The sequence below is a fragment of the Pseudonocardia sp. Ae331_Ps2 genome, assembly GCF_001932405.1.
In the GTDB taxonomy this organism is placed as follows: Bacteria; Actinomycetota; Actinomycetes; order Mycobacteriales; family Pseudonocardiaceae; genus Pseudonocardia.
The window spans coordinates 2,927,625-2,983,817 of the sequence record NZ_MCIM01000001.1 but is presented as its reverse complement, the minus strand read 5'-3'; the positions used below and the strand labels follow the sequence as shown (position 1 = coordinate 2,983,817).

Below are 56,193 nucleotides of genomic sequence, written 5' to 3'. Positions count from 1 at the left end.
ACTTCGACATCCCGCGGCTGCGCGTCATCCCGGCCGACCAGTTCCTCACCGCCGGCGTGTCCTACAACTACAAGGCGCACCGCGACATGTGGTACGGCCACCCGCAGCAGCTCGTGAACTACTGGACCCCGGTGTACGACGTCGTCGGCGAGAACGTCATGAGCATGTACACCGACTACTTCGACCGCCCGGTGAAGAACGGCTCGAACCAGTACGACTACGACGAGTGGGTCGCCAAGCACCGCACCGCGGCCGCCGGTGAGAAGACCACCGACACCCGTCCGCACCCCCTCCCGCTGGAGGACTTCGAGTCCCGCGGCGAGATCCGGATCGCCGCGCAGTCCGGTGACGTCTTCATGTTCTCCTCGAACCACCTGCACGCGTCGGCGCCGAACACCTCCGACGTCACCCGGTTCTCCTACGACCTGCGCACGATCAACCTCGACGACGTGCGCGCCGGCCGCGGACCGAAGAACGTCGACTCCGGCGCGACCGGCACCACGCTGGGCGACTTCCTGCGGGTCTCCGACCTGGCCCCGCTGAAGGTCGAGGAGTTCGAGGACGCGCTCACGAACGCCTGACCCCGCCCGTCCGACGGCCCGGTGCCCCGCGTGGGTGCCGGGCCGTCGTGCTCTCGACGGCCGGACCGGGTCTGGCTACCGTCGGCCCGATGAGCGGTGAGCTGCGGCCGGTGGACGCCCGCGTCCGGGCCCTGGAGTCGATCCTGGTCGAGAAGGGCTACGAGGTCGCGCGGATTGATGGATGATCATGGGCGGCGGTGTGGTCGGCTGTCCCAGCGGTGCGTGGTCCAGGCCTGCCGGATCAGGCTACGGAGTGTGATGATGGTGTCGGCGAGGTCGAAGAACGCGTCGACGACGGTTTCGCGGCGTTCGTAGCAGCGCTGCAGCCGGTTGAAGCTGTTGTGCCAGGCGTTGGTGCGCTCGATGTGCCAGCGTTGGGTGGCCTGGATCGGTGCTTTCTCGCCCTTGCGCGCGATCTCGCTGTGCAGGCCCCGTTCGGTGAGTGTGTCGCGGGTCTTACCGGAGTCATAGCCGGCGTCGAGGTGCACGGTGATGTCGTCGGGCAGCGGGCCGAGAGCGTCGAGGTGGTCGAGAGTGGGGCCCAGTAGCGGGGAGTCGTGGCGGTGTGCCCCGGCCAGGACCCGGCCCAGTGGGATGCCATGGCCCTCGACGAGCACCGATCGCTTCATGCCCTGTTTACGCCGGTCAACCGGTGACGGTCCGGCGACCTCACCGCCGCCGGGGGCCTTGGTGATGGCGCCGTCGACGGCAACGTCGTCAAGCAACAGGCCGACGATGCGGTCGTAGGCGTCCAGGGCGATCCGGCGTAGCTGGGCGAAGACCCCGAGCCGGATCCACTCGTCACGGCGATCGCGGATGGTGGTCGCCGAGCAGGTGCTGTCGGAGACGCCCTGATACGGGCAGCCGAACCGCAGCACCTGCAGGAGCTTGTCGAACACGACCCGATCCGCGATCCGGCGGCGGTGACAGCCCCACGGATGAGTGGGATCGAACTCGCCCCGGGGCGGCAGCAGCGCGGCGAACTGGTCCCACAACGGCTCGGTCAACCATGATGGCAGGGCGGGCACGCGGCCTCCAGACGATCACGAAGAGTCAACAACTTCATGATCGACAGGCCCGTGCCCGCCCCTCACCATCGACACCCGGCCGCGACCCAGCTGTGATCAATCCGCGCGACCTCTACGTCGACCCGGCCGCGCTCGACGAGATCATCGAGACCTACCAGCACCGGGTGGGCCCGCGGAACGGCGCGCACGTCGTCGCCCGGGCGTGGACCGACCCGGACTTCGCGGCCCGGCTCGCCGAGGACGCGACCGCTGCGGTCGCCGAACTCGGCTACGGCGGCCGGGGCGGCGAGCACCTCGCGGCGGTGTTCAACGCACCGGGCGAGCACCACCTCGTCGTCTGCACGCTGTGCTCCTGCTACCCGTGGCCGGTCCTCGGTCTGCCGCCGGTCTGGTACAAGTCGCCGGCCTACCGGTCGCGGGCGGTGCTGGACCCGCGCGGGGTGCTCGCCGACTTCGGGACCACCCTCGGCGACGACGTCGCGATCCGGGTCCACGACTCCACCTCCGAGCTGCGCTACCTGGTCGTCCCGCAGCGCCCGGCCGGGACCGACGGCTGGTCGGTCGACGAGCTCGCCGCGATCGTCTCCCGGGACGCCATGATCGGAACCCGGCTGGTGTCGGCGTGAACGGCGCGCACGACCTCGGCGGCGCGATGGGCTTCGGGCCCGTCGAGCCCGAGCCGGAGGACGTCCGGTTCCACGCCGGCTGGGAACCGCTGGTGCTGGCGCTGACCCTCGCCGCGGCCCGCCCGGGCGGCTGGTCGATCGACGAGTCCCGGCACGCCCGCGAGTCGCTCCCCCCGCCGGTCTACCTGACGCTGACCTACTACGAGATCTGGCTCGCGGCGACCGAGAAGCTGCTGGTCACCCACGGCCTGGTCGGTGCCGACGAGCTCGAGGCCGGCCGCACGCTGCGCCCGCGGGCCGACGCGCCCGCCGCACTGGACGCCGGGTCCGTCGCCCGGGTGCTGGCGACCGGCGCCCCCACCGAACGCGACGCCGCCGGCACGCCGCGGTTCGCCCCCGGCGACCGGGTGCGGGCCCGGGTGATGCACCCGCGCGGGCACACCCGGCTCCCCCGCTACGTCCGCGGCCGCAGCGGGACCGTCGAGGCGCACCGCGGGACCCACGTGCTGCCCGACGCCCGCGCGCACGGCCTCGGCGAGTGCCCGGAGCCGCTCTACACCGTGGTGTTCACCGGTCCCGAGCTGTGGGGCCCGGACGCCGACCCCACCACGACCGTCTCCGTCGACGCCTGGGAGTCCTACCTTGAGCCCGTCTGACGGCCCGGTCTTCGACGAGCCCTGGCAGGCGAACGCGTTCGCGCTGGCCGTGGCCCTGCAGGACACCGGAACGCTGGACCGGCAGGAGTTCGCCGAGACCCTGGGGGCCGAGCTGGACACCGGCCTGGACTACTGGGACGCCTGGCTCGCCGCGCTGGAGCACCTGCTCGACGGGCTCGGCGTCGCCGACCGCGACACGGTCGACGAGCGGACCGGCGCCTGGCTGCGCGCCGCCGTCGCGACCCCGCACGGCGCGCCGGTCACGCTCGACGCCGACCCGCTGGGCCCCTAGACGAGCGCCCACACCAGCGCGGCCGCGGCGAACCCGACGACGGACAGGATCGTCTCCAGCACCGTCCAGGTCATCAGGGTCTGCTTCACCGTCATGTTGAAGTACTTGGCGACGATCCAGAACCCACCGTCGTTGACGTGGCTGGCGATGATCGACCCGGCCGACACGGCGACGACGATCAGCGCGAGCTGCGGCTGGCTGTAGCCGCCCGCGGCGACGGTCGGGCCGATGATGCCCGCCGTCGTCACGATGGCGACGGTCGCCGAGCCCTGGGCGATCCGCAGCGCCGCACTGATCAGGTACGCCGAGGCGATCACCGGCAGCCCGATCGCGGTCATCGAGCCGGCCAGTGCGTCGCCGACGCCGGTGGTCTGCAGGACCTTGCCGAAGAACGCCCCCGCTCCGACGACGAGCAGGATCATCCCGACCGGGCGCAGCGACTCGCCGGAGATGCGGCCGAGCTCGGCCATCGACGTCCCGCGCCGGATGCCGAGCAGGTACAGCGCGAGCAGCACCGACAGCGTCAGCGCGATGGCCGGGGTGCCGAGCAGCACGAGCACGTCACGGAGCACCGTGCCCTCGGGCAGCGCCACCCCCGCGACGGTCGCGGCGAGGATGAGCACCAGCGGGACCGCGATGATCGAGGAGATGAGCGCTACCGGCGGGGGCGCGGTCACCGCGACCGCGGTACCGGCGGGACCGGACGGGCCGGCGGCCGGACCGCTCCCGCCGGGCAGGTCCTCGGGCACGTCGACCTGGACCCGCCGCCCGATGAACGAGCCCCACCAGACGCCGCCGGCCAGCCATGCGGGGATGCCGCAGAGCAGGCCCATCGCGATCACCCAGCCCATGCCGACGCCGAGCAGCCCGCCCGCGGTGACCGGCCCGGGGTGCGGCGGCAGGAACGCGTGGGTCATCGACAGGCCCGCGAGCATGGGCATCGCGTAGAGCACCAGCGAGCGACCGCCACGGCGCGCGGCCACGTAGACCAGCGGCGCGAGCACGAAGATGCCGATGTCGAAGAACACCGGGATGCCGAGCACGAGCCCGGTGATGCCCATCGCGAGCGGCGCGCCCTTCGGCCCGAACAGCCGGAGCAGCCGCTCGGTCAGGGCGTCCGCCCCACCGGAGCGTTCCATGATCGCGCCGAGCACGGTGCCCAGGCCGATGATCGGGGCGATGTGGCCGAGGATCCCGGCGAACCCCTTCTCGAACAGCGAGTCCGACGCCTTGATCGGGGTGCCGACGAGCTCGGTGACCGACACGCCCGCGACCAGGGCGACCAGCACGCCGGTCACGATCAGCGCGATGAACGGCTCCAGGCGCAGCCGCATGATCAGCACCAGGAGCAGCGCGACGCTGACGGCGGCGAGGGTGAACAGGCCGGCCGTGTCGTTCTGCAGCCAGTTCAGGAAGGCCATCGGTGTCCTCCGGTGGGATGGGTGCCCGGTGCTGTCCGGCCGTCGGCCCGGCGGCGCAGCGCGCGGCCGGCCAGCGCGTCGGTGCGCTCCCCGCCGTCGATCGCGAAGGCCCCGTTGACCAGCACGTACGGGATGCCTGCCGCCTGCTGGGCCGGCTCGGCGAGGGTGGCGGTGTCGGTGACGGTGTCCGGGTCGAACACCACCAGGTCGGCGGCCAGGCCCGGCCGGACGCGGCCGCGGTCGGCGAGGCGCAGCCGGTCGGCGGCGCGTCCGGTGAGGTGGTGGACGCACTCCTCCAGGGAGAACAGCCCCAGCTCGCGGCAGTAGTGGCCGAGGTAGCGGGGGAAGGTCCCCCAGGCCCGCGGGTGCGGCTTCGCGACGACTAGCAGGCCGTCGCTGCCGCCGGTGTGCCGCGGGTGGCGCATGATCGCGCGGACGTTCTCCTCGTGTCCGACGTGCTGCAGGATCCCGGTCCCGAAGTCGTCGCGGAGCAGGACGTCCACGCAGGTGTCGAAGGGGTCCCGTCCGGCAGCGGCCGCGATGTCGGCGATCGTCCGCCCGACCAGCCCGGCGAGCTCGGGGTTCGTGACCCCGCTGATCTCGATCGTCTCCCACTCCGCGACGACGCCGTGGCAGCCGTCGGAGCCGTGGACCTCCAGGTCCTCCCGGATCCGGGCGAGCGCCGCCGGGTCGCGCAGCCGCTCACGGGCCGCGTCGACACCACCGGACTGGCACCAGCTGGGCAGGATCGCCGACAACGTCGTCGCGCCGGGCAGGTAGGGGTAGGTGTCGAGGGTGATGTCGACGCCGCGGGCGACGGCGGCGTCGAGCAGCGCGATCAGCTCCCCGGCCCGGCCCTTGTTGGGGCCGAAGTTGAGCGTGGCGTGGGCCAGGTGCAGCGCGCACCCGGACCGCTCGGCGACGTCGACCATCTCGGCGTAGGCCTCCAGCGCGCCCGCGCCGTAGCTGCGGTGGTGCGGGGAGAAGAAGCCGCCCAGCTCCCCCACCGCCGCGCACAGGGCGGCGAGCTCGGCGCCGTCGGCGTACATACCGGGGGTGTAGGTGAGCCCGGCCGAGAGACCGACCGCGCCCTGGGCCATGCCGGTGCGGACGACGTCGGCCATCCGGGCGATCTCCGCCTGCGTGGCGGGCCGGTCGTCCCAGCCGCAGACCAGCGCACGGACCGTGCCGTGCGGGACCAGGTAGGCGGCGTTGCCGGCGATGCCCTCGTCGAGCCGGTCCAGGTACTCGGCGACGGTGCGCCAGGTGAGGAAGTCCGCGCCGGGATCGCCGTTCCAGCCGGCGATCGCGCGGCGCAGCACGGGCAGCACGGCGTCGTCGACGGGGGCGTAGGACAGCCCGGCCTGGCCGAGGACCTCGGTGGTCACGCCCTGCGAGACCTTCGCGAGGTGCGCGGGCTCGGTGAGCAGGCGCAGGTCGGAGTGGGCGTGCATGTCGACGAACCCGGGGGCGACGACCAGTCCGGCCACGTCGACGACCCGGTCGGCCCGCCCGGCCCGCCCGGCCGCGTCCGGTCCGACGGCGGCGATCCGGTCACCCTCGACGAGCACGTCCGCGGTGTACCGGGGCCCACCCGTCCCGTCGACGACGGTGCCGCCGCGCAGCAGTGTGCCCATCAGAAGAACGTCCGGACGAGCTCGACGACCTGCGGGTCGGGATCCGCACCGTCCAGCACCGGGATCCAGCGCCACTTGTCGAACGCGGTGCACGGGTGCGAGAGTCCGAGCCGGACGACCTGCCCGATCCGGACCGGCTCCTCGGTGCGCAGGAACGCGTGCTGGTCGTTGACGGCGGTGACGGTGCCGGTCAGCGGCCGCGACGGCGCCCCGAGGTCGTCGGCGATGCGTTGCGGCTCGGGCAGCCCCTCGTCGAACGGGACGTCGCGCTTGCCCGCGTCGAGCAGCGCCAGGCCGGGCTCGGGGGTGGACACCACCCGGGCGGTCACGTGCATCGCCGAGCGGAACGGGCGCTGCTCGTCGTCGCGGGCCAGCGGGGAGATGCCGCGGTAGAAGCCGTCGTCGTGGACGAGGTAGGCGCCCGAGCGCAGCACGACGCGGGTGCGCGCGTCGGCGAGCCCGGCCAGCGCGGCGACGACCTGGTCGAAGTAGGCACTGCCGCCCGCGGTGACCACGACCTCGTCGGTCCCGTAGGACGGGGTGAGCCGCCGGTGCAGCGTGGCGAGGTCCTCGAGGTAGGCGCGGACGGTCGCCAGCGACTCCGCGGACGGGTCGTGCGCGAGTGCCCCCTCGTAGCCGCCGACCCCGGCCAGCACCAGCGCCGGGCTCGCGACGACGGCCGCGGCGACCCGCTCGGCCTCGTCGAGGGTCCGCGCACCGGTCCGCCCGCCAGGGGCCCCCAGCTCGACGGCGACCGCGAGCGGCCGTGCCGGTGATCCCGCCGCGGCGGTCATCGCGGCGACGGCGTCGACCGAGTCGACCCAGCTGAGGACCTCCAGGTCCGGGTCGGCGTCACGGGCTGCGGCCACGGCGCGCACCCCGGCCGGGTCGACGAGCGCGTTCGCCAGCAGCACCCGTCGCACGCCGGCGTCGATCGCGATCCGCGCCTGCCACGGCGTGGCGACGGTGATCCCCCAGGCGCCGTGGCGCAGCTGCAGGTCCCACAGGGCCGGGGCCATCGTCGTCTTGCCGTGCGGGGCGAGGTCGACGCCGTGCGCGGCACACCAGCCGGCCATCCGCTCGGCGTTGGCGTGCAGGGCCGCCCGGTCGAGGGTGAGGACGGGTGTCGCCAGGTCCGACAGCCGCGGCCCACCGGCGAGCCACTCGTCGACGGTGCCGGGCAGCGGCGGGACGGACTTGGCGTACGGTCCGGGCCGTTCGGCGCCGAGCGACGCGTACCGGAGCATCCCGTTCTCCCCCCTACGAGCAGGAGCGTTGCGTATTTCGCAGCGCTAGTTGCGTATTCTGGTCGGGCTGTTCTAGCATCGCCGCGACGGATCGGTCAACGACGGCGGAGGAGAACCCAGCAGTGGACATCCCGGGCCGGAGCGCCGTGGTGTGCTTCGGCGAGGCCCTCGCCCTGGTCCCCGACGCGGCCGCCGTCGACGACCCACGGGCCCCCGCACAGGCCGCGGGCGCGGAGGTCAACGTCGCGCTCGACCTGGCCGCCGCCGGAGTCACGGTGGCATGGGTCGGTCGCCTCGGCGCCGACCCGCACGGCGACCTGGTGGCGCGCACGCTCGCCGCCGCCGGGGTCGACACCGGCGGGATCGGCGTCGACCCGGACCACCCGACCGGCCGCTACGCCAAGTCCCCCGGCCCCGACGGCAGCACCGTCATGACCTACCGGCGGGCCGGGTCGGCGGCCTCGGCGGCCGGCCCCGAGCTGCTGGAGACGCCCGCGGTGCGCGACCGGATCGCCGACGCGGACTGGGTGCACGTCGGCGGGATCACCGCCGCGGTGTCGCCGTCCTGTGCCGCGACGCTGGAGACGCTGCTGGCCCACCCGCGCCGGTACCGGGTGTCGTTCGACGTGAACTGGCGCGAGCAGATGTGGCCCGACGGCGACCCCGCCCCGGTGGTCGCGCTGGCCGGCCGGGCCGACGTCCTCCTGGTCGGCGCGGACGAGGCGCAACGGGTGTTCGGCACCGACGACCCGGCGCGGCTGCGCGCACTGCTGCCCGATCCGGAGCTGGTCGTGGTCAAGGACGGTCCTCGGCGCGCGCTGGCCGTGCACCGCGACGGCGCGGTCACCGAGCGCGCGGCGCTGGTCGTCGACGTCGTCGAGCCGGTGGGGGCGGGCGACGCGTTCGCCGCCGGTCTGCTCACCGGCCTGGTCCGCGGCGAGGACGTGGGCCGCTGCCTGCGCCGCGGCCACCTCGGCGCCGCCGCGGTGCTCGTCGTCCCCGGGGACTCCGCCGCTCCACTGCCCGAGCATCTGCTCGACCTCGACGACGACGCCTGGGCGGCCCTGCGCGTGACCGCCGACCGGTGGGCCGGGTGAGCACCAGCCTGACCAAGGCGCTGCGGATCCTGGTGCTCCTCGGCGAGGGCCCGGCCTCGCTCGACGAGCTCGCCACGGCGCTCGAGGTGCACAAGACGACCGTCCTGCGCCTGCTGCGCACCCTGGCCGACGAGCACTTCGTGCACCGCGACGACCACCACCGCTACCGGCTCGGCTCGCGGCTGTTCGAGCTGTCCTCGCGCGGGCTGGACCAGCGCGAGGTGCGCACGGTCGCCGCACCGCACCTGCAGGCGTTCAACCGGGCCCACGGCCACACCGTGCACCTGTCCGAGCGCGACGGCGACGAGATCGTCTACATCGACAAGCTGGAGTCCCTCGACAACGTGCGCATGGCGTCGCGGGTCGGTCTGCGCGGACCCGTGCACTCCACCGCCGCCGGGAAGGTGCTGCTCGCCGACCTGCCCGCCGCCGAGCGGAACCGGGTGCTCGACGAGATCGACTTCCCCACCCGCACCCCGAACACGATCACCGACCGCGAGACCTACCTGGCCGAGCTCGCCCGCGTGCGCGAGCAGGGCTGGGCGCAGGACCGCGAGGAGAACGAGGCCTCGATCAACTGCATCGGGGCGCCGGTCCGCGGACCGGCCGGAACCGTCGTCGCGGCGGTGTCGGTGTCCGTACCGACCATCGTCGCCGGCTACGACCAGCTGATGGAGCTGGTCCCGTCACTGCTGGCCGTCACCGGGACGATCTCCCGCGACCTCGGCTGGCGCCCGACCCGAGAGGAACCCCCCGTATGAGCACGACCGCCGACGGCGCCGTCTCCACCCCCGACGCGCCCGCGCCGGCGCACACCTTCAGCCAGGGCGTCCGCCGGGGCGGGCTGCTGCAGGTCTCGGGCCAGGGCCCGATGGACCCGGCCACGAAGCAGTACATCGCGCCCGGCGACGTGCACGCCCAGACCCTGCGCACCCTGGAGAACGTCCGCGCCATCCTGGAGGCGGGCGGCGCGTCCGTCGGCGACGTCCTGATGTTCCGGGTGTACCTCACCGAGCGGGAGCACTTCACCGCGATGAACGAGGCCTACGGCGAGTTCGTCTCCCGCTACGTCCCGGAGGGCGCCGCGCTCCCCGCACGGACGACGGTCTTCGTGGGCCTGCCCCACGCCGAGATGCTGGTGGAGATCGACGCCCTGGCCGCTCCCGCCGCGTAGGGCTCGTGGAGACGCACGTTCTCGCCCCCGGCAGGGCGGAAACGTGCGTCTCGGTGGGTGTCGAGCGGTGGTCCGTCGCGTGCGAGGCTCCACACGTGCCGCGTCACGTCGTCGAGGTCCAGGTCAGCGAGTGGGAGTACGGCTGCTGCCTGCCGCCTCCGCGGCTCGGGGACCTCTCCGAGTGGTGGCTCGACCTCTGCCCCGGCTACGACCCGGCATGCGAGCTGCTCTGGACCGTCACCCACGACACCCCGGCCCGGGGCGGTCAGATCTGGCTCGACGGCGGCGACGGCCTCCACGCCCGCTGGCTGTCCGAGTACGAACCGCCACCCGCCCCGGGGATCCGACTGCTGCACGGTGCGCTGTTCGCGACCGCGCACGGGGGTCGCCGTCCCGAGGACCCGGGCGCGGTGCGCGGCCGGATCGAGCGAATCCGGGTCATGTCGCACGAGATGCGCCGGGCCCCGTGGCACGGCACGAACGCCTTCGAGCGCGTCCCGGGATCGGTCGAGCTGCGCGACGTCGCCGAGGGACCGGACCGGTTCGCGTGGACGACCGGCCCCGGCCGCACGGAGACGGGCCTGCTGCTCGACCTCGCGCTGGATCAGCGCGCGTAACGCAGCTCCGCCCGCGCCCGGGCCTTCGCCGCCTCCACCTCGCGGTCCTTCGGCGGGGCGGTGGTGGTGAGCCCGTCGAGCAGCTCCCTCGTCGCCTCGGCGACGGCGGCGACCGCCCTCTCGAACGCCTCGGCGTTGGCCTGTGAGGGCTTCGCCGCCCCCGAGATCTTGCGGACGTACTGCAGCGCGGCGGCATCCACCTCGTCGGGTGTGGCTGGCGGCTCGAAGTTGTGCAGGGTCCGGATGTTGCGGCACATGGCTCCCCCTGGAGACGTCGACGGCCCGCCCCGCGACGGTAGCGCGCGGCGGCCGGTCGACGCAGTAACCGGGGTGCCACGGGGGCACCGGCCGGGTTACCGTCGTGGCCCCGGTGCCCGGGGCCGTCGCGCCCCGGCTCGTCGAGTGCGCCGGCTTCTCACCGATGTCCGACCCTGTCATCGAGATCGTCGTCGAGTCCTGGGAGATCGAGTGCTGCGCCCCACCGCCCGTGGTGGGTGAGCAGGCCACCTGGCGGGTGCTCTTCGTCCCGTCCACCGATCACCCCTTCTCCGCCGAACACCTGTGGTCCGTCGTGCCGCACGATCCCGCGCCCCGACTGCACCGCGACGGCGTGGTCGCGGCCTGGGGCGGCGGCCACACCGCTGCGGCACCGCCACCCGGTGAGCACCGCCTGCGCGGCCACCTGTCCGGTGCCGCTCACGTGTTCCCCGAGGACCTCCCCCCGGTGACCGGCCGGGTGCGCCATCTCCGGGTCCTTTCTTACGAGCTCGCAGCCGATCCCGGGGGCACGTACGCGCTGAGCCCCGTCCCCGGCAGCGTGGCCGTCCGGGACGTCGACGCGAGCCCGCGCTGGTTCGCCCGGCCCGCGCCGCGAGTGGGCGCCCCGGCCCGGTCGGGACAGCGGTTCTTCGCAGGGGTGCCACAGCCGGGGCGGTACGAGACCGGCATCGTCGTCGACCTGCACGTGGGGGCGTGAGTACCCGCGTCATCCTGATCGATCCGGAGACGTGAGCCGGGCCGCGGGCCCCTGAAGACCCGGCTCCTGGAGACGTCGACGGCCCGCCCCGCGACCGTAGCGCGGAACGGGCCGTCGGCCGAGCGGTCCTACTTCACGACGTGCATCGACCCGTCGAGCTCCCCCGCCGCCTGACGACGGTTGAGCACCGCGAGCCGGGTGAAGGACTTGTCGAACGCGTCCTGGGTGAGGCCGCGGTTCCGGTACTCGGTGGCGAGCTGCTCGGCACCGGCCGGGATCGTCCAGGACGCCTCGAAGCCGAGCTCCTTGCGGGCCCGGGCGAAGTCGACCCGGTAGCTGCGCGGGTCGTTGCCGGCCTCGCCGGTGATGTTGAGCGTCGAGCCGGGGACGGCGTCGATCACGGCCTGCGCGATCTCGGCGACGGTCCGGTTGTTCCGCTCGGTGCCGACGTTGTAGGCCCGGGCCCGGACGACGTCCGCCGGAGCCGCCAGCGCGGCGACCACCGCGCCGGCGATGTCCTCGGCGTGCGCGAGCGGGCGCCACGGGGTGCCGTCGGAGAGCACCGTGACCTCGTTCGTCAGGATCGCGCGGCCGACCAGGTTGTTCAGCACGATGTCGGCGCGCAGCCGCGGCGAGAACCCGAACGCGGTCGCGTTGCGCATCGAGACCGGCACGAAGTCGGCGTCGGCGAGCTCGGCCAGGTCGTCCTCGACGCGGACCTTGGAGATCGCGTACGGGGTGACCGGCTTGAGCGGGGCGTCCTCGTCGACGAGGTCGTCGCCGGACTGGGCGCCGTAGACCGAGCAGGTGGAGGCGTAGACGAAGCGGCCGACGCCTGCCTCCTTCGACAGCCGGGCCAGCCGGGTCGACGCGTGGTGGTTGATGTCGTAGGTGATCTCCGGCGCGAGCGAGCCCAGCGGGTCGTTCGACAGCGCGGCCATGTGGACGACGGCGTCGAACCCGGAGAGCTGCTCCACGGTCACGTCGCGGAGGTCGGTGCTGAAGCCCTCGACGTCGGGGGTGTCCAGCGAACCCAGCACGCAGTCGGCGAACAGCCCGGAGTCCAGGCCGGTCACCTCGTGACCCGCGGCCGCCAGCAGGGGCGCCATCACGGTCCCGAGGTAGCCCTGGTGCCCGGTGAGCAGTACGCGCATGTATGTCCCTTTCTCGGAGTGTGTGCGGGGTCAGAAGCCGCCGGGTTCGGAGCCGACCATCGGCGCCGGCGACAGCGTCAGCTTCTGGACGTGGAAGCCCTCGGCGTAGCGGGCATGGCACTGCACGCCACGCACCCTGGCCAGGCCGCGGAAGGTCTCGTCGTCGAACCAGGTCCGGTCGCGCTGGCTGCCGTAGTGCTCGTGGAGCTTGGCGATCTTCTCGGTGAGTACCGGCTCCGACAGCGGGAGGAAGACGGTCGGCTGGGCGAGGTCACTCTCCCACTTGAGGATCTCGTAGCCGAGCGTCAGGTGGTCGCGGAACGCGGTCGGGATCATCTGCGACAGCGTCCGGTGGTCCTGGTGGGCGTCGTGCGGCGACGGGCCGATCACCAGGTCCGGCTCGCTGCGGCTGCGCAGGTCCTCCAGCGCCATCTTCGCCCGCTCCCAGTGCTGCGGGACGCGGCCGTCGGGCAGGTCCATGACGATGACGTCGAGGTGCGCGCCGGGGGTGAACGCGGCCAGCGCGGCCCGTTCCTCCTCCTCGCGCAGCGACCCCGCACCGGTCAGGACCAGCGCGGTGACGTGCACCCCCGGGTAGGCACGGCACAGCTCCAGGAGCATCCCGCCGGCCCCGATCGGGATGTCGTCACAGTGGGCGCCGAGCAGCAGGATGCGGTCCAACCGCTCGGGCAGCAGGTTCAGCACGGTCTCTCGTTCCCCCCGGAGTTCCGCGAGCAGTGGTCGTTCGTACCGACGGCTCGCTCAGTCGCGCTGGTGGCTGCTGCGGTGCATCTGGGCGATGGCTGCCTGCAGCGGGTCCTGGTCGGCCTCGTAGGACTCCCACAGCATCCACGGCCGCGCACCGCTCTGGTACGCCGCCTCCAGCGCGTTGCGCTCCTTGACGGTGTCGGCGGGCTGCCAGAAGCCGCGGTGCCGGTAGGCCGACATGCGTCCCTTGCGCGCGAGCGGGGCGGCGGCGTCGGCGATCAGGTCGCAGTCCTTCTCCAGGTAGTCGAAGATCTCCGGCCGGAACATGAGATAGCCGCCGTTCTCCCAGATCGGCATCTCCTGCAGCGTGGCGATCGACTCGAGCCTGCCGTTGTCGTCGACGTCGACGCAGTGGAACGCCGACTGCGGCGGCACCGCCATCAGCTGCCCGACGGCGTCGGTGCCGGCGAACTGCTCGACCATCCGGTCAAGCGGGGCGTCGGTGAGGACGTCGGCGTAGTTCGCGTGGAACATCTCCTCGTCCTTGACCAGCGCCTTCACCCGGCGCAGGCGCTCACCGATCGGCGAGTCCAGACCGGTGTGGACGAACGTGATGTTCCAGTCCTGGACGTCGCTGCCCATGAGCTCGACCTCGCCCTGGTGCAGCACGAAGTCGTTGGACTCGGTCTCGTCGTAGTGGAGGAAGTAGTTCTTGATGTGGTGCGCGCCGTAGCCCAGGCACAGGACGAAGTCCGTGTAGCCGAAGTGGGCGTAGTAGCGCATCACGTGCCAGATCAGCGGCCGCGGGCCCACCGGGTGCATCGGCTTCGGGAGGTCGGAGGCGCCGTCACGCATCCGCATGCCGTATCCACCGCAGAACAGGACGACCTTCACGTCAGACCACCTCGAGCGACGGGATCGGGAAGACCAGCGTGCCGCCCCACTCACGGACGTAGGACAGCTGCTCGATCAGCTCGGTGCGCAGGTTCCAGGGCAGGATCAGGACGTGGTCGGGGCGGTCCTGCGCGATCCGCTCCGGGGCAGAGATCGGAATCCGGGTCCCCGGCGTTAGCCGCCCGTGCTTGTACGGGTTGCGGTCGACGGTGTACTCGACCAGGTCGGGCCGGATGCCGCAGTAGTTGAGCAGGGTGTTCCCCTTGCCCGGGGCGCCGTAGCCGACGACGCGCTTGCCCTGGCGGCGGGCGTCGATGAGGAAGGCGACGAGGTCGTCGCGGATGGTGGAGACGGCCTCGGCGAACCCGTCGTGGCCCTCCGGCGTGTGCAGCCCGGCCGCTGCCTCGGCAGCCAGGACCTCGCTGACCTTCGCACTCGGCTCGCCGGCGATCTCGGCCGGGCGCGCCCACATGCGGATCGAGCCGCCGTGGGTGTCGAGCAGCTCGACGTCGACCAGGGTCAGCCCGCCCGCGGCGAGCGCCCGCTGCCCGGTGAGCAGCGTGTAGTACTGGAAGTGCTCGTGGTAGATCGTGTCGAACTGCTTGCGCTCGACGAGCGTGAGCAGGTGCTGGACCTCGATGGAGACCCAGCCGTCGTCGGCGACCATGGCGCGCAGTCCCTGCGCGAAGCCGACGACGTCGGGGATGTGGGCGAACACGTTGTTGCCGCAGACCAGGTCCGCCGGGCCGTGCTCGGCACGCACCCGGGCGCCGGTCTCCGGGGTGAGGAACGCGGTGAGCGTCGGCACGCCCTTCTCCCTGGCGGCCTCCCCGACGTTCACGCTCGGCTCGACCCCCAGGCAGCGGATGCCCTTCGCGACGACGTGCTGCAGCAGGTAGCCGTCGTTCGACGCGACCTCGACGACGAACGAACCCGAGTCCAGCCCGGCCCGCTGCTGCGCGGAGTCGACGAAGCGCCGGGCGTGCTCCACCCACGACGAGCTGAACGAGGAGAAGTACGCGTACTCGGAGAACGTCTCCTCCGGGCTGATCTCCGGCGGCAGCTGGGCGAGCAGACACGAGTTGCACACCCGCACGTGCAGCGGGAAGGTTTGCTCGGGCTGCTGTGCCGTCTCCTCGGTGAGGAACAGCTCGCAGGGCGGCGTGGCACCCAGGTCGCAGAAGCTGCGCAGGTCGGTCGTGCCGCAGAGGCGGCACGTCAACGCGGTTCCGGACCCGATCGACGACGTCGTCCCGGAGGCATCCGTGTTCAGCACGCAGCGAGTCTGACAACTCGACGCGCGGGCGGCACGCCCGGGGTGAATGTCACCCATTCGTGGGTGTTTGTCCGTGATCAGGACCATGCACAGGCTTTGCGCGGGGCGGGTGCGCTGCGAGGACGCCGTCGCGCACGTGTCACGATGGCGGGGCCCACGATCCGCCGTGGTGTAACGGCAGCACCTCGGATTTTGGTTCCGATGGTCCAGGTTCGAATCCTGGCGGCGGAGCAAGCCGCGCACCCACACCTCCGCCCGCGGACGTAATCCGCTCGCCCGCCGCACCGTCCCGGTGGTGCACTCCCCCGCGATGATGCACATCGACGAGGCGCGGGTGGACGCCACCACCGCCCGCCGTCTGGTCGACGATTCGTTCCCCGCGCTGCGCCACCTGCCCGTGCGCCCGGCCCCCGGCAGCGGCACCGTGCACGCCATACACCGGGTCGGGGACGGCCTCGCGGCCCGGTTCCCGCTGCAGGGCCACGACACCGCGGCGGTGCGCGAGCGGCTGGTGGCCGAGGCCACCGCGGCCCGGGAGCTCGCCGCCTGCAGCCCGGTCCCGACGCCCGAGCCGGTCGGGATCGGCAACCCCGGACACGAGGCTACCCGCTGCCGTGGTCGGTCCAGACCTGGGTGCCGGGCCGCACCGCCGACGCCGACGACCCCGGCCGGTCGGCCGCATTCGCCGTCGACCTGGCCGGTCTGCTGCGCCGCCTGCGCGCCGCCGACACCCGCGGGCGCCGGTTCGCGGGTGACGGCCGCGGCGGGCACCTGCCGGACCAGGACGCCTGGATGGCGACGTGTCTCGCCGAGTCCGCCGACCTGCTCGACGTCGGCCCGCTCCGTCGGATGTGGGCGGAGTTCCGGGTGCTGCCCCGCGCCGGGCCGGACGTGATGTCCCACGGCGACCTGATCCCCGGCAACGTGGTCGTCGCCGACGGCCGGCTCACCGGCCTCCTCGACGGCGGCGGATTCGGCCCGGCCGACCCTGCGCTCGACCTCGTCGCGGCGTGGCACCTGCTCGACGACGGGCCGCGGGAGCTGCTGCGCACGGAGCTGGGCTGCGGCCCCGTCGAGTGGGCGCGGGGACGGGCCTGGGCGTTCGCGCAGGCGATGGGCCTGGGCTGGTACTACCGGACCTCCGCCCCGGCGCTGAGCAGGTTGGGCCTGCGCACGCTGGACCGGCTGCTGCGTAGTCGCTGAGCCCGCCCCGGGGAGCCCGCCTGCGCGGTCGCCGTGCTGCGGCGGATGTCCGACGGCGACCGCCCCGGGCACGACGACGCCCCCGTCCGAGGTCCGGGCGGGGGCGTCGCGGGGGTGTTCTCAGCTCTCGAGAGCGGCGTCCAGCGTGATGTCGACGCCGGTCAGTGCCTTGGAGACCGGGCAGCCGGCCTTCGCGGCGTCGGCGGCCTTGGCGAAGCCGTCGGCGTCGAGGCCGGAGACCTCACCGCGCACCTTCAGGGTGATGCCGGTCAGCTTGAAGCCGCCGTTGTCCTTGTCCGGGCCGAGCGAGACGTCGGCCGACACCTCCAGCGACTCCGGGGTCCCGCCGGCCTCGGCGATGTTCGCCGAGAGCTGCATCGCGAAGCAGGCCGAGTGGGCCGCCGCGATGAGCTCCTCCGGGCTGGTCGTGCCGCCGGCCTCGTCGGCGGCACGCTTCGGGAAGCTGACCTCGTAGGTGCCGACCTTGGAGCTGGACAGCTCCACCTGGCCGGATCCCTGCTCCAGGGTGCCGTTCCAGGCGGTGCGGGCGCTGCGCGTGGGCATGAGTCCTCCGTGTCGTCAGAATCGGTTTTGCACAACCGATCAGTCGGAAGTGTTCTCCGCCCGAGCCGTTCCCGCCACCCCTGGGGCGGAAACAACGCCACACGTCACTGCGGAATGTTGGTGACCTCGACCCGGTCGCCGACCTGCAGCGAGTTGAACCAGCGCTCGGCGTTCTCCCGCGACAGCCGGACGCAGCCCGCGGACTCGGTCTCGGTATTGCCCTCGTGGAAGGCGATGCCGCCGGGGGCGAAGAAGACCGCGAACGGCATCGGCGCGTTGTTGAACTCCCGGCTGCGGTGGTCCTTGTTCTTCCACTGGACCTGGAAGACCCCCGCCGGGGTGCGCTGCCCCTTCTTGCCGAACGACGCGGGCACCGGTCCCGCCTCGGTCTTCCCGTCGCGGATCAGCCATGCCGTGCTGTTCGCGAGGTCGACGCAGGCGCGCGCGGCCGCCGAGCACGGCGTGCCCTCGGTGCGGCCCGGCCCGGCGTCGGACTCCGTCGGCGCCGCGGACGCGGTCCCGATCATCCCGGCGGTCAGCCCGGCCAGCACCAGGGCCACCACCGTGGCCAGGACCGTCATCACCCGGGGCCGCCGACGGCGTCCCTCGACCTCGCGCGTCATCGCACTCCGCTCATCCGCATCGCGGACGGTGACCGGTCGGTCGCCGTCGTCTGAACCGTGGAACGAGACCGGCGACCGACCGGTTACCACCCGAAGGGTTGATCTTGGGTTTGGACGCCGTCACCACCGGGCGACGGGCCCGCCGGGTTCCCCGGGGCCGTCCCCGTACGATGCCGTACCGGCACGGCGCGTCCCGCGTCCACCGCCCGGCACGGGCGGCGAGTCCGGCAGGAGGAACCGAACATGCCCGAACCCGACCGGGCCGGCACCGGTGACCGACCGGCCCCCGGAACGGCGGCGGTCGCGGCCGGCATCGTCCTCGCGGCGGGTGCGGGTTCGCGGATGCGGTCGTCGACGCCGAAGGTGCTCCACGAGCTGGGCGGGCGCAGCATGCTCGGCCACGCCGCGCACGCACTGGCCGGTACCGCACCCGAGCACCTCGTGGTCGTCGTCGGACACGAGCGTGAACGGGTGGAGCGGGCCGTCCGCGACATCTCCGCCACCCTCGGACGCACCGCCACCACCGCCGTCCAGGAGCAGCGCCTCGGCACCGGCGACGCGGTCCGCAGCGGCCTCACCCCGCTCCCCGCGGACCTGACCGGCACCGTCCTGGTCACCTACGGCGACGTCCCGCTGCTCGACACCGCGACCCTGTCCGCGCTGGTCACCGAGCACACCGACCACGGCGCCGCGGTCACCCTGCTGACCTGCGAGGTCCCCGACCCCACCGGCTACGGCCGGATCGTGCGCGGGAGCGGGGGCTCCGTCACCGGCATCGTCGAGCACGCCGACGCGACCCCGGAACAGCGCGCGATCAACGAGATCAACTCCGGGGTCTACGCCTTCGACGCGGAGTTCCTGCGCGCGGGCATCACGGGCCTGGCCGCGCACAACGCCCAGCAGGAGCTCTACCTCACCGACCTGGTCGCCGCCGCCGTCGCCGCGGGCCGGACGGTGCACGCCCTCCGCTGCGACGACGAGTGGCGCGTGCGCGGCGTGAACGACCGCGTCCAGCTCGCCGAGCTCGGCGCCGAGCTGAACCGCCGCGTGCTGCGTGAGTGGATGCTGGCCGGGGTCACCGTGGTCGACCCCGCCACCACCCGGGTCGACGTCGACGTGCGGCTGGCACCCGACGTCGTGCTGCACCCGGGCACCCAGCTGCACGGTGCGTGCGAGGTCGGCGAGGCCGCGGTCATCGGTCCCGACACGACGCTCACCGACACCGTCGTCGGGGCCGGCGCGAGCGTCGTCCGCACCCACGGGTCGGAGGCCCGGATCGGCCCCGGCGCCTCGGTCGGGCCGTTCGCCTACCTCCGCCCGGGCGCCGTCCTCGGCGAGCGCGGCAAGATCGGCACGTTCGTCGAGGTCAAGAACTCCGACATCGGCGCGGGCACCAAGGTCCCGCACCTGACCTACGTCGGCGACGCCACGATCGGCGAGATGAGCAACATCGGCGCCTCGTCGGTGTTCGTCAACTACGACGGCGTCCGCAAGCAGCGGACCGTCATCGGATCCCACGTGCGGACGGGGTCGGACACCATGTTCATCGCCCCCGTCACGGTCGGGGACGGCGCGTACACCGGCGCCGGGACCGTGCTCCGCGCCGACGTCCCACCGGGGGCGCTCGCGGTGTCCGGTGGGCCACAGCGCACCATCGAGGGGTGGGTGCCGCGCAAGCGGCCCGGCACCCCCGCCGCCGAGGCGGCACAGCGGGCGGGCAGCGACCCGTCCACGAACGGCACGACCAGCAGCGACGGCGCAGGTCACACCACCTCCGCCGGTACGACAGACCCGAGAGACCTCAGCCGAGGAGGCACCGCACGGTGAGCGCGATCGCAGGCACTCCCAAGAAGAACATGATGCTGTTCTCGGGGAGGGCGCACCCGGAGCTCGCCGAGCACGTGGCGAAGGAGCTCGACGTCACGGTCACCCCGCAGTCCGCCTACTCCTTCGCGAACGGTGAGATCTTCTGCCGCTTCGAGGAGTCGGTCCGCGGGAGCGACGCGTTCGTGATCCAGGCGCACTCCGCCCCGATCAACGACGCGATCATGGAGCAGCTGATCATGGTCGACGCGCTCAAGCGCGGGTCGGCCAAGCGGATCACCGCGGTCATGCCGTTCTGGGGCTACGCCCGTCAGGACAAGAAGCACCGCGGTCGCGAGCCCATCTCGGCCCGCCTCGTCGCGGACATGTTCAAGACCGCCGGTGCCGACCGGATCCTGACCGTGGACCTGCACACGTCGCAGATCCAGGGCTTCTTCGACGGCCCCGTCGACCACCTGTTCGCGCTGCCGGTGCTCGCCCAGCACATCAAGAGCACCCGGCCGAACGGGAACTTCGCCGTCGTCTCCCCCGACTCCGGCCGGGTGCGCCTGGCCGAGCGCTGGGCCGAGACCCTCGGCGGGACCCCGCTGGCGTTCATCCACAAGACCCGGGACCCGCGCAAGCCGAACGAGGCCGTCGCGAACCGGGTGGTCGGTGAGATCGAGGGCCGCTGCTGCGTGGTCATCGACGACATGATCGACACCGGTGGCACCGTCGCGAAGGCGGTCGAGGTGCTGCTCAAGGAGGGCGCCTCGGACGTGATCGTGGCCGCCACCCACGGTGTGCTGTCCGGCCCGGCCACCGAGCGCCTGGCCAACTGCGGCGCGTCGGAGGTCATCTTCACCGACTCGCTGCCGATCCCGGACGAGAAGCGCTTCGACAGCATGACCGTGCTCCCGATCGCCCCGCTGCTGGCCGAGGCGATCCACCAGGTGTTCGAGGACGGCTCGGTCACGAGCCTGTTCGACGGCAACGCCTGAGCACCCCGCGCGTCCGCCGACGGCGCTCCGCCTCCGGGTGGGGCGCCGTCGGTCGTCCGGGTCAGCGCTCGGTCGCGACGAGCCCGGCCTGCCCCGGCACACCGGGCCGCCCGGTCGCGCCCTGCAGGCGGCCCAGGACGTCGTCGAACAGGGCGGCGTCGGGGCCCAGCAGGTCCCGGTAGCGCTCCAGCACCCCGGCCGCCGCCGCGTCCCACTCCGCGAGCGCCGCGCGGCCCCGCTCGGTGGCGACGACCAGCACCCGGCGCCGGTCGACGGCGTCCGGCCTGCGGTGCACGAGGTTCGCCGCGGTCATCCGGTCCACGAGCTTGGTCGCCCGCGGCGCCAGCAGCAGTGCGTGCTCGGCGAGCGCGCTCATCGTCGCGCCGCCCCGCGCCACGAACCCCAGGACCCGCCACTGCTCGACCTCGGAGCCACAGGCCTGCAGCGCGTCGTCGAGCTCCTGGTCCAGGGCCCGGCCCACCGCGCAGAGCAGCCGCAGCGACTCGTCCCCGGACGGCCGCACGTGCTCCGCGGGCTCCGCCATGAGCGCATCGTAACCGGACGTTTTCGCCCGAGGGGGTGGGTGGGCGAGGCCACGATGGATAGCGTCACCTGCATGACTCCGACCCCGGCCCCCGGGCGCGCGACGGCGGTGCCGGCGCGCGGGAGCGAGGTGCTCAACGTGGCGCTGGTCGTCCCGCTCCAGGGTCCGGCCGGCATCTTCGGCCCGTCGTGCGAGTCCTGCGCGACGCTCGCGGCCGAGGAGGTCAACGCCGCGGGCGGGGTGCTCGGCCGGGAGCTGAACCTGGTGCCGGTCGACGGCGGTGCGCCACCCGCCGTCGTCGCCGCGGAGCTCGACGCACTGGTCAGCGCGGGGGCCGTGGACGCGGTCACCGGCTGGCACATCTCGGCGGTCCGCGAGGCCGTCGCACCCCGGATCCGCGGGCGCGTGCCCTACGCCTACACGGCGCTGTACGAGGGCGGCGAGCAGCGGCCGGGGCTGTTCCTGACCGGGGAGACCCCGGACCTGCAGCTGGGCCCGTCGCTGAGCTGGTTCGCCGCGGCCGCCGGGGTGCGCCGCTGGACGATCGTCGGCGACGACTACGTGTGGCCCCGCCGGTCCGCGCGGGTCGCGACCGAGCACCTGCGCCGGATCGGCGGGACGGTCTGCGACGAGATGTACGTCCCGCTCGGCACCGAGGACTTCTCCCGCGTGCTGCACCGGGTCGAGGCGAGCGGCTGCGACGCGGTCCTGATGCTCCTGATCGGCAACGACGCCGTCGAGTTCAACCGGGCCTTCGGGGCCGTCGGGCTGGACCGGGAGATCCTGCGCTTCAGCTCGCTGATCGAGGAGAACGTGCTGCTCGCCTCGGGCCCGGAGAACACCCGCGGCCTGCTCACCTCGGCCGGCTACTTCGAGGACCTGGCGACGGCGTCGGGGCTGGACTTCGCGGCCGCGCACGCCCACCGCTTCGGCCCGGACGCACCGGTGCTCAACAGCCTCGGCGAGTCCTGCTACGAGGGTGTCCGGCTGCTGACCGAGCTCATGCGCCGGGCCGGGTCGCCGGAGGTGCCGGCGATGACCGCGGTCGCCGAGGGGCTGGCCTACGAGAGCCCGCGCGGGACCGTCGAGGTGCACGGCCGGCACCTGCGCCAGCAGGTGTTCCTCGCCGTCGCCGACGGGGTGGCGTGGGACGTCGTCCAGCAACTCTGACGCCCGCGTTGACACCCCGGCCCGTCGGTCGTACTTTCCCAGGAAATTATTTCCTCGGATGCATGTCGGGTCGCCCGACGTGCCGGGAGGTACGACCGTGGCGCTCTACGTCTACCGGTGCGGGGCCGACGGCCCCGTCGAGGAACGGCACCCGATCGGCAGCGCCCCCGCGACGGCGCGCTGCCCCACCTGCGGGGAGGCGTCCCCGCGCGTCATCACCGCGCCGATGCTCGGCCTCGCCGACCGCGGCCGCGTCGCCCTGATCGACCGCACGACGGCGACGGCCCACGAGCCCCAGGTCGTCTCCGCCCCGCCGCCGCGTCCGCTGCGCCCCGGCGGGCCGCCGCTGCACCCGGCCACCCGCGGCCTGCCGCGACCCTGACCGCCCCGCCCGCGTCCGCACCGACCCCGGGAGTGCCCGATGCCCAGGAACGTCTTCCCCCTCGACAGCACCAGGTCCTTCACCGACCAGCAGCTGACCGGCCACAACCGGTGGCACCCCGACATCCCGGCGCAGGTCCACGTCAAGCCCGGGGACACCTTCCGCGTCGACTGCCGCGAGTGGTTCGACGGCGCCATCCACAACGACGACTCCGCCGACGACATCCTCGACGCCCCGCTCGACGGGGTGCACGTGCTGTCCGGGCCGGTCGCCGTCGAGGGGGCGCAGCCGGGTGACCTGCTGATCGTCGACATCCTCGACGTCGGCCCGATCCCCCAGGAGGACTCCGGACCACTGGCCGGGCAGGGCTGGGGCTACACCGGCGTGTTCGCCACCCGCAACGGCGGCGGCTTCCTCACCGAGCAGTTCCCCGACGCCTACAAGGTCATCTGGGACTTCCGGGGCGGGACGGCCACCTCCCGGCACGTCCCGGGGGTGTCGTTCACCGGGATCGTCCACCCCGGACTGATGGGGACCGCGCCCTCGCCCGAGCTGCTCGGCCGCTGGAACGCCCGCGAGCAGGCGCTGATCGACACCGACCCGGACCGGGTGCCGCCGCTGGCCCTGCCGCCCAACCCCGGCTCGGCGATCCTCGGCTCGCTGACCGGAGCCGACTTCGACCGGGCCGCCGCAGAGGCCGCGCGCACCGCACCGCCCCGGGAGAACGGCGGCAACCAGGACATCAAGACCCTCACCAAGGGCAGCCGGGTCTTCTACCCGGTGTTCGTCGACGGCGCGAACCTGTCGATGGGCGACCTGCACTTCTCCCAGGGCGACGGTGAGATCACCTTCTGCGGCGCCATCGAGATGGGCGGCTTCATCGACCTGCACGTCGACGTCATCAAGGGCGGGATGGCGACCTACGGCGTGAGCGAGAACGCGATCTTCGTGCCCGGCAACACCGACCCGCAGTACAGCGAGTGGATCGCGTTCTCCGGCACCTCGGTCACCCTCGACGGCGAGCAGCGCTACCTCGACTCGCACCTGTCCTACCAGCGGGCCTGCCTGCACGCGATCGACTACCTGACGAACTTCGGCTACTCCCCGATCCAGGCGTACATGATCCTCGGGGCCGCACCGATCGAGGGCAGGCTCTCCGGCGTCGTCGACATCCCGAACTCCTGCTCCACGGTCTACCTCCCGACCGGGATCTTCGACTTCGACGTCAAGCCCGGCAAGAACGGCCCACACCGCATCGACCCGGGTCCGGGAGTCCCCCACTCGGTGGCCTGACCAGCGGGGCCCGTGGTCGTCGCGGGGGGGCTGACCCCGGGACGCCCACGGGCCTGGCGTACTCTTCTCGGCATCTCCGCGGCGAGGGCGGGTGCACCTAGACCCGCCGTGATCGACGTGGGCCGATCCCGGTCGGCTCCTCGCCGCGCGCACCTGTCGCAGAACGTCTTTCGAGGAGCAAGCAGCCGTGGCCCAGACCCGCATTCCCGCCGAGACCCGGACCGAGTTCGGCAAGGGCGCCGCCCGTCGCACCCGTCGTGCCGGCAAGATCCCCGCCGTCCTCTACGGCCACGGGACCGACCCCGTCCACCTGTCGCTGCCGTCGCTGCAGTTCGCCGCGGTCGTCCGCGAGCAGGGCCGCAACGCGGTGCTGGAGCTCGACGTCGACGGTGCGCAGCCGCAGCTCGCGCTGACCAAGACCGTGGTCGTGCACCCGCTGCGCCCCTACATCGAGCACGTCGACCTGCTCGTCATCAAGCGTGGCGAGAAGGTCGAGGTCGAGCTCGACGTCGTCGTCACCGGCGAGGCCGCCCCCGGCTCGCTGGTCACCCAGGACCTCAACACCGTCCTGGTCGAGGCCGACGTGCTGAACATCCCGGAGAACATCGAGATCTCCGTGGAGGACGCCGAGATCGGCACCCAGTACTTCGCCAAGGACCTGAAGCTCCCCGGCGGCGTCGAGCTGCGCACCGACGAGGAGTACCTCGTCGTGCAGGTCGTCGCGGCCCCGACCGAGGAGGACCTCGAGGCCGAGGTCGACACCGAGGGTGCCGGCGTGGTCGAGGAGCCGTCCGACGAGGAGCAGGCCGCCGAGGGCGAGAGCGACTCCGCCGAGGGCTCCGCGGACTCCGAGGGCGACTCCGAGTCCTCCGACAAGTGAGCCCCGTGCCGGGGCCGGCCCTCGTCGTCGGACTCGGGAACCCGGGTCCGGAGTACGAGGGCACCCGGCACAACGTCGGTACCCGCGTCGCCGCGCTGCTGGCGACGCGGGCCGGCGCCGGCCGGTTCTCCGCGCACAAGCGGTCGAACGCCGACATCGCGCAGGGCCGGCTGGCCGGTCGCCCGGTGACCGTGGCCGTCCCGCGGACGTACATGAACCTCTCCGGGGGCCCGGTCGCCGGGCTGGTGCAGTACTTCTCGATCCCGCCGACCGAGGTGATCGTCGTCCACGACGAGCTGGACCTCGACTTCGGCGTGATCCGCCTCAAGCGCGGCGGCGGCGAGGGCGGGCACAACGGCCTGCGCTCGATCAGCAAGGCGCTCGGCACGAAGGACTACCTGCGCGTGCGGTTCGGCATCGGTCGCCCACCGGGTCGTCAGGACCCGGCGGACTACGTGCTCAAGCGGTTCTCCGGTGTGGAGAACAAGGAGCTCGACCTCGGTCTGGACCTCGCCGCGGACGCCGCCGAGGCCCTGCTGTCCGAGGGCCTGGAGCCGGCGCAGAACCGGTTCCACCCGCTGTCGGGCTGAGCCCGTCCTCCACGAGAGCCTCGGTCCCGCTGGGACCGGGGCTCTCGTGCGTCCGGGTCAGCGGCGGGCGGTGAGCAGGTCCGCCGTCGCGGCGCGGCGGAGCTTCCCGGACGGGGTCTTGGGCAGGCTTCCCGGAGCCAGGACCGCGACCTCGGCGGGTCGCACCCCCACCGCGGAGACGACACGGCGGATCACGTCGTCGCGGATCCTGCGCACGGTGTCGGCATCGGTGTCCCCACGGGCCTCGACGGCGACGGCGAACGACTCCCGGTGCCGCCCCTGCCCCGCGGCCATCCGGACCGCGACGACGTTGCCCGCGCGCACGCCCTCGGCCGCACCGGCGGCCCGTTCGATGTCGGTCGGGTAGATGTTGCGCCCACCCATGATGATCACGTCCTTGGTGCGGCCGCACACGACGACGGCGCCCTCGGGTGTCAGGTAGCTCTCGTCACCGGTGTCGAACCAGCCGTCCCGGTCCTGGGTGGGCACCGGGCCGTCGACGGTGAGGTAGCCGGGCGTCACGGCGTCGCCGCGCAGGTGCATCACCCCGACCTCCCGGGGTCCCAGCACGCGACCACCGCTGCCGACGACCTTCACCTCGATCCCGGGCAGCGGCGGTCCGAGCTCGGGGAACTCCCGCACCGGACCGGCGCCCGCGGGCTCGGCACGCCGGTGCGACTCCAGCGACTCGGCGTCGACCCGGTCGACCGTCAGTCCGGTGTGGACGGGCGCGAAGGACACCCCGAGCGCGGTCTCGGCCATCCCGTAGGCGCACAGCACCGACTCCGGCCGGAGTCCGAAGCGGGCGCCGGCGTCGGTGAACGCCGCCACCGCGGCCGGGTCGACCGGCTCGGCGCCGTTGAGGGCGATGCGCAACGTGGACAGGTCGAGCGCGCCGTCGTCGACCCGGGCGAGCTGGCGGGCCAGCACGGCGTAGGCGAAGTTCGGGGCCGCGGTGACGGTGCCGCGGTAGGACGAGATCAGCTCGGCCCACAGTCGCGGGCGACCCAGGAAGTCCGCGGGTGTGACGGTGACCAGGTCCAGCCCGACCGTCATCGGGACGGTCAGGAACCCGACCATGCCCATGTCGTGGAACAGCGGCAGCCACGACACCATCCGGTCGGTCGCGACGTCCAGCGCCGACGCGGTCACCATCGCCCCGATGTTGGCGTGCAGGTTCGCATGGGTGATCCGCACGGCCTTCGGGGCCGCGGTGGAACCGCTCGTGAGCTGCAGCAACGCGGTGTCGCCCTCGTCGGCGACGGCGGCGTCCGCGACGAACGCGGTCGGGTCGCCGGTCAACGAGTCGAGCATCCGGAACGGGATGCCGCGCTCGGTCAGGACCGGGGCGAGGGCGTCGAAGGGCGGGCCGAGCAGCACCATCGCGGCGTCGATCATCGTCAGCGTGGCGACGGTGTCGGCGGCCCACTCGGCCAGGTCGGTGCGCGGGGTCGGCTGGTGCAGCATCGTCACGCTGCCGCCGCACAGCCACACCGCCTGCGCGGCCGGGGCGATCGCCGCGGGCTCCCCCGCCAGCACCCCGACCGCGCCGCCGAACGGGAGGGCCGGGCCACCGTCGTCGCCGGGGCGTCGCAGGGCGTCCGCGATCCCGCGGGCCGTCCCGTGCACCTCCGCCCAGGAACGCCGCACGGGTTCGCGCGGCTCCCCCGTCGTCATCCCGCGGGCGGACCCGTCGGGACCGGTCGCGGACTCCAGCAACGTCGCCAGGAATCGGGACATGCGCCCGAATGTAGCGACGAACCGCCCGGGCGTGGCGGCACGATCGGCGACCGGTGCGGCCCCGCCGGGCCCGCGTAGCATCCGAACGCATGGCCGAGCCGCAGACCGACCCCGCTCCCGCAGCGCTCTCCGCTGCCGTCGACGCCGTCCTGCCGGGCGCGCGCACGGATCTCGAGGCGCTGGTCCGCATCCCGAGCATCTGGGCCGACCCGGCACACGCCGAGGACACCCGGCGCTCGGCGGACGCGGTCGCCGCGCTGGCCCGCGACGCCGGTGCCGCCTCGGTCGAGATCCTGTCCGCCGACGGCGGGGCCCCGGCCGTCGTCGCGCACTGGCCCGCGCCCGAGGGCGCGCCCACGGTGATGCTCTACGCCCACCACGACGTCCAGCCCACCGGCGGCGACGACGAGTGGACCAGCCCGCCGTTCACCCCGACCGAGCGCGACGGCCGGCTCTACGGTCGCGGCGCCGCCGACGACAAGGCCGGCGTGATGACCCACCTCGCCGTGCTGCGCGCCTACGACGGGAAGCCCCCGGTCGGGGTCGTGCTGTTCATCGAGGGCGAGGAGGAGTCCGGCTCCCCCACCCTGACCGCGCTGCTCGCCGAGCACCACGAGAAGCTCGCGGCCGACGTCATCGTGATCGCCGACGCCGCGAACCCGGCCGTCGACGTCCCCGCGCTGACCACGAGCCTGCGCGGCCTGGTCGACGTCGTCGTCGAGGTCTCGATGCTGGAACGACCGGTGCACTCCGGGGTCTACGGCGGCCCGATCGGCGACGCGCTCACCGCGCTGTGCCGCACCCTGGCCACCCTGCACGACGACAAGGGCGAGGTCGCCGTCCCCGGCCTGGTGCGCGGCAGCTCCGACGCCCCCGAGCCGGACGAGGCCACCTACCGTTCCGACGCCGGCCTGCTCGACGGTGTCGAGCTGCTCGGCACCGGGTCGATCCCGGACCGGGTCAACCACGCCCCCGCCGTCGCGGTGCTGGGGATCGACGCGCCGAAGGTCGCCGAGGCCTCCAACGTGCTGCTCCCCCGGGCCCGGGCGATGGTCAGCATGCGGCTGGCCCCCGGCCAGGACGCCCGCGAGGCACAGCAGGCCCTCGCCGGGCACCTGGAGCGCAACGTGCCGTGGGGCGCGCACGTGTCGGTGACCCCGGGCGGCGGGGTCGCGGAGCCGTTCAGCCTGTCCTCGACCGGTGAGGTCTACGACCACGCCCGCGCCGCGTTCTCGGCCGCCTACGGCAACGACGCGGTCGAGACCGGCATCGGCGGGTCCATCCCGTTCATCGCCGAGTTCGCCAGGACGTTCCCGGGCGCGGCGGTGCTGGTCACCGGCGTCGGGGACCCGGCCAGCCGCTGGCACGGGATCGACGAGAGCCTGCACCTGGGCATGTTCGGGCGCGGGGTGCTGGCCGAGGCACTGCTGCTGGCGCGGCTGGGCGGGCGCGGCTGAGAGCCGCGCCCGGACCCGTCACAGCGGGGCCGCGACCGGCGACGCCGCCTCCTCCAGCGCCGCCGACGCGGTCGCCGCGGTCGACTCCCACCGCCCCGCGTCCCCGGCGCCCAGCAGGGCGAGCACGCCGCGCCTGCCGTGCAACGGCTGCGCCGGGCCGGTGACCCCGGCCGCGGCCAGTCGGGCCGCGGCGACGCCGTCGACCACCGCGTCGGCCTGGGACCGTGCGTGCAGCGCGTCGCCCCCGGCATCGCCCGCCACCCCGGTGACCTGGGTGGCGGACAGCCCGAGGGCGTGCAACACCACCCGGGGCGACGAGCCTGCCGCGACGGCGGCGGCCAGCGCCGCGGCCACCCGGACGACCGCGCGGGAGGGCACCTCCAGCACCCGCGCCAGGTCGAGGGCGACGCCGGCCCCGGCGACGGCGGGTGCCACCGCGTCGGTGCCGTCCCCGCAGGCCAGGGCGGCGGCAACCGCCGCGGTGACCGCCGGGTCGTGCTCGCTCCCCAGCGCACGCGCGACCACCAGGGCCCGGCGACGCGGGTCGGCCTCGTGCTCGGTGTCGTCCAGGGCGGACCGTCCCCGGTCGGCCAGGTGACCCAGCAGCTCCGCGGCCCGCGGGCCGGGCCGGACCGCGCGCTCCGCGACGAGCTGCGCCAGCGCCGGGTCGGCCCCGACGACCGGGACCACGGACTCCGGTGCCCGGCGGGGCAGCTCCCGGTCGGGCGTGGTCGCGGCCAGCAGCGCGGGCACCCAGCCGGGGCCGGTGGCCCCGCACGCCCGCTCCAGCTCCGCGGCGCGCCCGGGCAGAACCGGCTCGACCAGCGCGCGGGCCTTCGTCGCCAGGTCGTCGTCGGTCATCGGGCGGGCCAGGCTCCCCCGGACGTGCTCGACGTCGTGGTGGCGCCATGCGTCCCCGATCCGGATCCGCAGGCGGGCGGCGTCGCGGGCGCAGTCGTCGACGGCGTCGAAGCGGACCAGCGAGCGGAGCCGGACGGCCTCGTCGCTGCGCACCAGGTCGTCGTCGTAGGCGGGGAGGCCGACCTGCCCGAGGAGGAGACCGGCCGCGATGCCGTGCGCGGTCGAGAAGCGAGCCTGCAGCCCGTCGGCGGGGTCGGGGTTGCCGGTGAGCTCGGGGACGAGCGGGTGGCAGACGAGCTCGATCTCCTCGATCACGCGGGTGTCACCGCCCGGGAGCCCGGCGTGCAGCGCCTCGGCGGCCTCGATCGCCGGGTGGGTCACGATGCCGCAGGGGTAGGGCTTGAAGGTGTTCGCGCACAGCTCCCACCGGATGCCGAGGTCGTCGAGGAGCTCGCCGGGCCGGAACACCCCGGCGGCGAGCCGGGTCGCGAGTCCCGCCGGGCCGGTGAGGACGTCACCCGGCCACGGTGCGTCGTCGAGGGCGGCCTGCACCGCACGCAGCCCGACGACGGCCGCCTGCCCGGGGTGGAACGGCTTGGTCATCGACCCGAAGCCCTCCCGGTTGCCGACGGGGCCGCCCGCCGCGAGCGCCACCGCGACGGCGAGGCGGTCCGCGTCGAGCCCCCGCAGCAGGCCCGCCGTGACCGCGGCGCCGACCGGGCCGCAGGTGCCGGTGATGTGCCAGCCGGCGTCGTAGTGCTCGGGCGAGATCGCGTTGCCCAGCCGCAGCTGCGCCTCGACGCCCCAGGCGACGGCGGTGAGCACCTCGTCGGCGTCGCCGGCTGCCGGCCCGTCCTGCAGGGCGACCAGCGTCGCCAGCTCGACGGCGCCGGGGTGGATCACGGTGCGCAGGTGGGTGTCGTCGAAGTCGTCGAGGTGCGCGGCGAGCCCGGTGGCCAGGGCGGCGTCGAGCGGGTGCAGCCGCTCGGGACGGCCGGGGACGACCGCGTCGCCGCCCGGCGCCATCGCGGTGGACGCCGCGACGACCGCGTTCACGGCCGGGGCGCCGGCCGCGCCGACGGCGGTGGCGGCGACGTTGGCGATGGTGCGCCGGGCGGCGGCGAGCACCTCGTCCGGCAGCGGACCGGTCCGGTCGAGGATCCGCCGGACGAGGGTCTGCAGGGGGTGGGACACGGTTCTCTCCTGGGTCGTGGGGTGCGGGGTGGGGCGGCCGGTCACAGTCCGACCAGCGGGGCCATGAGCAGGACTCCGACGACGAGCACCGCCACGCCGACGACGTCGAAGACGACGCCGCTGCGGATCATCTTCGTGAGGGGGACGAGGCCGGAGCCGTAGACGATGGCGTTGGGCGGGGTCGAGACCGGGAGCATGAACCCGTACCCGGCCGCCGCGGTCGCGACGAGCCCGGGGATCAGCGGGTCGACACCGATGGCGACCGCGATCGGGACCACGATCGGCACGACGATCCCGGCGCTCGCGGTGTTGCTGGTCGTCTCGGACACGAGCAGGGCCATGACGGCCGCCAGCACCGTCACCGCCACCAGCGACGACACCCCGAGCCCGGTGGCGATGCCGTCGCCGAAGGTCCGCGCGAGGCCGGTCTCCGAGGACATCGACCCGAGCACGGTGCCGGCGCCGAAGAGCAGGATCACGCCCCAGTCGATCTTCACCGCCTCGGCCCAGGTGAGCGTCGGGACGAGGCCACCACCGTTCGCGGACCGCGCCGGCAGGAGGAACAGCAGGGTGGCCGCGAAGACGGCCGCGACCCCCTCGGTCACGTGCTCGGTGAGCCAGAGCACGGGCGCGGTGTCCTCGCCGATCACGGCCCCGAGGACACCCGGGGTGGTCCAGAGCACGACGGCGACACCGAACGCGACGACGGTGTTCTTCTCCCCGCGGGTCACACCGCCCAGCGACGCCCGCTGCTCGGCGACGAACTCGGCGGCGCCCTCCAGCCGGGTGACCTCGGGCCGGTTGAGCAGGAGCAGCAGCACGGCCAGCACCACGAACATGACCAGCACGATGGGCAGGAACATCGTCACCCACTCGACGAAGCCGATGGTGCGGCCGGTCTGCGACTCGATCAGGTCGCGGCCGATCAGCTGGTGCGGCGCACCCACCGGCGTGATGAGACCCCCGATCGACGCCCCGTAGGCGATCATCAGCATCACCGACGTCGCCCAGCGCGAGCGCGACAGGTCCGGGCCGCCCTCGCGGGTGCTGACCGTGCTCACCGAGCGGACGATGCCGATCCCGATCGGCAGCAGCATCGCCACCGTCGCGGTGTTGGACACGAACGCCGAGATCGCCGCCGCCAGCACGCCGAACGCGATCATGGTCCGCACCGGGGACCCGGCGATGCCCGGGACCGAGAGCGCACGGAGGGCGATCCGGCGGTCGAGCCCGTGCACGCTCATCGCCCGGGCGATCACGAAGCCGCCCAGGAACACGAAGATCGTGTCGGTCCCGAAGGCCCCGAGCACGGTCTCCTCGTCGGCGACGCCGAGGAAGACGCACAGCAGGACCGCGAAGACCGCCGTCACCGCCAGCGGCAGCGCCTCGGTGACCCACCAGACCATGACCAGCACGAACACCGCCGCGAGTGCCCGCTGGGGCCAGACGAGCCCGTCCGCGAGCAGGAGGACCGCGAGGAACCCGAGCGGCCCGACGGGCAGCCCGATCCGGGCGCGCACGGTGTCGAAACGGCTGGTCCCGGTCGACCGGTCCGCCTCGGGTGCCTCCGCCGCATCGGCGCGAGGCCCTGACTGCACTGCCATAGTGCCCAGCTTCCGGAACGATGTCTCGTAATACGGGCACCGTAGACGACGGGTGGGCGCCCGGGCAACGGTCGGTCCTGCGGGACGTCGTTAAGCTCCGGCCCCGTGGAGGCACGACGCGACGACGCCGGGGAGCAGGCCACCGGGGGCGGGGTCCAGTCGATCGACCGGGCCGTCGCGATCCTGTCCGTCTTCTCCCGTGCCCGGCCGATCGCCGGGATCACCGAGATCGCCCGGCTCACGGGACTGACCCGGGGCACGACCCACCGCCTGGTGAGCGCGCTCGCCAGCCACGGCTTCATGGCCCAGGCGCCGGGGTCGACCGCCTACTCCCTCGGCCCGCGGCTGCTCGGACTCGGCGAGGTCGCCCGCGAGCAGCTGTCGCTGGAGTCACAGGCCGTCCCGATCATGACGAGGCTCCGCGACCGGACCGGGGAGACCGTCGGGCTGCACGTGCTCGACGCCGAGCCCAGCCGCCGGACCATCGCCCAGGTGGAGTCCCAGCAACCGCTGCGCCGCATCTACACCGACCTCGGTGCTCCGCGGCCCCCGCACGAGGGCGCGCCCGGCAAGGCGCTGCTCGCCCACGTCGACCCCGGCCAGCTCGCCGCGGCCCGCGGCCGGCTCGCCGGGGACCCGTCCGCGCAGGAACGGCTGGACCGGCAGATCGAGCAGGTGCGCCACGACGGCTACGCGATCTCGCTGGAGGAGCGCGTCCCCGGGGTCGTGGCCGTGGCCGTGCCGGTCTTCGACCACACCGGGGCGGTCGCCGCGCTGTCGGTGTCGGTGCCGGCCGTGCGGGCCGGGCGCGACGAGCTCGTCGGGTTCGTCCCGATGCTCCGCGAGGCGTCCGACGAGCTCTCCGCCCGGCTCGGCGGGAGCGGTCCATCGGCCGCGTCGTCGGGCTGAGGGGCGCGCCCCGCGTGCGGGCCGCGCCGGGCGGGTACCCGCGGTCATGAAGTTCGGCATCGCCACGTTCGTGACCGACGAGGGCATCCGCCCCGGACCGCTGGGCCGTGCGCTGGAGGAGCGCGGCTTCGACTCGGTGTTCCTCGCCGAGCACTCGCACATCCCCACCAGCCGCGAGTCCCCCTACCCCGGCGGCGGTGACCTGCCGCGGGTCTACTACCGCACGCTCGACCCGTTCGTCGCGCTCACCGCGATGGCCGGGACGACCACCGACCTGCTCCTCGGGACCGGCATCGCGCTGCTGCCCCAGCGCGACGTCATCCACACCGCCAAGCAGACCGCGAGCCTGGACCTGGTGTCGGGCGGGCGGCTGCTGTTCGGCGTCGGGGCCGGGTGGAACCGCGAGGAGATGCGCAACCACGGCGTCGACCCCCGGGTCCGCGGGCCGCTCATGACCGAGCAGCTCCACGCGCTGCGGGCACTGTGGACCGAGGACGAGGCCGAGTTCCACGGCGAGCACGTCGACATCGCGCGCTCGTACTGCTGGCCGAAGCCGGTCCGGACCCCGCCGATCTACCTGGGCGGCGAGAGCGAGGCCGCGCTGAACCGGCTCGCCGAGGTCGGCGACGCCTGGCTGCCGCGCTCCCACACCTCCGTCGACGAGATCCGCCGGGTCCGCGCCGACCTGGCCGAGCGTGGCAAGCCGGACGTGCCGACGACGGTGTTCGGCGGGAAGCCCGACCCCGACGTCGTCGCCGGGTACGCCGAGGCGGGCGTCGAGCGGGTCACCTTCCTGCTCCCGACCCTGCCGGAGTCCGAGACCCTCACGAAGCTCGACGAACTGGCGCAGGTGGTCCGGCGGTCGAGCTGACCCGATCGGCGGAGACCCGGTCGCCGTCGCGGGGCAGAATGGCCGGTGATGTCGATCCGGCTGCTCGGCCCCGTCTCCGTCACCGACGCCGGCGGGCGTGATCTGCTGCCCGCCGGCGCCCGGGTACGGGGTCTGCTCGCCCGGCTCGCGCTCGACGCCGGGCACCCCGTCGACACCGCGACGCTGGTCGACGCGCTGTGGGGCGACGACCCACCGTCGACGGCGAACGCGCTCCAGTCACTGGCGACCCGGCTGCGCCGCGCGATCGGCGCCGAGCGGGTGCGGACCGCGACCGGCGGCTACCTGCTCGCCGTCGACCCGGACGAGGTCGACGCGCTGCGGTTCGCCGCGCTCCGCCGGGCCGCGGCGGCCGAACCCGACGACGGCCGCGCCGGCGCCCTGCTCACCGAGGCCCTGGGCCTGTGGCACGGTCCGCCGCTGGGCGGGCTGAACGGGCTCGCGTTCACCGGGCCGGCCGCCACCCGGCTCGCAGACGCCCGCGCGGGCGCCGCCGAGGAGCTGGCCGCCCGCGGGCTCGCGGCAGGGACCCCCACCGCGGGTCTGGACGCGCTGACCGCGGTCCTCGCCGAGCAGCCGCTGCGGGAGACCACCGCCGTCGCGCTCGCCCGCGGGCTGCACGGGTCCGGGCGGCGGGCCGACGCGCTGGCCGTGCTGGACCGGACCCGGGCCGCGCTGGCCGAGGAGCTCGGCGTCGACCCGGGCCCGGAGCTGCTGCGGACCCGCACCGAGCTGCTGCGCGACGACCCGCCCGCCACCGCGATCCCCGTACGGCGACCGGCTCCCCCGCCGGACCGGCCCCGGCCGGTGGCGCTCACCTCGTTCGTCGGCCGCGAGACGGACCTGGCCCGGGTACGGTCGCTGCTCGGCTCGGCGCGGCTGGTCACCGTGGTCGGGCCGGGCGGGGCCGGGAAGACCCGCCTGTCGCAGGAGGCCGTCCGCGACGTCGGCCCGGCCGTCGCCGTGGTCGAGCTGGCCGCGCTGACCGGCGGTGACCAGGTCGTTCCGGCCGCGCTGCACGCCGTCGGCGGGCCGGAGCTGTCGGTCGCGGACCGGGACGGGCCGGACGCCCTGGCGCGGTTGGTGTCCGCGCTGACCGGTCGCGAGCTGGTGCTGCTGCTGGACAACTGCGAGCACCTGGTCGACGACGTCGCGGGCCTGGTCCACGAGCTGCTCGCCCGGCTTCCCGGGCTGCGGGTGCTGACGACCAGCCGGGAGCCCCTCGGCGTACCGGGCGAGGTCCTGCACCCGCTCGGGTCGCTGGATCCGGCGCAGGCGACGCGGCTGTTCGCCGAGCGCGCCGTCGCCGTCCGGCCGGACTTCGACCCGGCCGACCACGCCCCGGCCGTCGCCGAGATCTGCCGTCGTCTCGACGGTCAGCCGCTGCCCATCGAGCTCGCGGCGGCCCGGGTGCGCAGCATGAGCCCGGCCGAGATCGCCGACCGGCTCGCCGACCGCTTCCGGTTGCTGGTCTCCGGTGCCCGGACCGTGCTGCCCCGCCACCAGACGCTGCGGGCGGTCGTCGACTGGAGCTGGGACCTGCTCTCCCCCGCCGAGCGTGCGCTCGCGACCCGGTTCGGGGTGTTCGCCGGCCCGGTCGACGCCGCCACCGTCGAGGCCGTCTGCGGCGACGACGCGTTCGACCTGCTCCCGGCGCTGGTGGAGAAGTCGCTGGTCGTCCCCGTGGACGGGGCGGAGGACGGTGCGACCCGCTACCGGATGCTGGAGACGATCCGCGAGTACGCGGCCGCGCGGCTGGCCGACGCGCCGGACCACGACGCCGTGACCGCGGCGCACGCCGACCACCTGCTCGCGGTGCTGGAGCCCGGGGAGCCGCGGCTGCGCGGCGGTGACCAGCTCGACCAGCTCGCCGTCGTGCGGCGGGTGGAGGGCGAGGCCGTCCGCGCGCTGGACCGCGCCGTCGACGCCGGCGACGGCCCCCGGGCGCACCGGTTGTTCGCGGCCCTGGCCTGGAGCTGGATGGTCCGCGGCGACCTCGGCTCGCTGAAGCCCTGGTCCGACCGGGTCGCGACGGTCCCGGCGGCAGCGCCGGCCGCCGCGGTCGCGGTCACCCGCACGATCCGCGCGATGGTCCACATCGGGTTCGGCGACGATCAGGGTGCCGCCCAGGCGGAGCTGGACGCCGTCGTCGCGCTGTGGCCGGAGCTGCCCGAACCACGGCACCCGGTGGTCGAGCTCGCCCCGCCCACCGGGCTGCTGTTCGGCGAGGGGGACCGCTCCGCACTCGCGGCCATCGCCGACGGCGACGGCGACACCTGGCTGCGGGCGGCGGCGTCGCAGATCATCGCCGCGCACGCCGAGAACGCCGGCGACCTCGGGGTGCAGCGAGTCCGGCTGCGGGCCGCACGCGACCTGTTCGCCCGGGCCGGGGACCGCTTCGGGCTCGGGATGACGACGTTCGCACTCGGCGAGCTGGAGGACTACGCCGGGGACACCGATGCCGCTCGCCGGGCCTGGTCCGCGGCGGTGGCGCTGTCCGCGGAGCTCGGCAACGCCGACGACGTCCCGCAGTTCAACCTGCAGCTGGCCCGGCTCGCCGCCCGCCGCGGCGACGAGATCGTGGCCCGCGAGCACCTGCGCCTGGCCTTCGCCCAGGACATCCCCGACGACCTCCGGGCGAGCTTCGCCCTGCGGTGGGGACGGGCCGAGGTCGAGCTGCGGCTCGGGAACCCGGACGGGGCCCTGGAGCTGCTCCGCGAGTGCGACGTGCCGGTCCTGCCCGGTCCCGGACGGTTCCAGCGGGAGGCCGCGACCCACACGCTCATCGCGTCGGCACTGATGGCCCTCGGCCGCCCGGACGAGGCCCGCGAGCGGCTGGAGCATGCCGGGAAGGCCGCCGTCGCCGCCGACGACGGGCCGGTCCTCGGCGTGGTCGCCGAGACCTCCGCCCGGTGGGCCCTGGACGCGGGGGACGCGGAGCGGGCCGGTGAGCTGCTCGGCGTCGCCCTGGCCCGCCGTGGGGCGCTGCACCTGGGGCTGCCCGAGGTCGTCGCGACGCTGGAGGGGGTCCGCGCGCGGCTGGGCCCGGCCGCGGCCGACGCTGCGGTCGACCGTGGCCGGGCCTGGAGCCGGGACGCGCCCCCGGTGCCGTGAGCGCTCAGGTGCGGCGCCGGTAGAGCGCCACGGCCAGCGGCGCGAAGACCACGACCAGGCCCGCGGAGGTCAGCAGCGACACCGTCGCCGCGCCTCCCGCCGGCGCGCCGTCGAGCAGGGCTCGCACGGCGTCCGCGGTCCGCGAGACCGGGTTGACCGCGACGAAGCCCTGCAGCCAGCCGGGCATCGTCTGCGTCGGGACGAACACCGAGCTGGCGAAGGTCAGCGGCAGCATGATCAGCGCGGACAGCCCCTGCACCGAGCGGGGCTGCTTCACGACCATCGCGAGTGCGGTGAACACCCAGCAGAGGCCGAACGCGAACGCGACGACCAGCCCGAACGCGGCGAGAATCCCGAGCGGACCCGCCGGGGTGCGGTAGCCGAGCGCGAACCCGAACGCCAGCATGATCACCCCCGAGGTCAGGTAGCGGACGAGGTCCGCGCCGATCGCGCCGACCAGTGGGGCGGCGCGGGAGATCGGCAGGCTGCGGAAACGGTCGAAGATCCCGGTCTTGAGGTCCTCGGCCAATCCCACGCCGGTGCCCGCGGAAGCGAACACCACCGTCTGGAGCAGCACACCGGGCAGGGCGTAGTGCAGGTACTCCGTGCTGTTGCCGGCGATCGCGCCGCCGAAGACGTAGACGAACAGCAGCAGGAAGATCACCGGCTGCAGGGTGACGTCGATCAGTGCCTCCGGCGAGTGGATCGTCTTCACGATCCCGCGGCGGGCCAGCGACAGCCCGTGCCTCAGCGTCGAGGGCAGCAGCGGGGCCGAGGTGGACGCCCGGCCGGAGCTCGGGGTGGTGGGCGGGGTGTCGAGGGTGGCGGTCATCGGGGGCCTCCGGAGGTGGTCTCGGCCGCGTGGCCGGTGAGGGAGAGGAAGACGTCGTCGAGGCTGGGGAGCCGCAGGCCGATCTCGGCGACGGCGACGCCCTCGGCGACCAGCCGGTCCTCGGTGCGGCGCAGCGCGCCGTGGTCGGCAACGGCCGCGGTGACCTCCCCGGACGGCTCGACCGTCGGCTCGGCGCCGGTCTCCTGGGCGACGACGGCGGCGACCAGCGGCACCTCGCGTGGCAGCTCGGCGCGGACGTGCAGGCGCCGGCCGCCGGCCCGGGACTTCAGCTGGGCGGCCGTGCCGGAGGCGATGACCCGCCCCTGGTCCAGGACGACGAGGTCGTGCGCGAGCTGGTCGGCCTCCTCCAGGTACTGGGTGGTGAGCAGGACGGTGACACCGTCCTCGGCGAGTCGCCGCACGGCGTCCCAGACCTCGTTGCGGTGCAGCGGGTCCAGCCCGGTGGTGGGCTCGTCGAGGAACAGCACCTCGGGGCGTCCGACGAGGCTCGCTGCCAGGTCGAGCCGGCGGCGCATGCCGCCGGAGTAGGTGCCAGCGCGGCGCCCGGCGGCGTCGGTGAGCCCGAAGCGGTCGATCAGCTCGGCGGCGCGGGCCCGGGCGGCCGACCGTGGCAGGTCGAGCAGCCTGCCGATCAGGTAGAGGTTGTCGCGGCCGGTCAGGGCCTCGTCGACGGCGGCGTACTGGCCGGTGAGGCCGATCAGGGAGCGGACCCCGGCGGCGTCGCCGACGACGTCGCGGCCGAGCACCGCGGCCCGGCCGGCCGACGGCGGGAGCAGCGTGGCCAGCATGCGGACGGTCGTCGTCTTGCCGGAGCCGTTGGGGCCGAGCAGGCCCAGGACCTGTCCGCGCCCGGCGGAGAAGGAGATCCCGTCGACGGCGCGGACCTCACCGAAGGTCCGGACCAGGCCGTCGACCTCGATTGCGGGAGTGTTCATGCCGCCGAGCGTGCGCCCGGGCGCTGACACGGCCCTGGCACGGCGCTGGCACGGCTGTGGCACCGCGTCGGCGGCAGAGAGGCGGCGGCAGAGAACCGTGGCATCGCGGCGACGGCCGCGGACCCTGGGCTGCGGGTGGTGTCGGCACGGGCCCGGTCCCGTCGCCACCCCCCGACCGTGGCGACGGAACCGGCCCGTCCATCCCCCCGCGCCTCCGGCGAGGCTCCCCAGCCCGCCGTGACGCGAGTACGACGGTATCGGCGCGCCAGGGGCCGCGGATCGGTCGAACTACCGATCTCTTACCCGGGGTCTCTCCTACCAGGGTAGGAGAGACCCCTCACCCCTCGGCGCGCTCGGCGGCCTCGAGCCACTCCAGCTCGACGCTCTCGCGCTCGGCGACGACGGCCTTCAGCTCCCGGTCCAGCTCCATCAGCCGGCCGGGCTCGGTCGCGGCCTCGGCGAGCTTGGCGTGCAGCTTCTCCTCCTGCGCGGTGAGCTGCCCCATCCGCCGCTCCAGGCGCTGGGCGTCCTTGCGGGCGGCCCGCTGTTCCGCGGCGCTCGCCTTCGGCCCGGCCGCCTGCGCGACGGGCGCTCCCGCCGGCACCGGCGCGGTCGGTGCGGCCCCGGCCGGCCCACGGCCCATGGCGGCGCGGCGGGTCAGGTACTCGCCGATCCCGCCGGGCAGGTGGGTGAGGCGGCCGTCGCCGAACAGGGCGACGACCTGGTCACAGACACGCTCGGTGAGGTACCGGTCGTGGCTGACGACCACCAGAGTGCCCGGCCAGCCGTCGAGGAGGTCCTCCAGCCCGGCGAGGGTGTCGACGTCGAGGTCGTTGGTGGGCTCGTCGAGCAGCAGGACGTTGGGCTCGTCCATCAGCAGCCGGGTCAGCTGCAGCCGCCGGCGCTCGCCACCGGACAGGCGTCCGACCGGGGTCCACTGGCGGGCCGCGGGGAAGCCGAGCCGCTCCAGCACCTGCGACGCGGTCATCTCCTGCTTGCCGAACCGCACGTACTTGGCGACGGCCTCGGTGGCCTCCAGCACGCGCATCTCGGCGGGCAAGTCGACGAGCTCCTGGGACAGCTGCGCCATCTTCACGGTGCTGCCCTGGATGCGCCTGCCCGAGTCGAGCGCGCGTTCCCCGGACAGTGCGCGCAGCAGCGTCGTCTTGCCGGAGCCGTTGATCCCGACGATGCCGACCCGGTCGCCCGGGCCGAGCCGCCAGGTCACGCCGTCGAGCAGGGTGCGCCCGGCGACGGAGACGGTCACGTCCTCCAGCTCCAGCACGGTGCGGCCGAGCCGGTTCGTCGCGAACGCCATCAGCTCGACGGTGTCGCGCGGCGCGGGCACGTCGGCGATCAGGGCCTCGGCGGCCTCGATCCGGTACCGGGGCTTCGACGTCCGGGCGGGCGGGCCGCGGCGCAGCCAGGCCAGCTCCTTGCGGGCCAGGTTGCGGCGGCGCTGCTCGGCGGCGTCGGCCTGCCTGCCGCGCTCGGCGCGGGCGTAGACCCAGTCGGCGTAGCCACCGGTGTAGGACTCGACCCGGCCGTTCGCGACCTCCCAGGTGCGGGTGCAGACGGTGTCGAGGAACCAGCGGTCGTGGGTGACGACGACGAGTGCGATCCGCCGCGACGTCAGGTGCGTCGCGAGCCAGCCGATGCCCTCGACGTCGAGGTGGTTGGTCGGCTCGTCGAGGACGACGAGGTCGAGCTCCCCGATCAGCGCCGCGGCGAGCGCGACCCGGCGCTTCTCGCCACCGGACAGGCCGTCGGTGGGCCGCTCGATGTCGGAGATGGCGAGCCCGTCGAGGACGTCGCGGACCCGGGCGTCGGCGGCCCACTCGTGGTCGGCGCCGTACTCGGCGAGGACGATGTCACGCACCGTCGACCCGGCGGGGGAGCGGTCGTGCTGCACCAGGTGCGCCATCCGCAGGCCGCCGAGGCGGCTGACCCGGCCGCCCTCGACCGGGCGGTCGCCGGTGATCACGTCGAGCAGGGTCGACTTCCCGCCGCCGTTGAGGCCGACGACGCCGATCCGGTCGCCGCGCTCGACGCCGAGCGAGACGCCGTCGAGCAGGACGCGGGAGGCGTCACCGGGCACGTGTGCGGTGACGTTCTCCAGGTTGAGCAGGTTCTCGGGCAACTACGTCTCCACCGTCGGGAAGGTCAGGCACGGACCGGGGGCCATGAGCCGGAGCTCGAGGGGCCGCCGCGGTCGGGGGGGTGGTCGCCGCCCGTCTCCGAGGTGTCGACGATGCGGGCGCCGCCGGCCGGGCCGTGGGCGACCCGCACCGTGCGGCACACCCCCATGCCGGCGAGCTCGGTCGCCACCTCGACGGCGGAGTCGGCGTCGGCGCACAGGAACGCGCACGTCGGCCCGGAGCCGGACACCAGACCGGCGAGCGCTCCGGCGTTGACCCCGGCGCGCAGGGTGCGGCGCAGGTCCGGGGCCATCGAGACGGCGGCGACCTGCAGGTCGTTGCCCAGGTTCAGCGCGAGCCGGCGCGGGTCACCCGAGGACAGTGCCTCCAGGACGGGCTCGACCGGCCGCTCGGTGATCGGGCCGTCGCCGCGCAGCCGGTCCAGCTCGGCGAACACCGCCGGGGTGGACAGCCCACCGCGGGCCAGCGCGATCACCCAGTGCAGCCGGTGCCGGGCGAGCACCGGGATGATCTTCTCGCCACGGCCGGTGCCGAGCGCGGTGCCGCCGTGCAGACCGAACGTGACGTCCGATCCGAGCTCGGCGGCCAGCTCGGAGAGATCGTCGCGGCCCAGCTCCAGCCGCCACAGCGACGACAGCGCGACGAGCGTGCCCGCAGCGTCGGCGGAGCCGCCCGCCATCCCGGCCGCGACCGGGATGCCCTTGCGCAGGGTCACCCGCACGTCCGGGGCGCGCCCGGCCCGCTCCGCGAGCAGCTCGACCGCCCGCCAGGCCAGGTTGGTGGCGTCCAGCGGCACCTCGGCCACGCCGTCGCCGTGCACCTCCAACGCGGGCTCCTGCGCCGGCTCGACCGAGATCTCGTCGAACAGGCTGACGGCGTGGAAGACCGTCACCAGGTCGTGGAAGCCGTCCGGCCGCACCCCGCCCACGGCGAGGTGCAGGTTGATCTTCGCGGGAACCCGGACGGTGACCGGTCGCGGCACGGCGGACAGCACTGCTCAACCCTACGGGCAGCACGGGACGGACCGCCGCCGCCCGGCGCTCGGGGTGGCCGGGCTCACCGGTTCCGGGCGACGCGCCCCCGACCCGGCGGCAGGGGCGGGCCGGCCCGCCACGAGCACCCCTTTCCGGCGAACTCGCTTACCCGGTAAGCGAACTCGGAGGACCGGCACCCGCGACGACCGGGAGGCCGGCCACCGCCGCCCCACCTGACGCTGCCGACACCGACACCGCCTCTCGTGCGAACTCGCTTACCGGGTAAGCGAATCCGTACGACCGGCACCCGCGACAACCGGGAGGCCGGCCACCGCCCCACCTGACGCCGCCGACACCGACACCGCCTCTCGTGCGAACTCGCTTACCGGGTAAGCGAATCCGTACGACCGGCACCCGGTAGGACCGACGCCCGGCCCACGCCGACGCCCGTTCCCGGCGAGTGGCACGACGGTGCTGCCTGCGCCTACCGGGTGAGGGAGTCCTCCGAGACAGCACGCTCCGCGGCGGCGGCGCGGCGCTCGGACAGGTGGCGCGGCGTCGCGAAGCAGGCGACGGCCACGACACCGATGACCAGCACGGCCGCGGGCAGCAGCATCGACTGGGCCATCGCCGTCGCGAAGGGATCGCGCAGCGCCTCGGGCAGAGGCCCGCCGGCCGCGGCGACCTCCGGGGAACCGCCGGTCGTCGACGCGCCCGGGACGAGCGCGGCGATCCGCGACTCCATGAGCACCGCGATGCCCGCGCTGCCGAGCACCGCGCCGACCTGACGGGTCGTGTTGTAGACGCCCGACCCGGATCCGGCCTGGTCCATCGGCAGGTTGCGGGTGGCGCTGGTGGAGATCGGCGCCCAGACGCAGGAGTTGGAGATCCCGAGCAGGGTGAGCGGCAGCAGCAGCTGCCAGACCGGGGTGTCCGGGCCCATCACCCCCGCCAGCCAGACCAGCGCGATGACGAACGTCGACATCCCGAATCCGCCGATCAGCCGCGGGTGGACACGGTCGGTCAACCGCCCGGTGTACGGGGCGAGTGCGCCGGAGAAGATCGCCAGCGGTGCGAGCAGCAGTGCCGCCTCGGTGGGGCTGAAGCCGCGCACGCTCTGCGCGTAGATCATCAGCGGGAAGCCCTGCGCGGTGATCGCGAAGCCGACGGTGCAGATCGCGATGTTGGCCAGCGAGAAGTTCCGGTCTCGGAACAGACGCAGCGTGACCAGCGGCTCGCTGGTGGTGACCCGCTGCCACCACACGAACGCGACCAGCACGACGACCCCGCTGCCGATCAGCGCCCAGATGCCGACGCTCCAGCCGAACTTCTGCCCCTCCTGGATTCCGAAGACCAGCAGGAACATGCCCACGGCGGACAACACCACGCCGACCACGTCGAACCGGCGGCGCGAGGTCTCGAGCGAGGGGACCAGCCGCCAGGCGGCGACGAAGGCGATCACCCCGACCGGCACGTTCACGAAGAAGATCCACTCCCAGCCGAGGCCGCCGACGAGGAGCCCGCCGACGATCGGCCCGGTGAGGGTCGCGACGCCGGCGACGGCGCCCCACAGGCTCATCGCGCGTCCGCGCTGGGCCGCCGGGAAGGTCCGGGTGATGACGGCCATGGTCTGCGGCGTCATCATCGCGGCGCCGAGACCCTGGGCGATCCGCGCGACGATCAGGGCGCCGACGGTCGACGTGAGCCCGCACCACAGCGAGGCCAGGGTGAACACCGCGAGCCCGCAGAGATAGACGCGCTTGGGCCCGAACCGGTCCCCCAGCCGGCCGGTGACCAGCAGCGGGACGACATAGGCGAGCAGGTAGGCGCTGGTCACCCAGACCACGGAGTTGACGTCGGCGTCCAGCGACGTCAGCAGCGCGGGCGTCGCGACGGTGACGATCGTGGCGTCGACCAGGATCATGAAGAACCCGATCACCAGGGCCCACAACGCGGGCCACGGGCTCGTCCCGTCGGCGCTGACCACCTGTTCCCTCGACCGTGTCACCACGCCATCATGCGCTGCCCCGGGGCCGGTCGGTTCAGGCGGGAGGGTCCCCTGCCGGGCGGTTCCGGGCGATCCGGGCGAAGTCGGACACCGCGAGGGTCTCCGCGCGCGCGGTCGGGTCGACGCCGGCGGCGCGCAGGGCCTGCTCGGCCGCCGCGGCCGAACCCGCCCAGCCCGACAGCGCCCCGCGCAGCACCTTGCGACGCTGGGCGAACGCCGCGTCGACGACCGCGAAGGTCGCCGCCCGGTCGGCGTCGGCGGGCGGGTCGTGCCGGGTGAAGGCCAGCAGTCCGGAGTCGACGCCGGGGACCGGCCAGAACACCGCGCGCGGCACCGGCCCGGCGCGGCGGGCCGCCGCGTACCAGGCGAGCTTGGCGCTGGGGGCGCCGTACTCGCGCGAGCCGGGTCCCGCGGCGAGCCGGTCGGCGACCTCGGCCTGCACCATGACCAGCCCGGTCCGCAGCGACGGCAGCTCGGCGAGCAGGTGCAGGATCACCGGCACCGCGACGTTGTAGGGCAGGTTCGCGACGATCGCGGTGGGCGGCGACGCCCCGGGCCCGGCGTCGGCCGCCAGCCGGTCCGCGCCGACCCGCATGGCGTCGGCCCCGGTCACGGTGAGGCGACCGGCCAGCCCGGGGGCACGCTCGGCGACGGTCTCGGGCAGCAGCCCCGCCAGCACCGGGTCGATCTCGACGACGTGCACCCGGGCCGCGACCGGCAGCAGCGCCAGGGTGAGCGAGCCCAGCCCGGGGCCGACCTCGAGGACCACGTCGTCACCGTCGACGCCGGCGGACTTCACGATCCGGCGGACCGTGTTGGCGTCGTGGACGAAGTTCTGCCCGAGCTTCTTGGTGGGACGCAGACCGAGCCGCTCGGCCAGCACCCGGACGTCGGCCGGGCCCAGCAGGCGTGCGGTGGTGGTGCTCCGGTCGCCGTCGGCGTCGATGCTGCGGCTCCGGCCGCCGTCGGTCCCGTGGTCGCTCACGGAACCATTCTCGCGGGGCACCCCGGGCGGGATGCGTGCGGGATCAGCTCAGGCCGAGCTTGGACGAGCAGGACGGCCAGGCGCTGTACCCGCCGCGGTCGTCCTTGACCTTCTCGGCGACCGCGATCTGCTCCTCGCGGGAGGCCTTGTCCGCGGTCGGGGCGTACTGCCCGCCGCCGTAGGCCTGCCAGGTCTGCTTGTTGAACTGCAGCCCGCCCTGGTAGCCGTTGCCGGTGTTGATGCTCCAGTTCCCGCCGGACTCGCACTTGGCGAGCTTGTCCCAGGTCGCGCCGTTGGAGACGGCGGGCGCCGAGGACGTCGCCTTCGCGCCGGCCTTCTCGACGATCTCCTCGACCTTCTTCTTGGTGCCGACCTTCACCACGCGCGGCAGGGCCGGGGTGTCCTGACCGGCGCCGATGCGCTCGCGGGCGACCTCGCGGCCCTGGTCGTAGGTGACCCGCCAGATGATGCTGCGGGCGCCCTCGCGGCCCGGGTCGACGACGGTGCGGGTGCCCTCGTCGAGCGACGGGTCCTGCACCTCCTGCTCCGGCACCGGGAGCTTCTGGGACTCGACGATCTGGGCGTTCACGATGTCCGAGCCGGTGGTCGGGGCGGTGACCGGGGCGAACGACGCCGGGGAGGACGCCCGGTCGAGGTTCATCGACGCCGTGCCGAGATCGGTGGCGTTCGCGGCGAGCCCCGCATGGAGCTCCTGGGCGGGCTGCTCGGCGGGGGCGGAGAGCACCGCGGCGGCGAGCCCACCGGTCGGGACCGAGAACAGCGCGGCCGCGGCGGCGGTCCGGACCCCGGCCCGGGAGCGGGCGGCGGCCGGGCGGTGACGGCCCTCGTAGGTGACGAACCCGGCCTCGTCGCCGGCGAGACCGGCGGGCGCGACGGCGGGGAGCGGTCGCGTGAGCTCGTCGTCGGCGAGCGGTGCGGCGTGACGCGAAGACATGACTTCCCGGGGTCTCGGCTGTCCGGGAAGGAGTCATGACCTGCGGGAACGACGACCGGCGCGGTGCCGGGGAGCGGAACCGTCGCTGGGGAGCGGACCGGTCGTCGTCCCGCGGGTCGGGGGAGCGACCCCGTCCCGGCGGGTACGACGACGGACGTTAGCGGACCGTGACCCGGAGCAGCGTGTCCGACGCGCGCGTGGCGACGAGCGGCCGGGGATCGACGGTGAGTGACGACAACCCCGCCGCTCATCACGGCGGACGGCGTCAATCGGTCGTGCGCAGCCGGAAGATCCGTTCGGCGTTGCGGCGGGCCGTCTCGGCGACCAGTGCCTCGGGCTCCCCGCGGGTCGCGGCGACCCCGCGCACGGTCCACGGCAGCACGTAGGGCTCGTTGGCCCGGCCGCGGTGCGGGTGCGGGGTGAGGAACGGCGCGTCGGTCTCCACGAGGTACTGACCGGCGGGGACGAGGGCCGCCGCGGCGCGCAGCTCGTCGTTGCGCTTGAAGGTGACCGGGCCGGCGAAGGACAGGACGTACCCGGCGTCGGCGCACTCCCGCGCCATCGCGGCGTCCCCGGAGAAGCAGTGGAAGACCACCGTCTCCGGGGCGCCCTCCTCGCGCAGGATCCGCAGGACGTCGGTGTGGGCGTCCCGGTCGTGGATCATCAGCGGCTTGCCGGTGCGCTTGGCCAGCCCGATGTGCCAGCGGAACGCGTCCTGCTGCGCGGCGGGCGGGCTGTGGTCCCAGTAGTAGTCCAGGCCGGTCTCGCCGATCGACACGACACGCTCGTCGGCGGCCAGCCGCTCGATCTCGGCGAGATCTCCGGCGGTGACCCGCGCCGTCCGGGTGGGGTGCAGCGCGACGGCCGCCCACACCCGGTCGTCGGCGTGCGCGGCCCGGACCGCGGACCGGGCGCCGTCGAGGTCGTCGGCGACGGTGACCGCGCCGACGACGCCGACCGCCGCTGCCCGGTCCATCGCGGCGACGACGTCGGCGTCGGTCTCGCAGCCGCAGGCGTCGAGGTGGGTGTGGCTGTCGATCGTGGGTGCGGCGAGCGGTTCGGGCGGCTCGGGGCGGGGACGCCGGCCCGCCGGTGGCCGGTCCGCGTCCCCGCCCGTCGCGGAGCTCACTTCTGGACCGGGGCCCACTCCGGCCCGGTCTCCCCCAGCTCGGGCGCGAGCTTGGCGATGATCGGCGACGGCTTGGCCAGCGGACGCCCCACCTCGATCGGCGAGGAGCCCCAGTGGGCCTGCTCGGCCGCGTAGTCACCGGTGAGGACCGGGTAGGCGGGGCCGTCGCCGAGGTCGTCGACGGTCGTCTTCTCCGGCTGCGCGGCCCACACCCCGGTGCCGCCGAGCGCCTCGTGCACCTTCTGCGCGGCGTGCGGCAGGAACGGGGTGAGCAGCGTGTTGGCGTCCTGCACGACCTGCAGCGCGGTGTGCAGGATCGTGTCCCGGCGCTCCGGGTCGTCCTTGCGCTTCCACGGCTCCTGGTCGGACAGGTACCGGTTCGCCGCGGTGACCACGCGCATCGCCTCGCCCGCGGCCTGCTTGAACCGGTTCCGGGCGAGCAGCCCGCCGACGGTGTCGAACCCGGCCCGGGAGTACGCGAGCAGCTCGGCGTCGGCCTGCCGGGGCGCCGTCGGGGTCGGGATCGCACCCACGTTCTTGTGGGCCATCGAGATGGAGCGGTTGACCAGGTTGCCCCACTCGTTGGCCAGTTCGAAGTTGACCCGGCGGACGAACTCGTCCCAGGTGAAGTCGACGTCCTGGCTCTCCGGCCCGGCGACGGCGATGTGGTAGCGCAATGCGTCCGGACCGAACTCGCGCAGGAAGTCCCCGACGTAGATCACGGTCCCGCGGCTGGTCGAGAACTTCGACCCGCTCATCGTCAGGTACTCCGAGGACACGACCTCGCTGGGCAGGTCCAGCGTCCCGTAGGGCCCGGGCTCGCCGCCGCGGTCGCCCGCGCCGTTCTGCCCGAGCAGGATCGCCGGCCACATCACCGAGTGGAAGGTGATGTTGTCCTTGCCCATGAAGTAGAAGGCCTCGGCGGCCGGGTCGGTCCACCACTGCTTCCACGCGTCCGGGTCCGGGCCGCGGCGGGCCCACTCCACCGAGGCGGACAGGTAGCCGATGACGGCGTCGAACCAGACGTAGATCTTCTTGAGCGGGTTGTCCGACCAGACGTCGAGCGGGACGGGCACGCCCCACTCCAGGTCCCGCGTGATGGCGCGCGGCTTGAGGTTCTCCACCAGGTTCGCGGAGAACCTGAGCACGTTGGGCCGCCAGTCGGTGCGGGTCGACAGCCAGCTGCCGAGCGCCTCGGAGAAGGCGGGCAGGTCGAGGAAGAAGTGCTCGGTCTCGACGAACTTCGGGGTCTCCCCGTTGATCCGCGAGCGCGGGTTCTTGAGGTCGGCCGGGTCGAGCTGGTTGCCGCAGTTGTCGCACTGGTCGCCGCGGGCGCCGTCGTAGCCGCAGATCGGGCAGGTGCCCTCGATGTAGCGGTCGGGCAGCGTGCGGCCGGTGGACGGGCTGATCGCGCCCAGCTGGGTCTTCGGGACGACGTAGCCGTTCTTGTACAGCGCGGTGAACATGTCCTGCACCACGCGGTAGTGGTTCGACGTCGTGGTGCGGGTGAACAGGTCGTAGCTCAGCCCGAGACCCTGCAGGTCGTCGGTGATCACGTCGTTGTACTTGTCGGCGAGCTGGCGCGGGGTCAGCCCCTCGGCGTCGGCCTGGACCTGGATCGGGGTGCCGTGCTCGTCGGTGCCGGACACCATCAGCACCCGGTCCCCCGCCATCCGCCGGTACCGGGCGAACACGTCGGAGGGCACACCGAAGCCGGACACGTGGCCGATGTGCCGGGGGCCGTTGGCGTAGGGCCACGCCACGGCGGTCAGCACGGCTTTGCTCATGCCCTCCAGCGTATTCATCGCCGCCAACGCCTTCTGCGGCGGCACATCACCAAAGATGGTGATAGGGCCCGGAAACCGGGGCCACCCGCCCGGCCGGTGCCATAGTGACGCCCATGGAGCGGGGTGAACGGGACCGCGAGGCCCTCCTCGACGCGGCCCTGCAGCAGTGGGTGGACGGCGGCTGGTCCGCCGTCGACCCCGGAGCCGCCGCGGAGCGGGCCGGGCTGCCCGCCTCGGCCGCGGCGGAGTTCGCCTCGGGCGTCGAGCTCGGGTGTGCGGTGTTCGACCACGTCGTCGACGAGCGCGCCGCCGCCACGATGGCCGCGGTGCAGTCGGCGGCCCCGAACCCGGCCGCCCAGATCCGGGCCGCCCGCACCGCGTGGTTCGACGACGTCGACCGCGACCCGCGACGGGTGGTCGCGCTGATCGACGCGGTCGGCTGCCCGGAGCTGGTGGCGCGCCGGCGCAGCGCCAACCGCGGCTTCGCCGAACTCATGGTCGCCGGCGCCGCCGACAGCCGGATCGAGCCCGACGACCTGCGCGTCGCCGGGCACTTCTGCCTCGGTGGGATGGGCGAGACCGTGCTCGCCTGGCTGGACCCGGAGAGCCCGGTCACCCGGGAGCAGGCCCTGGAGCACGGGGCCCGGCTCTACGAGGCGTGCCTGTTCACCCGCTGAGCCTCACCCCAGCGCCCGGTCCAGGTTGATCGCCGAGCTGATCAGCGACAGGTGCGTGAACGCCTGCGGGAAGTTGCCCAGCTGCTCCCCGGTCAGGCCGATCTCCTCGGCGTAGAGGCCCAGGTGGTTGCCGTAGGAGAACATCTTCTCCAGCGCGATCCGGGCCTGCTCCAGCCACCCGGCCCTGGTCATCGCCTCGACGTTCCAGAACGAGCACATCGAGAACGTCCCCTCCTCGCCGTCGAGGCCGTCGGGCGAGTCCTCGACGTCATAGCGGAACACCAGGGTGTCGACCACGAGGTCGTCGTTGATCGCGTCCAGGGTGGCGAGGAACCGCGGTTCGGTGGGTGCGCAGAACTTCACCATCGGCATGAGCAGGACCGACGCGTCCAGCGTGCGGGCGCCGTAGCGCTGCACGAACGACCCGCGCGGTCCCACGTCCGGGTCCCAGCCGCGGTCCATGATCTGGTGGTAGATCTCGTCGCGGGTGGTGGTCCAGGCCCCCACGTCGCCGGGCAGTCCCCGCCGGCGCGCCATCCGGATCATCCGCTCGACCGCGACCCAGCACATCAGCCGGGAGAACACGTGGTCCTGGCGTCCCGCCCGGGTCTCCCAGATCCCCTCGTCGGGTGAGTCCCAGTGCTCGCGCAGCCAGTCCAGGATCGTGCACAGGTGGGACCAGTCCGCGTGACCGACGCCGTCGCCGTACTTGTCGTAGAGGTAGACCGAGTCGATGATCTCGCCGTAGATGTCGAGCTGCAGCTGCGCGGACGCGCCGTTGCCGGCCAGCACCGGGCGCGAGCCGCGGTAGCCCTCGAGGTGGTCGAGCTCCACCTCGTCGGGGGTCTCGTCGCCGTCGATCGTGTACATCACGCGCAGCGGGCCCTGCTCACCGTCGCGGGTGGAGCCGAACCGCCCGGACAGCCACCCGATGAACGCCCCGGCCTCCTCGGTGAACCCGAGCCGCAGCAGGGCGTAGAGGGTGAACGCGGCGTCGCGCATCCACACGTAGCGGTAGTCCCAGTTGCGCTCGCCGCCGAGCTGCTCGGGCAGCCCCATCGTCGGCGACGCGATCACCGCCCCGGTCGGCTCGTGGGTGAGCAGCTTCAGGGTGAGCGCCGAGCGGTGCACCCGTTCGCGCCACCGCCCCGTGTACGACGAGTGCGCCAGCCAGTCCTTCCAGAACGCGACCGTCCCGGTGAACAGCTCCTCCGCGGCGTCGTCGCAGGCCGTGGGCTCGTCGGTCGCGTCGACCTCCAGCACGAACACCTCGGTGCGGCCCTCGGCGGTGCGGAACTCCGCGCCCGCCGCGTGGTCGGTGACCTCCAGCTCCACCGACGACGTCAGGTCCAGCGTCACGCCGCTGCCGGTGAACCGGATGCCCGCCCCGGCGGTCTCCACCTTCGGTGTCTCCCGGGCGTAGTCGGGCCGGGGCACGACCTCGACCGTCATCGGCACCGAGCCGCGGACGCCGGTGACCCGGCGGACCAGGCGCTGGCGGTGGTCCGGGTCGTGCGGGCCCAGCAACGACATGAAGTCCTGCACCTCGACGATGCCGTCGGAGGTGAGGAAGCGGGTGATGAGGATGTTGGAGTCGGGGTAGTAGAACTGCTGCTGGCTGGCGAGCTCGGTCCCGTCGACGCACGGCGCGAGCCGCCAGTGCCCACCGCGGCCGGCGTCGAGCAGCGAGGCGAACACGCTGGGTGCGTCGAACCGGCCGGGGCAGAACCAGTCGACCGTGCCGTCGGTGCCGACCAGCGCCGCCGAACGCAGGTCCCCGACGATGCCGTGCTCGGCGATCGGCAGGTAGTCGTCGGAACGGGTGGGGCTCACTCCGGCACCCGCCAGCCGCGCGGGCCGGGCAGGTCGAGCGCGTCCTGCGGGCCCCAGGACCCGTCGGCGTAGGTCTGCGTCCGCGGCGGGTCGGCGAGCACCGGGTCGCACAGCTCCCAGAGCCGCTCGACCTCCTCGGTCGAGGTGAACAGCGTGCGGTCGCCCTTCATGACGTCCAGGAGCAGCCGCTCGTAGGCCTCCAGCGCGTCGTCGGGGTCGCCGATCCCGTCGAGGTCGAGCCGCATCCGCCCGCGTCCGACCTTCAGCTCCGGGCCGGGGACCTTCGCCCGCACGTCGAGCTCGGCGGTGACCTGGTCGGCCAGCTCGACGACCAGCTCGGTCGGCGCGCTGCCGGTGGCGGCGCCGGTGAACGAGCCGCCCGGGAACATCGTCAGCGCCGGCTCGTCGAAACCGATGGTGACGGTGCGCCGGGTCGCCCCCATCCGCTTCCCGGTGCGCAGGAAGAACGGGACCCCGAACCAGCGCCAGTTGTCCACGTAGGTCTCCAGCGCGACGAAGGTCTCGGCGGTCGAGTCGTCGGCGACGCCCTCCTCGTCGCGGTAGGAGGCGTACTGGCCGAACACCACCCGCGACGGGTCGAGCGGGCGGATCGAGTGGAAGACCTTCGCCTTCTCCGCGTGCAGCGCGTCCGGCGCGATCTCGTACGGCGGCTCCAGCGCCACGAAGCCCAGGATCTGGAACAGGTGGGTGGAGATCATGTCCCGGAACGTGCCGGTGGACTCCATGAACGACGCCCGGCCCTCGATCCCGATCTCCTCGGGCACGTCGATCTGCACGTAGCGGATGTTCTGCCGGTTCCACACCGGCTCGAACAGGCCGTTGGCGAAGCGCAGGGCGAGCACGTTCTGCAGCGACTCCTTGCCCAGGAAGTGGTCGATGCGGAAGATGTCCTGCTCGTCGTAGACCTCCTTGAGGCCCGCGTTGAGCTCCCGGGCCGACTCCAGGTCGGTGCCGAACGGCTTCTCCAGCACCAGCCGGGAGCGCTCGGCGATCCCGGTCTCCCCGAGCATCGCGACCATCGGGGTCATCGCGGCCGGCGGGACGGAGAGGTAGACGAGCCGGCGCACGTCGGCGTCGTCGCCGCCGAGCTCCTTCTCCGCGGCGCGCACGGCGTCGGCCAGGTCGGCACCGTCCTCGGCGTCGGAGACGACGAAGCTCAGCCGCGGGGCGAACGCGTCCCAGCCGGTGTCGTCGGGCAGGGCGTCGCGGATGCGGTCGCGGAACTCGTCGTCGGAACCGGGCGAGTGCCGCCCGGACCCGATCACCCGGAAGTCCTCGGGCAGCAGTCCCTCGTTGCGCAGGTGGAGCAGGCCCGGGAAGAGCTTGCGCTTCGCCAGGTCGCCGGTGGCGCCGAACAGCACGATCACGTGCGGGGGCAGGTCCGAAGGCATGGTCTCCGGCTACCCCCGGCCGGACCCGCTCATTCGGCGGTGCCGGTCACGAGCGTGTTTCCACCGGCAGGCGTGCGCGGCGTACCGTTGCGGGGGTGAACGTCGACGTGACGCCGCTGCCCGGGATCGGGGTGCGGAAGGAGATCGAGCTGCGCAGCGGCCGCCGGGTCGGGGTCATCGCGCACCGCGACGGGAAGATCGACCTGATCCTCTCCCGTGCCGACGACCCGGACGCCTGCGTCGCGGAGCTGCCGCTGACCACCGAGGAGGCGGGCGCACTGGCGAACCTGCTCGGCGCCCCGCAGCTGGTCAACCAGCTCAAGGACGAGCACGCGGACCTGCCGGGCATCACCACCCGCAAGATGCCGATCAAGCTCAACAGCCCGTTCGACGGCCGTCCGCTCGGCGACACCGCGCTGCGCACCCGCACCCAGGTCTCGGTCGTCGCGATCATGCGCGCGGGCCAGGTGATCCCGTCGCCGACGCCGGCCCACGTGCTGGCGGCCGGGGACATCGTGATCGCCGTCGGGACGGCCGAGAAGCTGGAGCAGGCCGCCGACATCCTCGCGCGCGGCTGAGGCCGCCCCGGTAGCCGTGGACCACACCGCACTCGAACTGCTCGAACTCGGCGCCGTCTTCTTCGGGCTCGGACTGCTCGGCAGGCTCGCCCAGCGGATCGGTCTGTCCCCCATCCCGCTCTACCTGCTCGGCGGACTCGCGTTCGGGGCGGGCGGGGTCGTCCCGCTGGGCGACATCGGCGACTTCACCTCGCTGGCAGGCGAGGTCGGCGTCGTGCTGTTGCTCCTGCTGCTCGGGCTGGAGTACTCCGCGGTCGAGCTCGTCACCGGGCTGCGCCGGTCCTGGACCGCGGGGATCGTCGACATCGTGCTCAACGCGGCACCCGGCGTCGCGGTCGCGCTGGTCCTGGGGTGGGGCGCGGTCGGGGCGATGGTGCTGGGCGGAGTCACCTACATCTCCTCCTCCGGGATCGTCGCGAAGGTCCTGTCCGACCTGGGCAGGCTCGGCAACCGGGAGACGCCGGTGGTGCTGTCGGTGCTCGTGTTCGAGGACCTCGTCATGGCGCTGTACCTGCCGATCCTCACCGCGCTGCTGCTCGGCGTGACGCTGTGGGGCGGGGTCGGTGCGGTCGCGGTGTCGCTCGCGGTGATCTCGGTGGTGCTCGTCGTCGCGCTGCGCTACGGCCGCTACGTCTCGGCGGTCGTCGACTCCGACGACCGCGAGGTCTTCCTGCTCAAGGTGCTCGGTGCCGCGCTGCTCGTCGCCGGGTTCGCCCAGGCCATGCAGGTCTCCGCCGCGGTCGGGGCGTTCCTGCTGGGCATCGCGATCTCCGGGTCCACCGCGGAGAACGCCACCAAGCTGCTGGAGCCGCTGCGCGACCTGTTCGCCGCGGTGTTCTTCGTGGTGTTCGGGCTCTCGACCGACCCGCGGGCGATCCCGCCGGTGCTCGGCTGGGCGCTGGTGCTCGTCGTCTCGACCACCGCGACCAAGTACGCCACGGGCTGGTGGGCGGCGAAGCGGGCGCGGATCGGCCGGATGGGCCGGGCGCGCGCCGGGGCGGCACTGATCGCGCGCGGGGAGTTCTCCATCGTCATCGCCGGGCTCGCCGTCGGCTACGCCGCCGTGCCCGCCGAGCTGTCCGCGCTGGCCACGGCGTACGTGCTGATCATGGCGGTGCTGGGCCCGATCGCCGCGCGCTGCGTCGAGCCCGTCATGCGGGCGCTCCCGACGCGCACGCCCGCGACCGCCTGACGGCGCGCCCGTCCCGGCCCGCCGGCGCACCCCGGACGGGCGTCCTCGCACCGGCCGCGACGGGTGCGACGGCCGCCCGCGGGGTGCGGCGTCAGTCCCGTGCGGCGAGGGTGGCGTTGTAGAGGTCGCGCTTGGGCACCCCCGCGGCCTCCGCCACGGCGGCCACGGCGTCCTTGAGGCGCTCGCCGTCGTCGGTGCGCTCGCGCACGGCGTCGACCAGGGACTCCACCGGCGGGGCCTCGCGGGCCTCGGCACCGGCCAGCACCACGGTCACCTCACCGAGCACGTCCCCGGAGACCGCCCACTCGTGCAGCTCGCCCAGCGTGCCGCGGACGACCTGCTCGTGGGTCTTGGTCAGCTCCCGGCAGACCGCGGCGCGGCGGTCGGCGCCCAGCACCGCGACGGCGTCGGCGAGGGTGTCCGCGGTGCGCCGCGGCGACTCGAAGAACACCACCGCACGGCGCTCGTCGCGCAGGGTCTCCAGCCAGCGCCGGCGCTCACCGGAGCGCCGCGGGGGGAAGCCGTCGAAGCAGAACCGCTCGCACGGCAGCCCGGACAGCACCAGCGCCGTCGTCACCGCGGACGGTCCGGGGGCGCAGGTGACCGGCAGGTCCTCGGCGGCGGCCGCGGCGACCAGCCGGTATCCGGGATCGGAGACCGCGGGCATCCCGGCGTCGGAGACGACGAGCACGGTGGCGCCGTCGCGGACCGCGGACAGCAGGCCGGGCAGCCGCTCGGCCTCGACGGCGTCGTAGTGGCTCACGATCCGGCCCGTGTAGGTGACCGGCAGCGCCGCGGCGAGGTGCCGGAACCGGCGGGTGTCCTCGGCGGCGATCACGTCCGCGGTGGCGATGAGCTCCCGCAGCCGCGGCGACGCGTCCCGCGGATCGCCCAGCGGGGTCGCGGCCAGGACCAGACGACCGGTCGTCGGGGCCGTGTCGGGCGTGGAGTCGGGGGCGGGAGTCACGCGGGCCAGCCTACGATCGGACGCGATGGCCACCACGAGCGCCGATCCCGGGAGCCGGGTCGCCGGAGCGGCACCCGAGCCCGGCCTGATCCCGCGGGGCACCCCGCCCACGCTGCGCCGCGCCGATCCCGGCCCGGCCGCGCGGCTCGGTGCGCCGCCGCCGTCGGACCGGCTGCGTGGATGGCTGGTCACCGCGGGGGTCGTGCTGGTCGCGGCGCTGCTGCGCTTCTACGACCTCGGCGAGCCCACCGACCGCGGGACGCCCGTCTTCGACGAGAAGCACTACGTCCCGCAGGCGTGGGACATGGTCCGCAACGGCGGGGTGGAGAGCAACCCCGGCTACGAGAAGATCGTCCACCCACCGCTGGCGAAACAGCTGATCGCGCTGGGTCAGATGGTGTTCGGCTACGACGGCGTCGGCTGGCGGGTCTCGGCCGCGCTGGCCGGGGTGCTCACGGTCCTGCTGGTCGTCCGCGCAGGCCGTCGACTGACCCGCTCGACCGCGCTCGGTGGGCTGGCGGGGCTGCTGCTGTGCGCGGACGGG

Annotated in this window: 52 protein-coding genes and 1 tRNA gene (2 of these 53 running past the window's edge); 26 read left to right on the top strand and 27 right to left on the bottom strand. The window is 74.0% G+C overall.

The window, feature by feature from the left end:
• A protein-coding gene (locus tag Ae331Ps2_RS14330) for a hypothetical protein (RefSeq protein WP_020623847.1) crosses the window boundary here: on the top strand, positions 1 to 581 show its 3' portion. 301 nt of this gene lie to the left of the window's left edge; only the last 581 of its 882 coding nucleotides appear in the window; its start codon lies beyond the left edge, outside the window; its stop codon occupies positions 579 to 581.
• A 185-nt stretch (positions 582 to 766) separates the two neighbouring features.
• Here Ae331Ps2_RS14330 and Ae331Ps2_RS14325 read toward each other — a convergent pair whose 3' ends face one another.
• The gene (locus tag Ae331Ps2_RS14325) at positions 767 to 1,609 is read right to left on the bottom strand and encodes an IS5 family transposase (RefSeq protein WP_075305978.1); all 843 of its coding nucleotides are present in this window, start codon (positions 1,607 to 1,609) and stop codon (positions 767 to 769) included.
• 92 nt (positions 1,610 to 1,701) lie between these two features.
• Between Ae331Ps2_RS14325 and nthA the strand changes: the two genes are divergently transcribed.
• The 3 genes from nthA to Ae331Ps2_RS14310 are packed head-to-tail and all read left to right on the top strand — an operon-like array spanning position 1,702 to position 3,183.
• On the top strand, positions 1,702 to 2,235 hold the full coding sequence (gene nthA, locus Ae331Ps2_RS14320) for a nitrile hydratase subunit alpha (protein ID WP_075308327.1): 534 nt from the start codon (positions 1,702 to 1,704) through the stop codon (positions 2,233 to 2,235).
• Positions 2,232 to 2,891, top strand: a complete 660-nt coding sequence (nthB, locus tag Ae331Ps2_RS14315) for a nitrile hydratase subunit beta (RefSeq protein ID WP_075308329.1) — start codon at positions 2,232 to 2,234, stop codon at positions 2,889 to 2,891. The genes nthA and nthB overlap by 4 nt, the downstream gene beginning before the upstream one ends.
• Complete coding sequence (locus tag Ae331Ps2_RS14310) at positions 2,878 to 3,183, top strand: nitrile hydratase accessory protein (RefSeq protein ID WP_075308331.1); 306 nt, start codon at positions 2,878 to 2,880, stop codon at positions 3,181 to 3,183. The genes nthB and Ae331Ps2_RS14310 overlap by 14 nt, the downstream gene beginning before the upstream one ends.
• Here the strand turns inward: Ae331Ps2_RS14310 and Ae331Ps2_RS14305 are convergent.
• From Ae331Ps2_RS14305 to Ae331Ps2_RS14295, 3 genes are read right to left on the bottom strand one after another with little or no spacing between them, the layout of a single operon-like run.
• Positions 3,180 to 4,604, bottom strand: a complete 1,425-nt coding sequence (locus Ae331Ps2_RS14305) for a GntP family permease (RefSeq protein WP_075308333.1) — start codon at positions 4,602 to 4,604, stop codon at positions 3,180 to 3,182. The two genes, Ae331Ps2_RS14310 and Ae331Ps2_RS14305, sit on opposite strands and share 4 nt — an antisense overlap.
• Positions 4,592 to 6,241: an amidohydrolase family protein gene (locus tag Ae331Ps2_RS14300; RefSeq protein ID WP_075308335.1), complete on the bottom strand. Its 1,650-nt coding sequence runs from the start codon at positions 6,239 to 6,241 to the stop codon at positions 4,592 to 4,594. Before Ae331Ps2_RS14300 ends, Ae331Ps2_RS14305 begins: the two co-directional genes overlap by 13 nt.
• Positions 6,241 to 7,488, bottom strand: a complete 1,248-nt coding sequence (locus Ae331Ps2_RS14295; protein ID WP_075308337.1) for an alanine racemase — start codon at positions 7,486 to 7,488, stop codon at positions 6,241 to 6,243. Before Ae331Ps2_RS14295 ends, Ae331Ps2_RS14300 begins: the two co-directional genes overlap by 1 nt.
• A 122-nt stretch (positions 7,489 to 7,610) precedes the next feature.
• Between Ae331Ps2_RS14295 and Ae331Ps2_RS14290 the strand changes: the two genes are divergently transcribed.
• The 4 genes from Ae331Ps2_RS14290 (at position 7,611) to Ae331Ps2_RS14275 (ending at position 10,376) form a co-directional block, all read left to right on the top strand.
• On the top strand, positions 7,611 to 8,585 hold the full coding sequence (locus tag Ae331Ps2_RS14290) for a sugar kinase (RefSeq protein WP_212611735.1): 975 nt from the start codon (positions 7,611 to 7,613) through the stop codon (positions 8,583 to 8,585).
• A complete protein-coding gene (locus Ae331Ps2_RS14285; protein WP_075312388.1) occupies positions 8,582 to 9,346 on the top strand; it encodes an IclR family transcriptional regulator in 765 nt (254 codons plus the stop codon). Before Ae331Ps2_RS14290 ends, Ae331Ps2_RS14285 begins: the two co-directional genes overlap by 4 nt.
• A complete protein-coding gene (locus tag Ae331Ps2_RS14280; RefSeq protein ID WP_075308339.1) occupies positions 9,343 to 9,759 on the top strand; it encodes a RidA family protein in 417 nt (138 codons plus the stop codon). The genes Ae331Ps2_RS14285 and Ae331Ps2_RS14280 overlap by 4 nt, the downstream gene beginning before the upstream one ends.
• A 95-nt stretch (positions 9,760 to 9,854) precedes the next feature.
• Complete coding sequence (locus tag Ae331Ps2_RS14275; RefSeq protein ID WP_139318819.1) at positions 9,855 to 10,376, top strand: DUF6578 domain-containing protein; 522 nt, start codon at positions 9,855 to 9,857, stop codon at positions 10,374 to 10,376.
• On the opposite strand, the gene Ae331Ps2_RS14270 is transcribed toward Ae331Ps2_RS14275, so the two are convergent.
• On the bottom strand, positions 10,364 to 10,633 hold the full coding sequence (locus Ae331Ps2_RS14270; protein ID WP_075308343.1) for a DUF2277 domain-containing protein: 270 nt from the start codon (positions 10,631 to 10,633) through the stop codon (positions 10,364 to 10,366). The genes Ae331Ps2_RS14275 and Ae331Ps2_RS14270 overlap by 13 nt on opposite strands.
• A gap of 164 nt (positions 10,634 to 10,797) precedes the next feature.
• On the opposite strand from Ae331Ps2_RS14270, the gene Ae331Ps2_RS14265 reads away from it, so the two are divergent.
• A complete protein-coding gene (locus tag Ae331Ps2_RS14265; RefSeq protein ID WP_139318820.1) occupies positions 10,798 to 11,352 on the top strand; it encodes a DUF6578 domain-containing protein in 555 nt (184 codons plus the stop codon).
• 128 nt (positions 11,353 to 11,480) lie between these two features.
• On the opposite strand, the gene Ae331Ps2_RS14260 is transcribed toward Ae331Ps2_RS14265, so the two are convergent.
• Genes Ae331Ps2_RS14260 through Ae331Ps2_RS14245 form a run of 4 tightly spaced genes read right to left on the bottom strand, consistent with a single transcriptional unit; the run spans position 11,481 to position 15,384 of the window.
• Positions 11,481 to 12,506 carry an NAD(P)-dependent oxidoreductase gene (locus Ae331Ps2_RS14260; RefSeq protein WP_075308347.1) on the bottom strand — a complete coding sequence of 342 codons (1,026 nt, stop codon included), beginning with the start codon at positions 12,504 to 12,506 and terminating at the stop codon, positions 11,481 to 11,483.
• A gap of 30 nt (positions 12,507 to 12,536) precedes the next feature.
• Positions 12,537 to 13,211: a PIG-L deacetylase family protein gene (locus Ae331Ps2_RS14255; protein ID WP_075308349.1), complete on the bottom strand. Its 675-nt coding sequence runs from the start codon at positions 13,209 to 13,211 to the stop codon at positions 12,537 to 12,539.
• Positions 13,212 to 13,268: 57 nt separating this feature from the next.
• A complete protein-coding gene (locus Ae331Ps2_RS14250; RefSeq protein ID WP_075308351.1) occupies positions 13,269 to 14,108 on the bottom strand; it encodes a sugar phosphate nucleotidyltransferase in 840 nt (279 codons plus the stop codon).
• Between the two features lies 1 nt (position 14,109).
• Positions 14,110 to 15,384 carry a class I SAM-dependent methyltransferase gene (locus Ae331Ps2_RS14245; RefSeq protein WP_233147415.1) on the bottom strand — a complete coding sequence of 425 codons (1,275 nt, stop codon included), beginning with the start codon at positions 15,382 to 15,384 and terminating at the stop codon, positions 14,110 to 14,112.
• A gap of 160 nt (positions 15,385 to 15,544) precedes the next feature.
• Between Ae331Ps2_RS14245 and Ae331Ps2_RS14240 the strand changes: the two genes are divergently transcribed.
• Positions 15,545 to 15,615, top strand: a tRNA-Gln gene (locus Ae331Ps2_RS14240).
• A 402-nt stretch (positions 15,616 to 16,017) separates the two neighbouring features.
• Positions 16,018 to 16,587 carry a phosphotransferase gene (locus Ae331Ps2_RS14235; RefSeq protein ID WP_233147414.1) on the top strand — a complete coding sequence of 190 codons (570 nt, stop codon included), beginning with the start codon at positions 16,018 to 16,020 and terminating at the stop codon, positions 16,585 to 16,587.
• A gap of 120 nt (positions 16,588 to 16,707) precedes the next feature.
• Here the strand turns inward: Ae331Ps2_RS14235 and Ae331Ps2_RS14230 are convergent, their stop codons facing one another.
• Together Ae331Ps2_RS14230 and Ae331Ps2_RS14225 are read right to left on the bottom strand one after the other, a co-directional pair.
• On the bottom strand, positions 16,708 to 17,151 hold the full coding sequence (locus Ae331Ps2_RS14230) for an OsmC family peroxiredoxin (protein ID WP_075308353.1): 444 nt from the start codon (positions 17,149 to 17,151) through the stop codon (positions 16,708 to 16,710).
• Positions 17,152 to 17,255: 104 nt separating this feature from the next.
• Entirely contained in the window at positions 17,256 to 17,774 is a 519-nt protein-coding gene (locus Ae331Ps2_RS14225) for a L,D-transpeptidase (protein ID WP_249265605.1), read from the bottom strand.
• 342 nt (positions 17,775 to 18,116) lie between these two features.
• Here Ae331Ps2_RS14225 and glmU point away from each other — a divergent pair, with 342 nt between their 5' ends.
• On the top strand, positions 18,117 to 19,601 hold the full coding sequence (glmU, locus tag Ae331Ps2_RS14220; protein ID WP_233147722.1) for a bifunctional UDP-N-acetylglucosamine diphosphorylase/glucosamine-1-phosphate N-acetyltransferase GlmU: 1,485 nt from the start codon (positions 18,117 to 18,119) through the stop codon (positions 19,599 to 19,601).
• The gene (locus tag Ae331Ps2_RS14215; RefSeq protein WP_020623866.1) at positions 19,598 to 20,578 is read left to right on the top strand and encodes a ribose-phosphate diphosphokinase; all 981 of its coding nucleotides are present in this window, start codon (positions 19,598 to 19,600) and stop codon (positions 20,576 to 20,578) included. Before glmU ends, Ae331Ps2_RS14215 begins: the two co-directional genes overlap by 4 nt.
• Positions 20,579 to 20,639: 61 nt before the next feature.
• Here Ae331Ps2_RS14215 and Ae331Ps2_RS14210 read toward each other — a convergent pair whose 3' ends face one another.
• Positions 20,640 to 21,122, bottom strand: a complete 483-nt coding sequence (locus Ae331Ps2_RS14210) for a MarR family winged helix-turn-helix transcriptional regulator (RefSeq protein ID WP_075308355.1) — start codon at positions 21,120 to 21,122, stop codon at positions 20,640 to 20,642.
• Between the two features lie 72 nt (positions 21,123 to 21,194).
• On the opposite strand from Ae331Ps2_RS14210, the gene Ae331Ps2_RS14205 reads away from it, so the two are divergent.
• From Ae331Ps2_RS14205 to pth, 5 genes are all read left to right on the top strand, one after another.
• A complete protein-coding gene (locus Ae331Ps2_RS14205) occupies positions 21,195 to 22,292 on the top strand; it encodes a substrate-binding domain-containing protein (protein ID WP_075308357.1) in 1,098 nt (365 codons plus the stop codon).
• A gap of 97 nt (positions 22,293 to 22,389) precedes the next feature.
• Positions 22,390 to 22,674 (top strand): zinc ribbon domain-containing protein, encoded by a 285-nt coding sequence (locus Ae331Ps2_RS14200; RefSeq protein WP_083695556.1) that lies wholly within the window; start codon positions 22,390 to 22,392, stop codon positions 22,672 to 22,674.
• A gap of 39 nt (positions 22,675 to 22,713) precedes the next feature.
• Entirely contained in the window at positions 22,714 to 23,967 is a 1,254-nt protein-coding gene (gene fmdA / locus Ae331Ps2_RS14195; RefSeq protein ID WP_075308361.1) for a formamidase, read from the top strand.
• Positions 23,968 to 24,154: 187 nt separating this feature from the next.
• Positions 24,155 to 24,847 (top strand): 50S ribosomal protein L25/general stress protein Ctc, encoded by a 693-nt coding sequence (locus Ae331Ps2_RS14190; RefSeq protein ID WP_020623871.1) that lies wholly within the window; start codon positions 24,155 to 24,157, stop codon positions 24,845 to 24,847.
• A complete protein-coding gene (pth, locus tag Ae331Ps2_RS14185; protein ID WP_020623872.1) occupies positions 24,844 to 25,437 on the top strand; it encodes an aminoacyl-tRNA hydrolase in 594 nt (197 codons plus the stop codon). The genes Ae331Ps2_RS14190 and pth overlap by 4 nt, the downstream gene beginning before the upstream one ends.
• Before the next feature lie 57 nt (positions 25,438 to 25,494).
• Here the strand turns inward: pth and Ae331Ps2_RS14180 are convergent, their stop codons facing one another.
• A complete protein-coding gene (locus Ae331Ps2_RS14180) occupies positions 25,495 to 27,177 on the bottom strand; it encodes a fatty acyl-AMP ligase (RefSeq protein ID WP_075329740.1) in 1,683 nt (560 codons plus the stop codon).
• An 89-nt stretch (positions 27,178 to 27,266) separates the two neighbouring features.
• Between Ae331Ps2_RS14180 and Ae331Ps2_RS14175 the strand changes: the two genes are divergently transcribed.
• Positions 27,267 to 28,634, top strand: coding sequence for a dipeptidase (locus tag Ae331Ps2_RS14175; RefSeq protein WP_075308367.1), 1,368 nt, complete (start codon positions 27,267 to 27,269; stop codon positions 28,632 to 28,634).
• 18 nt (positions 28,635 to 28,652) lie between these two features.
• On the opposite strand, the gene Ae331Ps2_RS31250 is transcribed toward Ae331Ps2_RS14175, so the two are convergent.
• Both Ae331Ps2_RS31250 and Ae331Ps2_RS14165 read right to left on the bottom strand, forming a co-directional pair.
• A complete protein-coding gene (locus Ae331Ps2_RS31250; protein ID WP_075308369.1) occupies positions 28,653 to 30,689 on the bottom strand; it encodes an MmgE/PrpD family protein in 2,037 nt (678 codons plus the stop codon).
• A gap of 41 nt (positions 30,690 to 30,730) precedes the next feature.
• Positions 30,731 to 32,293: a DASS family sodium-coupled anion symporter gene (locus tag Ae331Ps2_RS14165; RefSeq protein ID WP_075308371.1), complete on the bottom strand. Its 1,563-nt coding sequence runs from the start codon at positions 32,291 to 32,293 to the stop codon at positions 30,731 to 30,733.
• Between the two features lie 105 nt (positions 32,294 to 32,398).
• On the opposite strand from Ae331Ps2_RS14165, the gene Ae331Ps2_RS14160 reads away from it, so the two are divergent.
• From Ae331Ps2_RS14160 to Ae331Ps2_RS14150, 3 genes are read left to right on the top strand one after another with little or no spacing between them, the layout of a single operon-like run.
• Positions 32,399 to 33,202: an IclR family transcriptional regulator gene (locus tag Ae331Ps2_RS14160; protein WP_075308373.1), complete on the top strand. Its 804-nt coding sequence runs from the start codon at positions 32,399 to 32,401 to the stop codon at positions 33,200 to 33,202.
• 46 nt (positions 33,203 to 33,248) lie between these two features.
• Positions 33,249 to 34,073: an LLM class F420-dependent oxidoreductase gene (locus Ae331Ps2_RS14155; protein ID WP_020626945.1), complete on the top strand. Its 825-nt coding sequence runs from the start codon at positions 33,249 to 33,251 to the stop codon at positions 34,071 to 34,073.
• A 48-nt stretch (positions 34,074 to 34,121) separates the two neighbouring features.
• The gene (locus Ae331Ps2_RS14150) at positions 34,122 to 37,205 is read left to right on the top strand and encodes a BTAD domain-containing putative transcriptional regulator (RefSeq protein ID WP_075312394.1); all 3,084 of its coding nucleotides are present in this window, start codon (positions 34,122 to 34,124) and stop codon (positions 37,203 to 37,205) included.
• A gap of 4 nt (positions 37,206 to 37,209) precedes the next feature.
• Here Ae331Ps2_RS14150 and Ae331Ps2_RS14145 read toward each other — a convergent pair whose 3' ends face one another.
• The 9 genes from Ae331Ps2_RS14145 to metG form a co-directional block, all read right to left on the bottom strand.
• Positions 37,210 to 38,037 (bottom strand): ABC transporter permease, encoded by an 828-nt coding sequence (locus Ae331Ps2_RS14145; protein WP_020623369.1) that lies wholly within the window; start codon positions 38,035 to 38,037, stop codon positions 37,210 to 37,212.
• Positions 38,034 to 38,993 (bottom strand): daunorubicin resistance protein DrrA family ABC transporter ATP-binding protein, encoded by a 960-nt coding sequence (locus Ae331Ps2_RS14140; RefSeq protein WP_020623370.1) that lies wholly within the window; start codon positions 38,991 to 38,993, stop codon positions 38,034 to 38,036. The genes Ae331Ps2_RS14145 and Ae331Ps2_RS14140 overlap by 4 nt, the downstream gene beginning before the upstream one ends.
• 337 nt (positions 38,994 to 39,330) lie before the next feature.
• Entirely contained in the window at positions 39,331 to 41,133 is a 1,803-nt protein-coding gene (locus Ae331Ps2_RS14135) for an ABC-F family ATP-binding cassette domain-containing protein (RefSeq protein ID WP_075308375.1), read from the bottom strand.
• Positions 41,134 to 41,156: 23 nt separating this feature from the next.
• Positions 41,157 to 42,146, bottom strand: coding sequence for a 4-(cytidine 5'-diphospho)-2-C-methyl-D-erythritol kinase (locus tag Ae331Ps2_RS14130; protein WP_075308377.1), 990 nt, complete (start codon positions 42,144 to 42,146; stop codon positions 41,157 to 41,159).
• Between the two features lie 464 nt (positions 42,147 to 42,610).
• Complete coding sequence (locus Ae331Ps2_RS14125; RefSeq protein WP_233147413.1) at positions 42,611 to 44,134, bottom strand: DHA2 family efflux MFS transporter permease subunit; 1,524 nt, start codon at positions 44,132 to 44,134, stop codon at positions 42,611 to 42,613.
• Between the two features lie 34 nt (positions 44,135 to 44,168).
• Entirely contained in the window at positions 44,169 to 45,041 is an 873-nt protein-coding gene (rsmA, locus tag Ae331Ps2_RS14120; protein WP_217695651.1) for a 16S rRNA (adenine(1518)-N(6)/adenine(1519)-N(6))-dimethyltransferase RsmA, read from the bottom strand.
• Between the two features lie 121 nt (positions 45,042 to 45,162).
• The gene (locus Ae331Ps2_RS33970) at positions 45,163 to 46,074 is read right to left on the bottom strand and encodes a resuscitation-promoting factor (protein WP_075308381.1); all 912 of its coding nucleotides are present in this window, start codon (positions 46,072 to 46,074) and stop codon (positions 45,163 to 45,165) included.
• A 265-nt stretch (positions 46,075 to 46,339) separates the two neighbouring features.
• Positions 46,340 to 47,203 (bottom strand): TatD family hydrolase, encoded by an 864-nt coding sequence (locus Ae331Ps2_RS14110; protein ID WP_075308383.1) that lies wholly within the window; start codon positions 47,201 to 47,203, stop codon positions 46,340 to 46,342.
• Positions 47,200 to 48,990: a methionine--tRNA ligase gene (metG, locus tag Ae331Ps2_RS14105; protein ID WP_075308385.1), complete on the bottom strand. Its 1,791-nt coding sequence runs from the start codon at positions 48,988 to 48,990 to the stop codon at positions 47,200 to 47,202. Before metG ends, Ae331Ps2_RS14110 begins: the two co-directional genes overlap by 4 nt.
• 113 nt (positions 48,991 to 49,103) lie before the next feature.
• Here metG and Ae331Ps2_RS14100 point away from each other — a divergent pair, with 113 nt between their 5' ends.
• Positions 49,104 to 49,667: a TetR/AcrR family transcriptional regulator gene (locus tag Ae331Ps2_RS14100; RefSeq protein WP_075308386.1), complete on the top strand. Its 564-nt coding sequence runs from the start codon at positions 49,104 to 49,106 to the stop codon at positions 49,665 to 49,667.
• A 3-nt stretch (positions 49,668 to 49,670) separates the two neighbouring features.
• On the opposite strand, the gene Ae331Ps2_RS14095 is transcribed toward Ae331Ps2_RS14100, so the two are convergent.
• Both Ae331Ps2_RS14095 and zwf read right to left on the bottom strand, forming a co-directional pair.
• On the bottom strand, positions 49,671 to 51,500 hold the full coding sequence (locus Ae331Ps2_RS14095; protein WP_075308388.1) for a glycoside hydrolase family 15 protein: 1,830 nt from the start codon (positions 51,498 to 51,500) through the stop codon (positions 49,671 to 49,673).
• Positions 51,497 to 52,912, bottom strand: a complete 1,416-nt coding sequence (zwf, locus tag Ae331Ps2_RS14090; protein WP_075308390.1) for a glucose-6-phosphate dehydrogenase — start codon at positions 52,910 to 52,912, stop codon at positions 51,497 to 51,499. Before zwf ends, Ae331Ps2_RS14095 begins: the two co-directional genes overlap by 4 nt.
• Before the next feature lie 95 nt (positions 52,913 to 53,007).
• On the opposite strand from zwf, the gene Ae331Ps2_RS14085 reads away from it, so the two are divergent.
• Together Ae331Ps2_RS14085 and Ae331Ps2_RS14080 are read left to right on the top strand one after the other, a co-directional pair.
• Positions 53,008 to 53,490 (top strand): cation:proton antiporter regulatory subunit, encoded by a 483-nt coding sequence (locus Ae331Ps2_RS14085; protein ID WP_075308392.1) that lies wholly within the window; start codon positions 53,008 to 53,010, stop codon positions 53,488 to 53,490.
• 16 nt (positions 53,491 to 53,506) lie between these two features.
• A complete protein-coding gene (locus tag Ae331Ps2_RS14080; protein ID WP_075308394.1) occupies positions 53,507 to 54,682 on the top strand; it encodes a cation:proton antiporter in 1,176 nt (391 codons plus the stop codon).
• A gap of 91 nt (positions 54,683 to 54,773) precedes the next feature.
• On the opposite strand, the gene rsmI is transcribed toward Ae331Ps2_RS14080, so the two are convergent.
• The gene (rsmI, locus tag Ae331Ps2_RS14075) at positions 54,774 to 55,649 is read right to left on the bottom strand and encodes a 16S rRNA (cytidine(1402)-2'-O)-methyltransferase (protein ID WP_075308396.1); all 876 of its coding nucleotides are present in this window, start codon (positions 55,647 to 55,649) and stop codon (positions 54,774 to 54,776) included.
• A gap of 25 nt (positions 55,650 to 55,674) precedes the next feature.
• Between rsmI and Ae331Ps2_RS14070 the strand changes: the two genes are divergently transcribed.
• Positions 55,675 to 56,193, top strand: partial view of a dolichyl-phosphate-mannose--protein mannosyltransferase gene (locus Ae331Ps2_RS14070; protein ID WP_075308398.1) — the start only. It continues 1,077 nt past the right edge of the window; only the first 519 of its 1,596 coding nucleotides appear in the window; its start codon is at positions 55,675 to 55,677; its stop codon lies off the right edge, out of view.

Excerpts from the sequence above, each read along its gene's own strand:
- Ae331Ps2_RS14305 (WP_075308333.1), bottom strand. The coding sequence starts at position 4,604 with ATGGCCTTCCTGAACTGGCTGCAGAACGACACGGCCGGCCTGTTCACC.
- Ae331Ps2_RS14300 (WP_075308335.1), bottom strand. The coding sequence starts at position 6,241 with ATGGGCACACTGCTGCGCGGCGGCACCGTCGTCGACGGGACGGGTGGG.
- Ae331Ps2_RS14295 (WP_075308337.1), bottom strand. The coding sequence starts at position 7,488 with ATGCTCCGGTACGCGTCGCTCGGCGCCGAACGGCCCGGACCGTACGCC.
- Ae331Ps2_RS14280 (WP_075308339.1), top strand. The coding sequence starts at position 9,343 with ATGAGCACGACCGCCGACGGCGCCGTCTCCACCCCCGACGCGCCCGCG.
- Ae331Ps2_RS14270 (WP_075308343.1), bottom strand. The coding sequence starts at position 10,633 with ATGTGCCGCAACATCCGGACCCTGCACAACTTCGAGCCGCCAGCCACA.
- Ae331Ps2_RS14265 (WP_139318820.1), top strand. The coding sequence starts at position 10,798 with ATGTCCGACCCTGTCATCGAGATCGTCGTCGAGTCCTGGGAGATCGAG.
- Ae331Ps2_RS14260 (WP_075308347.1), bottom strand. The coding sequence starts at position 12,506 with ATGCGCGTACTGCTCACCGGGCACCAGGGCTACCTCGGGACCGTGATG.
- Ae331Ps2_RS14230 (WP_075308353.1), bottom strand. The coding sequence starts at position 17,151 with ATGCCCACGCGCAGCGCCCGCACCGCCTGGAACGGCACCCTGGAGCAG.
- Ae331Ps2_RS14225 (WP_249265605.1), bottom strand. The coding sequence starts at position 17,774 with ATGACGCGCGAGGTCGAGGGACGCCGTCGGCGGCCCCGGGTGATGACG.
- glmU (WP_233147722.1), top strand. The coding sequence starts at position 18,117 with ATGCGGTCGTCGACGCCGAAGGTGCTCCACGAGCTGGGCGGGCGCAGC.
- Ae331Ps2_RS14210 (WP_075308355.1), bottom strand. The coding sequence starts at position 21,122 with ATGGCGGAGCCCGCGGAGCACGTGCGGCCGTCCGGGGACGAGTCGCTG.
- Ae331Ps2_RS14205 (WP_075308357.1), top strand. The coding sequence starts at position 21,195 with ATGACTCCGACCCCGGCCCCCGGGCGCGCGACGGCGGTGCCGGCGCGC.
- fmdA (WP_075308361.1), top strand. The coding sequence starts at position 22,714 with ATGCCCAGGAACGTCTTCCCCCTCGACAGCACCAGGTCCTTCACCGAC.
- Ae331Ps2_RS14180 (WP_075329740.1), bottom strand. The coding sequence starts at position 27,177 with ATGTCCCGATTCCTGGCGACGTTGCTGGAGTCCGCGACCGGTCCCGAC.
- Ae331Ps2_RS14175 (WP_075308367.1), top strand. The coding sequence starts at position 27,267 with ATGGCCGAGCCGCAGACCGACCCCGCTCCCGCAGCGCTCTCCGCTGCC.
- Ae331Ps2_RS14165 (WP_075308371.1), bottom strand. The coding sequence starts at position 32,293 with ATGGCAGTGCAGTCAGGGCCTCGCGCCGATGCGGCGGAGGCACCCGAG.
- Ae331Ps2_RS14155 (WP_020626945.1), top strand. The coding sequence starts at position 33,249 with ATGAAGTTCGGCATCGCCACGTTCGTGACCGACGAGGGCATCCGCCCC.
- Ae331Ps2_RS14150 (WP_075312394.1), top strand. The coding sequence starts at position 34,122 with ATGTCGATCCGGCTGCTCGGCCCCGTCTCCGTCACCGACGCCGGCGGG.
- Ae331Ps2_RS14145 (WP_020623369.1), bottom strand. The coding sequence starts at position 38,037 with ATGACCGCCACCCTCGACACCCCGCCCACCACCCCGAGCTCCGGCCGG.
- Ae331Ps2_RS14140 (WP_020623370.1), bottom strand. The coding sequence starts at position 38,993 with ATGAACACTCCCGCAATCGAGGTCGACGGCCTGGTCCGGACCTTCGGT.
- Ae331Ps2_RS33970 (WP_075308381.1), bottom strand. The coding sequence starts at position 46,074 with ATGTCTTCGCGTCACGCCGCACCGCTCGCCGACGACGAGCTCACGCGA.
- metG (WP_075308385.1), bottom strand. The coding sequence starts at position 48,990 with ATGAGCAAAGCCGTGCTGACCGCCGTGGCGTGGCCCTACGCCAACGGC.
- Ae331Ps2_RS14100 (WP_075308386.1), top strand. The coding sequence starts at position 49,104 with ATGGAGCGGGGTGAACGGGACCGCGAGGCCCTCCTCGACGCGGCCCTG.
- zwf (WP_075308390.1), bottom strand. The coding sequence starts at position 52,912 with ATGCCTTCGGACCTGCCCCCGCACGTGATCGTGCTGTTCGGCGCCACC.